Annotated in this window: 51 protein-coding genes; 25 read left to right on the forward strand and 26 right to left on the reverse strand. The window is 73.8% G+C overall.

Going from position 1 to position 49,693, the window contains the following annotated elements:
• Positions 1–5 precede the first annotated feature (5 nt).
• Positions 6–206: a hypothetical protein gene (locus tag VIG76_RS06240; protein ID WP_331952201.1), complete on the reverse strand. Its 201-nt coding sequence runs from the start codon at positions 204–206 to the stop codon at positions 6–8.
• Positions 207–608: 402 nt separating this feature from the next.
• On the opposite strand from VIG76_RS06240, the gene VIG76_RS06245 reads away from it, so the two are divergent.
• The 3 genes from VIG76_RS06245 to VIG76_RS06255 all read left to right on the forward strand — a co-directional run bounded on the left by VIG76_RS06245 (position 609) and on the right by VIG76_RS06255 (position 4,817).
• Positions 609–1,115 carry a DUF1269 domain-containing protein gene (locus VIG76_RS06245; RefSeq protein ID WP_331952203.1) on the forward strand — a complete coding sequence of 169 codons (507 nt, stop codon included), beginning with the start codon at positions 609–611 and terminating at the stop codon, positions 1,113–1,115.
• 283 nt (positions 1,116–1,398) lie between these two features.
• Positions 1,399–1,815 carry a DUF7144 family membrane protein gene (locus VIG76_RS06250; RefSeq protein ID WP_331952205.1) on the forward strand — a complete coding sequence of 139 codons (417 nt, stop codon included), beginning with the start codon at positions 1,399–1,401 and terminating at the stop codon, positions 1,813–1,815.
• Between the two features lie 230 nt (positions 1,816–2,045).
• Positions 2,046–4,817: a LuxR C-terminal-related transcriptional regulator gene (locus tag VIG76_RS06255; protein ID WP_331952207.1), complete on the forward strand. Its 2,772-nt coding sequence runs from the start codon at positions 2,046–2,048 to the stop codon at positions 4,815–4,817.
• A 10-nt stretch (positions 4,818–4,827) separates the two neighbouring features.
• Here the strand turns inward: VIG76_RS06255 and VIG76_RS06260 are convergent, their stop codons facing one another.
• Together VIG76_RS06260 and VIG76_RS06265 are read right to left on the reverse strand one after the other, a co-directional pair.
• Complete coding sequence (locus VIG76_RS06260; RefSeq protein WP_331952209.1) at positions 4,828–6,276, reverse strand: hypothetical protein; 1,449 nt, start codon at positions 6,274–6,276, stop codon at positions 4,828–4,830.
• 89 nt (positions 6,277–6,365) lie between these two features.
• The gene (locus VIG76_RS06265; protein ID WP_331952211.1) at positions 6,366–7,715 is read right to left on the reverse strand and encodes a serine hydrolase domain-containing protein; all 1,350 of its coding nucleotides are present in this window, start codon (positions 7,713–7,715) and stop codon (positions 6,366–6,368) included.
• 119 nt (positions 7,716–7,834) lie between these two features.
• Here VIG76_RS06265 and VIG76_RS06270 point away from each other — a divergent pair, with 119 nt between their 5' ends.
• The 3 genes from VIG76_RS06270 to VIG76_RS06280 all read left to right on the forward strand — a co-directional run bounded on the left by VIG76_RS06270 (position 7,835) and on the right by VIG76_RS06280 (position 11,412).
• Positions 7,835–9,532, forward strand: coding sequence for a flavin monoamine oxidase family protein (locus tag VIG76_RS06270; protein WP_331952213.1), 1,698 nt, complete (start codon positions 7,835–7,837; stop codon positions 9,530–9,532).
• A gap of 201 nt (positions 9,533–9,733) precedes the next feature.
• On the forward strand, positions 9,734–10,405 hold the full coding sequence (locus VIG76_RS06275) for a response regulator transcription factor (RefSeq protein ID WP_331952215.1): 672 nt from the start codon (positions 9,734–9,736) through the stop codon (positions 10,403–10,405).
• A gap of 5 nt (positions 10,406–10,410) precedes the next feature.
• Positions 10,411–11,412 carry a sensor histidine kinase gene (locus VIG76_RS06280; protein ID WP_331952217.1) on the forward strand — a complete coding sequence of 334 codons (1,002 nt, stop codon included), beginning with the start codon at positions 10,411–10,413 and terminating at the stop codon, positions 11,410–11,412.
• 166 nt (positions 11,413–11,578) lie between these two features.
• On the opposite strand, the gene VIG76_RS06285 is transcribed toward VIG76_RS06280, so the two are convergent.
• Positions 11,579–12,376, reverse strand: a complete 798-nt coding sequence (locus VIG76_RS06285) for a COG4705 family protein (RefSeq protein ID WP_331952219.1) — start codon at positions 12,374–12,376, stop codon at positions 11,579–11,581.
• A gap of 83 nt (positions 12,377–12,459) precedes the next feature.
• Here VIG76_RS06285 and VIG76_RS06290 point away from each other — a divergent pair, with 83 nt between their 5' ends.
• Positions 12,460–13,086, forward strand: coding sequence for a hypothetical protein (locus VIG76_RS06290; protein WP_331952221.1), 627 nt, complete (start codon positions 12,460–12,462; stop codon positions 13,084–13,086).
• Between the two features lie 18 nt (positions 13,087–13,104).
• On the opposite strand, the gene VIG76_RS06295 is transcribed toward VIG76_RS06290, so the two are convergent.
• On the reverse strand, positions 13,105–13,860 hold the full coding sequence (locus VIG76_RS06295; protein ID WP_331952223.1) for a class I SAM-dependent methyltransferase: 756 nt from the start codon (positions 13,858–13,860) through the stop codon (positions 13,105–13,107).
• Positions 13,861–14,014: 154 nt separating this feature from the next.
• Here VIG76_RS06295 and VIG76_RS06300 point away from each other — a divergent pair, with 154 nt between their 5' ends.
• The 3 genes from VIG76_RS06300 (at position 14,015) to VIG76_RS06310 (ending at position 15,956) form a co-directional block, all read left to right on the forward strand.
• Entirely contained in the window at positions 14,015–14,470 is a 456-nt protein-coding gene (locus tag VIG76_RS06300; RefSeq protein ID WP_331952225.1) for a GNAT family N-acetyltransferase, read from the forward strand.
• A gap of 77 nt (positions 14,471–14,547) precedes the next feature.
• Positions 14,548–15,186 (forward strand): hypothetical protein, encoded by a 639-nt coding sequence (locus VIG76_RS06305; RefSeq protein WP_331952227.1) that lies wholly within the window; start codon positions 14,548–14,550, stop codon positions 15,184–15,186.
• The gene (locus VIG76_RS06310) at positions 15,183–15,956 is read left to right on the forward strand and encodes a PspA/IM30 family protein (protein ID WP_331952229.1); all 774 of its coding nucleotides are present in this window, start codon (positions 15,183–15,185) and stop codon (positions 15,954–15,956) included. Before VIG76_RS06305 ends, VIG76_RS06310 begins: the two co-directional genes overlap by 4 nt.
• Positions 15,957–16,064: 108 nt before the next feature.
• On the opposite strand, the gene nadE is transcribed toward VIG76_RS06310, so the two are convergent.
• Positions 16,065–16,889, reverse strand: coding sequence for an ammonia-dependent NAD(+) synthetase (gene nadE / locus VIG76_RS06315; protein ID WP_331952231.1), 825 nt, complete (start codon positions 16,887–16,889; stop codon positions 16,065–16,067).
• Between the two features lie 55 nt (positions 16,890–16,944).
• Between nadE and VIG76_RS06320 the strand changes: the two genes are divergently transcribed.
• On the forward strand, positions 16,945–17,547 hold the full coding sequence (locus tag VIG76_RS06320) for a DJ-1/PfpI family protein (protein WP_331952233.1): 603 nt from the start codon (positions 16,945–16,947) through the stop codon (positions 17,545–17,547).
• Between the two features lie 320 nt (positions 17,548–17,867).
• Entirely contained in the window at positions 17,868–18,440 is a 573-nt protein-coding gene (locus VIG76_RS06325) for a LemA family protein (RefSeq protein WP_331952235.1), read from the forward strand.
• An 81-nt stretch (positions 18,441–18,521) separates the two neighbouring features.
• Here VIG76_RS06325 and VIG76_RS06330 read toward each other — a convergent pair whose 3' ends face one another.
• From VIG76_RS06330 to VIG76_RS06345, 4 genes are read right to left on the reverse strand one after another with little or no spacing between them, the layout of a single operon-like run.
• A complete protein-coding gene (locus VIG76_RS06330) occupies positions 18,522–18,719 on the reverse strand; it encodes a DUF2795 domain-containing protein (protein ID WP_331952237.1) in 198 nt (65 codons plus the stop codon).
• A gap of 42 nt (positions 18,720–18,761) precedes the next feature.
• On the reverse strand, positions 18,762–19,640 hold the full coding sequence (locus VIG76_RS06335) for a glycosyltransferase family A protein (protein WP_331952239.1): 879 nt from the start codon (positions 19,638–19,640) through the stop codon (positions 18,762–18,764).
• Positions 19,637–21,106 (reverse strand): PfkB family carbohydrate kinase, encoded by a 1,470-nt coding sequence (locus tag VIG76_RS06340; RefSeq protein WP_331952241.1) that lies wholly within the window; start codon positions 21,104–21,106, stop codon positions 19,637–19,639. Before VIG76_RS06340 ends, VIG76_RS06335 begins: the two co-directional genes overlap by 4 nt.
• Positions 21,103–22,491 carry an aldehyde dehydrogenase family protein gene (locus VIG76_RS06345; protein ID WP_331952243.1) on the reverse strand — a complete coding sequence of 463 codons (1,389 nt, stop codon included), beginning with the start codon at positions 22,489–22,491 and terminating at the stop codon, positions 21,103–21,105. The genes VIG76_RS06340 and VIG76_RS06345 overlap by 4 nt, the downstream gene beginning before the upstream one ends.
• Positions 22,492–22,629: 138 nt before the next feature.
• Between VIG76_RS06345 and VIG76_RS06350 the strand changes: the two genes are divergently transcribed.
• Entirely contained in the window at positions 22,630–23,739 is a 1,110-nt protein-coding gene (locus VIG76_RS06350; protein WP_331952245.1) for a glycosyltransferase family 9 protein, read from the forward strand.
• Positions 23,740–23,881: 142 nt separating this feature from the next.
• On the opposite strand, the gene VIG76_RS06355 is transcribed toward VIG76_RS06350, so the two are convergent.
• The 8 genes from VIG76_RS06355 to VIG76_RS06390 are packed head-to-tail and all read right to left on the reverse strand — an operon-like array spanning position 23,882 to position 31,174.
• Complete coding sequence (locus tag VIG76_RS06355; protein WP_331952248.1) at positions 23,882–24,604, reverse strand: 3-keto-5-aminohexanoate cleavage protein; 723 nt, start codon at positions 24,602–24,604, stop codon at positions 23,882–23,884.
• A 34-nt stretch (positions 24,605–24,638) separates the two neighbouring features.
• Positions 24,639–25,346 carry an SDR family oxidoreductase gene (locus VIG76_RS06360; protein WP_331952250.1) on the reverse strand — a complete coding sequence of 236 codons (708 nt, stop codon included), beginning with the start codon at positions 25,344–25,346 and terminating at the stop codon, positions 24,639–24,641.
• Between the two features lie 31 nt (positions 25,347–25,377).
• The gene (locus VIG76_RS06365; RefSeq protein WP_331952252.1) at positions 25,378–26,748 is read right to left on the reverse strand and encodes a PfkB family carbohydrate kinase; all 1,371 of its coding nucleotides are present in this window, start codon (positions 26,746–26,748) and stop codon (positions 25,378–25,380) included.
• Positions 26,745–27,353 carry a D-sedoheptulose-7-phosphate isomerase gene (locus VIG76_RS06370; protein WP_331952254.1) on the reverse strand — a complete coding sequence of 203 codons (609 nt, stop codon included), beginning with the start codon at positions 27,351–27,353 and terminating at the stop codon, positions 26,745–26,747. Before VIG76_RS06370 ends, VIG76_RS06365 begins: the two co-directional genes overlap by 4 nt.
• A complete protein-coding gene (locus VIG76_RS06375; protein WP_331952256.1) occupies positions 27,350–28,600 on the reverse strand; it encodes a glycosyltransferase in 1,251 nt (416 codons plus the stop codon). Before VIG76_RS06375 ends, VIG76_RS06370 begins: the two co-directional genes overlap by 4 nt.
• On the reverse strand, positions 28,597–29,610 hold the full coding sequence (locus tag VIG76_RS06380; RefSeq protein WP_331952260.1) for a glycosyltransferase: 1,014 nt from the start codon (positions 29,608–29,610) through the stop codon (positions 28,597–28,599). The genes VIG76_RS06375 and VIG76_RS06380 overlap by 4 nt, the downstream gene beginning before the upstream one ends.
• Positions 29,607–30,593, reverse strand: coding sequence for a glycosyltransferase family 9 protein (locus VIG76_RS06385; protein ID WP_331952297.1), 987 nt, complete (start codon positions 30,591–30,593; stop codon positions 29,607–29,609). The genes VIG76_RS06380 and VIG76_RS06385 overlap by 4 nt, the downstream gene beginning before the upstream one ends.
• A 32-nt stretch (positions 30,594–30,625) precedes the next feature.
• Positions 30,626–31,174, reverse strand: a complete 549-nt coding sequence (locus VIG76_RS06390; RefSeq protein WP_331952262.1) for a D-glycero-alpha-D-manno-heptose-1,7-bisphosphate 7-phosphatase — start codon at positions 31,172–31,174, stop codon at positions 30,626–30,628.
• 106 nt (positions 31,175–31,280) lie between these two features.
• Between VIG76_RS06390 and VIG76_RS06395 the strand changes: the two genes are divergently transcribed.
• A complete protein-coding gene (locus tag VIG76_RS06395) occupies positions 31,281–32,240 on the forward strand; it encodes a glycosyltransferase family 9 protein (RefSeq protein ID WP_331952264.1) in 960 nt (319 codons plus the stop codon).
• Positions 32,241–32,381: 141 nt separating this feature from the next.
• Here VIG76_RS06395 and VIG76_RS06400 read toward each other — a convergent pair whose 3' ends face one another.
• Entirely contained in the window at positions 32,382–33,572 is a 1,191-nt protein-coding gene (locus VIG76_RS06400; protein WP_331952266.1) for a winged helix-turn-helix domain-containing protein, read from the reverse strand.
• A gap of 64 nt (positions 33,573–33,636) precedes the next feature.
• Here VIG76_RS06400 and VIG76_RS06405 point away from each other — a divergent pair, with 64 nt between their 5' ends.
• Entirely contained in the window at positions 33,637–34,830 is a 1,194-nt protein-coding gene (locus tag VIG76_RS06405; RefSeq protein ID WP_331952268.1) for an AI-2E family transporter, read from the forward strand.
• Between the two features lie 37 nt (positions 34,831–34,867).
• Complete coding sequence (gene ilvA / locus VIG76_RS06410; RefSeq protein ID WP_414640612.1) at positions 34,868–36,118, forward strand: threonine ammonia-lyase; 1,251 nt, start codon at positions 34,868–34,870, stop codon at positions 36,116–36,118.
• A gap of 113 nt (positions 36,119–36,231) precedes the next feature.
• Here the strand turns inward: ilvA and greA are convergent, their stop codons facing one another.
• Together greA and VIG76_RS06420 are read right to left on the reverse strand one after the other, a co-directional pair.
• Positions 36,232–36,720 carry a transcription elongation factor GreA gene (gene greA, locus VIG76_RS06415; protein ID WP_331952270.1) on the reverse strand — a complete coding sequence of 163 codons (489 nt, stop codon included), beginning with the start codon at positions 36,718–36,720 and terminating at the stop codon, positions 36,232–36,234.
• Between the two features lie 131 nt (positions 36,721–36,851).
• Positions 36,852–37,265: a DUF4307 domain-containing protein gene (locus VIG76_RS06420; protein ID WP_331952272.1), complete on the reverse strand. Its 414-nt coding sequence runs from the start codon at positions 37,263–37,265 to the stop codon at positions 36,852–36,854.
• A gap of 69 nt (positions 37,266–37,334) precedes the next feature.
• On the opposite strand from VIG76_RS06420, the gene VIG76_RS06425 reads away from it, so the two are divergent.
• Complete coding sequence (locus tag VIG76_RS06425; RefSeq protein WP_331952274.1) at positions 37,335–37,556, forward strand: hypothetical protein; 222 nt, start codon at positions 37,335–37,337, stop codon at positions 37,554–37,556.
• A gap of 7 nt (positions 37,557–37,563) precedes the next feature.
• On the opposite strand, the gene trhA is transcribed toward VIG76_RS06425, so the two are convergent.
• The gene (gene trhA / locus VIG76_RS06430; RefSeq protein ID WP_331952301.1) at positions 37,564–38,259 is read right to left on the reverse strand and encodes a PAQR family membrane homeostasis protein TrhA; all 696 of its coding nucleotides are present in this window, start codon (positions 38,257–38,259) and stop codon (positions 37,564–37,566) included.
• Positions 38,260–38,424: 165 nt separating this feature from the next.
• Between trhA and VIG76_RS06435 the strand changes: the two genes are divergently transcribed.
• From VIG76_RS06435 to VIG76_RS06460, 6 genes are all read left to right on the forward strand, one after another.
• Positions 38,425–39,195, forward strand: a complete 771-nt coding sequence (locus tag VIG76_RS06435; RefSeq protein ID WP_331952303.1) for an isoprenyl transferase — start codon at positions 38,425–38,427, stop codon at positions 39,193–39,195.
• Between the two features lie 22 nt (positions 39,196–39,217).
• Positions 39,218–40,348: an aminotransferase class V-fold PLP-dependent enzyme gene (locus VIG76_RS06440; RefSeq protein WP_331952276.1), complete on the forward strand. Its 1,131-nt coding sequence runs from the start codon at positions 39,218–39,220 to the stop codon at positions 40,346–40,348.
• A 249-nt stretch (positions 40,349–40,597) separates the two neighbouring features.
• Complete coding sequence (locus tag VIG76_RS06445; RefSeq protein WP_414640611.1) at positions 40,598–41,974, forward strand: PhoH family protein; 1,377 nt, start codon at positions 40,598–40,600, stop codon at positions 41,972–41,974.
• Positions 41,975–42,032: 58 nt separating this feature from the next.
• Positions 42,033–42,932 (forward strand): aminoglycoside phosphotransferase family protein, encoded by a 900-nt coding sequence (locus tag VIG76_RS06450; protein WP_331952278.1) that lies wholly within the window; start codon positions 42,033–42,035, stop codon positions 42,930–42,932.
• A 63-nt stretch (positions 42,933–42,995) separates the two neighbouring features.
• Entirely contained in the window at positions 42,996–43,544 is a 549-nt protein-coding gene (locus tag VIG76_RS06455; RefSeq protein ID WP_331952280.1) for a prepilin peptidase, read from the forward strand.
• An 89-nt stretch (positions 43,545–43,633) separates the two neighbouring features.
• Positions 43,634–44,200 carry a helix-turn-helix domain-containing protein gene (locus VIG76_RS06460; RefSeq protein ID WP_331952282.1) on the forward strand — a complete coding sequence of 189 codons (567 nt, stop codon included), beginning with the start codon at positions 43,634–43,636 and terminating at the stop codon, positions 44,198–44,200.
• A 13-nt stretch (positions 44,201–44,213) separates the two neighbouring features.
• Here the strand turns inward: VIG76_RS06460 and VIG76_RS06465 are convergent, their stop codons facing one another.
• Complete coding sequence (locus VIG76_RS06465) at positions 44,214–44,879, reverse strand: cyclase family protein (protein ID WP_331952284.1); 666 nt, start codon at positions 44,877–44,879, stop codon at positions 44,214–44,216.
• Between the two features lie 78 nt (positions 44,880–44,957).
• Here VIG76_RS06465 and VIG76_RS06470 point away from each other — a divergent pair, with 78 nt between their 5' ends.
• Together VIG76_RS06470 and VIG76_RS06475 are read left to right on the forward strand one after the other, a co-directional pair.
• Entirely contained in the window at positions 44,958–46,508 is a 1,551-nt protein-coding gene (locus VIG76_RS06470; RefSeq protein ID WP_331952287.1) for a purine-cytosine permease family protein, read from the forward strand.
• Positions 46,501–46,896, forward strand: coding sequence for a nuclear transport factor 2 family protein (locus VIG76_RS06475; RefSeq protein ID WP_331952289.1), 396 nt, complete (start codon positions 46,501–46,503; stop codon positions 46,894–46,896). Before VIG76_RS06470 ends, VIG76_RS06475 begins: the two co-directional genes overlap by 8 nt.
• 9 nt (positions 46,897–46,905) lie before the next feature.
• Here VIG76_RS06475 and VIG76_RS06480 read toward each other — a convergent pair whose 3' ends face one another.
• The 3 genes from VIG76_RS06480 to VIG76_RS06490 form a co-directional block, all read right to left on the reverse strand.
• Positions 46,906–47,844, reverse strand: coding sequence for a quinone oxidoreductase family protein (locus VIG76_RS06480; RefSeq protein ID WP_331952291.1), 939 nt, complete (start codon positions 47,842–47,844; stop codon positions 46,906–46,908).
• A 57-nt stretch (positions 47,845–47,901) separates the two neighbouring features.
• Entirely contained in the window at positions 47,902–48,618 is a 717-nt protein-coding gene (locus VIG76_RS06485) for a flavodoxin family protein (protein ID WP_331952293.1), read from the reverse strand.
• A 142-nt stretch (positions 48,619–48,760) separates the two neighbouring features.
• On the reverse strand, positions 48,761–49,693 hold a 933-nt coding region (locus VIG76_RS06490; RefSeq protein WP_331952295.1), incomplete at its 5' end, for a lyase family protein.

The raw sequence follows: 49,693 nt of genomic DNA on the forward strand, positions 1-49,693 counted from the left end.
GGCGCTCAGTTGGGGATGGTGATGACCTCGAGCACGCCGACCCCCAGGGAGGTGAGGAAGTTCAGGACGCCCTGGAGCTCCTCCTGGTCCTCGACGTCGCCCGTGATCGTGGTCTGGGCCCGCTGCCTGGTCGACTGCAGGTGCGGGAAGGCGCTCATCAGCTCGTCCGTGAGGTCGCCGTCCACGCGGATCAGCGTGCGGGTCATCAGCGGACCCCGGATGCGGCGCTCGCGCCGTGGTCGTCCGTCGCCTCCGCAGCAGCCCGAGGGGAGTCCGGCCGAGGGCCTCGCGATGCCGTGGTCATGTCGCTCCCGAGGTGCGATGGCGACTGAAGGGTCCACCGATCCGTGTCGAACGCTAGACGGGGCCACGGGGCCGAGCATCACCGGAAACGGACCAGCGGATGCGGCGTGCCGGGGGCGCTCTCGAGGAGCGCCCGACGCGGCGATCACCCCGCAGGGGTGAGCACCCGGCCGTGCGGCCGCCGGATGCTGGGGCCGTGACCGCCGGCCGGCCCTCGTCGAGGCGGCCGCTGCGGCACGGATCCCCGACCGGCCGCCGCAGCGCGGGGGGCGGGGCCACCCGCACGCGACGATCCGAGGAGAGACATGCAGGACACGAGAAGCGATTCGGCCACCCTGACGGTGTGGAAGTTCGACACGGCGTCGGGGGCGACGCAGGCGTCGGAGACCCTGGCGGAGCTCGCCCGCGCCGACCTCGTGGTGATCGTGGACGCCGCGATCGTCGAGTGGGAGGAGGGCAAGAAGAAGCCGAAGACCCGGCAGCTGCACAACCTCGCCGGCGCCGGAGCGCTCGGCGGCGCGTTCTGGGGCATGCTCTTCGGCCTGATCTTCTTCGTCCCGCTCCTCGGCGCCGCGATCGGCGCCGCGGCGGGAGGGCTCGCCGGCTCGCTGACCGACGTCGGGATCGACGACCGGTTCATCAACCGGATCCGCGACCAGGTGACCCCCGGCACGTCCGCGCTGTTCGTGATGTCGTCCGACGCCGTCATCGACAAGATCAAGGATGCCTTCGGGGCGCACCGCCCCGAGCTGCTCTTCACGAACCTGACGGGTGAGCAGGAAGCGGCACTCCGGGACGTCTTCGCGGAATGACGTCCCCCACCTGCACGGTCGGCGGCGCCGGCCACGGATCGTCCAGGTGCTCCTGGTGATCGCCATCGGCACGCTGTCGACCGGGGTGGGGCGTCGCGCGGTCGACCGTGGGCCCGCGCCCCCGGCGAAAGGCCGGCCCCCCGGCCGAACCCGCGGGCCGTGGCCCGATTCGGGTGACGCGAGGGCCCTCGCGGCCGCTCTAGCGTCGCCACCGCGCAGCGCGACAGCCTGCGACATCCGAGACCTCGACCGAACGATCCGATCCGATCCGAGAGGACGCACCATGAGCGCGACGACTTCACGAGAGGCGTATGAGGAGACGACTCGGGGCGCCTGGGCGGTCGGCATCTCCGTGTTCGCCGGAACAGGACTGTTCATCATCGGGCTCTTCCAGCTCGCTGAGGGCTTCGCCGCCGTCCTGAACGACAAGGTGTTCATCAACGCGCCGAACTGGATCTTCCAGCTCGACCTGACCGCATGGGGCTGGATCCACGTCGTGCTCGGCGTCCTGGCCCTGATCACCGGGGGTGCGCTGCTGTTCGGCAAGACCTGGGCGATGGGCGTCGGCATCGCGATCGCCGCCTGCTCGACGGTGACGAGCTTCCTGTTCATCCCGTACCAGCCGATCTGGTCGCTCACGATCATCGCGATCGACGTCGCGATCATCTGGTCGCTCGGCGACCAGCTGTCCCGCCGCTGAGCCCGTGCCGCACCGCCGGCGCACGACCGCAGGCCCTTCCCGCGCCTCTCAGGAGCGCTGGGAAGGGCCTTTCGGCATCGTTCCTCCGGGGTGATGTGAGCCCGTTCGGCCGCCACCTACCGTGACGAGCGCGCCACCCGGACCTCGGCGGCGCGGAACAGCAGCGCACGAGGTCTCGGACCCCGCTCCATGGGCGTCGGGGCCCTCGACGCACGTGCATCGGGGGAACGATGACCAACCACCCATCACCGGTCGAGCATGCCGAGGACCGGGGAGACGGCGTCGGCCCGGCCGATCACCCCGCCTGGCGGCGCACCGTGGCGATCACCGTCCGTGCTGGGGAGCCCCTCATGCGGCCCTACCTCGACCTCGTCGAGCGGAGCCGGCCGCCGGCGCTGCCGAGGGACCACATGGCCCGGCCGGCGCTCGACGCGCGGCTCGAGGACGCGGCGAGGAGTGCCGTCACCTCGGTCGTCGCCCCCGCCGGCGCCGGCAAGACGCTCGGGGTGGCCGGCTGGCTGCGTGCGACCGGGCGGTCGGCGTCGACGCTCTGGGTCACCGCGACCCCGGCACTCGGACCGGGCGCGCTGCGTCGGCTGCTCGCCGCGACGGAAGCCGGCAGCCGGGCGTCGGAGCCCGGAGCCGCCGCCGCTCCGCCGCCGGTCGGGGACCTGCTGGTCATCGACGACGCGGAGCACGTGCCCGCCGCGACGATCCGCGCCCTCGACGACCTGCTGAACCAGGACCCCGAGTCGCTGCACGTGGTGCTGCTCTCCCGCTGGGACCTGCCGTTCAGCCGGCTCATCCCCGAGCTGCTCGGCAACCTCACCGTGCTGCGCGGCGACGTGCTCCGCCTCGACGAGGCCGAAGCGACGGCGCTCGCGAGGCGGCATGCCCGGACGGCCTCGCCCGCCGTCCTCCATGCCATCACCGCGCACGCGCAGGGCTGGTGCGCCGCGGTCGTGCTGACGGCCAGGGCGGTCGGTGCAGCACCCGATCCCGCCGTGGCCGCCGAGCGCCTCGGCCGTCGAGGGCCGGCGGTCGCGGACCGGGTGGTCACCGAGGTGTTCAGCACGCTGACCGAGCGCCAGCGGCACCTGCTGCTCTGCCTGGGCGCCGAGCAGGCGGTCACCGTCCCCACCGCGGAGCGCCTGACGCACGATCCGCGCGCCGGCGAGCTCCTGGCGGACCTCGAGGCGACCGGGCTGCTCGTCACCCGCTCCGGCGGGGCCGGCCCGCGGGCCGCGGCCGATCCTGCGGACCAGACGGGCGAGGACGAGTCACCGGCGGTCTTCAAGATCCATCCGCTGCTCGCGGAGGTCACCCGCCGCCGGCTCGTGGCGGGTGGCGTGGACGTCTCCCGCGCCCGCGGCGCGGTGCTGCGAGCGGTGCACCTCGACCTCGCCCGAGGCGAGATCGCTCCGTCCTTCCGACGGCTGGTCGCCTATGGCGAGGTCCGGGAGGCGGCCGATGTCCTGGCCGAGCACGGACTCGCGTTGCAGCTGGGCGGGCACGGTGTGGCGATCCGTCGCTTCGCGCGGGCGTATCCGACCGAGATCGACGAGCACCCGGGGACCTGGTTCAGCGTCGCCTACGAGCGGTGGGTGGCGGGCGACGTGACCGGCGCATGCCGCTGGATGGACCGCATCGTCACGAGCCGCCGGGTCGCGGGGGAGGAGCCGGGCGCCGAGGCCGCGTGCATCGGGCTGCTCCGCTCCCGGCTCGGGGTCGAGTCCGCATCCGCCGCGCTCGAGCGCGCCCGGAGGGCGGTGGCCGCGGAGCACAGCGCGTCGGCGAGCTCGCCGGTGCTGACGCTGCTGCTGCTCGAGCTCGGGATCACGGAGAACTGGCTCGGCCAGCTCGCGCAGGCCGAGGTGCACCTGAGCGCCGCGGCGCTCGCCTGCCGCCACGAGGCCCTCACGGGGCTGCGGGCGGAAGCGCTGTCCCACCTCGTGTTCACCGAGTACATGCTCGGGCGGCCCCATGTCGGGGTGGACCTCGCCGAGGAGAGCCTCCAGATCCTCGCCGCCGCGCCGTGGCAGCCCTCCACCACCACGGCGCGGGTGATGGTGGCGCTCGAGCTCATCCAGATCGAGGACCTGCCCTGGCCGACCGCCCCGCTCCAGCCCACCCCGAGGCGCTACCCCGTGCATGAGGCGGACCTCACCACGAAGTTCTGGGCGCACCTGCTGACGGCGCGGCGGTCGTTGGCCTGCGGCTCGGTCGTCGAGGCCGAGCACGTGCTCGACGTCCCCGTCGAGACCCCGTCGGTACCCCGGCACCTGCGCATCGCCGCCCTCATCGCTCGGGCGATGGCGGCCGGGCTGGCCACGGACCGGGACCGGCTTCGGAAGCTGGCTCAGGATCTCGGCGCGCTCGATGCGCCCGCCGAGGCGGCGTTCGTCGCGGGCATCCTGGCGGACCTGGTCGGCGACCAGCACCGCGCCGACGAGCTGTGGCGGCGGACGACGACCGCCGGGGAGGCCGCGCAGCCCGGCGTCGTCCCGATGGCGCTCGCCTGCCGCGCGCAGCTCGTCGACGCGCTGGGGCGGCACGACGAGGCCGACCGGCTTCTGGCGGCGGCGGCGCTGGCGACCGAGGTGACGCGGTACGCCGTGCCGTTCCTCGGCTGGAGCCGGTCCGGCACCCCGATGCCGACCCTGCTGGAGCGCCTCGAGGCCGCTCGACCCACGGACTGGGTGCGGGACCTCGCCGCGGCGTCGGCCCAGCACCTCGGGCTCGGGGCCTTCTTCGGGCCGGTCACCGCGACCGCCCAGGAGCGCGCCCACGCCGCAGCGCCGGTCGTGGCGCCGCTGCTCAGCCCGCGGGAACGCGACGTGCTCCACGAGCTGGCGCGGGGCTCGACCTACGCCGACATCGCGGCCAACCTCATCGTCAGCGAGAACACGGTGAAGACGCACGTGTCGAGCCTGTACGCCAAGCTCGCCGTCAGCCGCCGCAGCGAGGCGCTCGCGGTGGCGCGGACGTCCCACCTGCTGTGAGCCGGGGTCGCTACTTCCCGTTGGTGCGGGTCGCCCACACCGGCTTGCCCGCCGAGGTGTAGAGGACGAAGTTGCCGTCGGACTGCATGGCGGCGTACGTCGCGTGCTTGCCGTACGTGCGGGACGCCCACACCGCGTGGTGCGTGGAGGTGGAGACGACGAGGTTCCCGTCGGCCTGCATCGTGGTGCGGTAGCCCTTGCCGAAGGTGTGCGTGTTCCAGATCGCCCTGCCGGTGTCCTTGTAGAGGACGAGGTTCCCGTCCGACTGCTGCGTGAGGTGGTAGCGGCCGTTCGGCGCGAGGAGCGTCTGGCCGGCGCTGAGCGTGTGCGGCTGCGTGAGCCTGGAGACGGGGACGGCGATCTTCACCGCGGCGCTGGTCATCGCGCGCGGCGTGTAGCCGGTCTTCGAACCGGTCACGACGGCACGGACCTGGTGCCCGGCGTCCGCGACGACGGTCCGGTAGGTGGACCCGATCGCGCCGGAGATCGCCTTGCCGTCCCGGGTCCACTGCACGTGCAGCGAGACGGGAGCGGGCGACCAGGTGCCGGTGTGCACGGTGAGGGTCTGGTTCACCGCGACCCGGCCGGACACCGTCGGAGTCGGGGTGGCCGTGAGCCGATGGCAGGACGCGTCGTAGTCCTGGATACGGCCCTGGAACGTCGCCTGGTACTGCGCGACCGAGACGGAGCTCCTGGGGGTGAAGGCGGTCGAGTAGCAGTTCGCCGCCGCGGAGCCCGCATCGCCGAGGCCGGCGATCCAGTTGGGCAGCCCGGCCAGGGGACTCGTGGCGGCGGTCGTGCCCGCGATGCCCTTCCACTGGATCGTCGTCGAGTAGAGCCCGGTCCGCGCGTGGGCGGCCGCGAACCCGGCCACCATCCCCTCGATGTCGGCGCTGTTCACCGCGGTGTCCGGGAGCCAGGACGGACCGTCGGAGATGGAGGGACCTCCCTCGACGTCGATCCACCAGAAGTACGGGGCTGCTGGCGCAGAGATCCGCTGCGTGTCCAGCTCCGCGATCGAGTAGCCGTACACGTAGGCGCACGCCTTGGTCTCCTGGCCGGGCGTGCAGGTCCCGTAGGGATCGCTGACGGCGGTTCCCGATCTCGTCGAATTCGAGTTCGGCCACCACGACGCGTCCTTGCCCGGGTCCTGCGCCATGACGTACAGCGACGTCGTCGGCTGCTGAGCGGAGCCCGCCGAGCCGCTCGCCCACGTGAGCTCGGCCGCCAGACAGCTGTTCGTGGTGTTCCCGTGCTCGTCGTTCGGGCCGTTGACTCCGACGACGCCGAACGCGTGCGTCGTGGGCAGCGGCAGCGTCGTGGTCACCGGGTCTCCGCACTGCGGCCACGAGACGTCCGCACCCGGCGCATCCGCGGGGGCAGCGACCGCTGCGGTGACCGGCACGACGGCGAGGCAGGCGGCGACGGCGAGGGCGGCGATGGAGGAGAGCAGGCGCACGCCCTCACTCTCGCGGCGAGTGGGCTCGGCCCGACCAGGCCACGCCCGCGGCGCTGAACCCGGCGCGCGGGACCCCGGGGAACCCTGGGTCAGATCGCGCGTTCGCCGAACCCCAGCGGCTCGCGCGTGAACCGGTAGGTCGCCCAGGCGAGCAGGCGGATCGATCCGTCCTCGCGGCGGTGGACCACGAGCCGCTCGCCGCGCTCACGTCCCGAGACGGTGCGGAAGGCGTCCGGCCCGGTCCGCTCGAACACGGAGGGCGCGAGGGACGGGTCGGCCCCGCCGACGACGGCCTCGAGTCGGCCCTCGCGGATTCGGAACACGAACGCGGAGCCCTCGGAGAACCACACGCCGACGAGCGGCAGCAGGTCCGCGGGCGCGGTCGTGCCCGGCGTCCAGGGGGTCAGCGGCGCCGCGTCGTGCGCCGCGACGTGCTCGGCGAGGCCGATCGCGGTGCCCTCCGGGTCCTTCGCGACGCTGTTGTTCATCAGGACGACGGCGGTGAGGCCCGACTCCCGGTCCGAGTACGCGCCGGTGATGCCGCCCGGTGCGCCGCCCGTGTGGCCGAACCAGGTGCGCCCGTCCCGCCGGACGACCGCGAAGCCGAGCCCCTGCGCGCCGTTGAACCGGTCGTCGCGCACCGCGTGCGGCTCCAGCATCTCGGTGAGGGTGTCCTTCCGGAGCACGGACTCGTCGGGATCGAGCAGGAACGCGTGCCACCTGACCAGGTCGGCCACCGTGCTCGCGAGCCCGCCCGCCGCGGCGAGGATGCCCGTGAACAGGATCGGCTCGTCGACCGGCACGTCCGTGAAGGGCGGGACGTAGTAGAGGCCGGCCTGCGGCGGCCGCGGCTCGAGGGTCGTGTCCCGCAGGCCCACCGGGTCGAGCAGGCGCGCCTGCAGGCTCTCCGCCCAGGAGCGGCCGTCGAGCCGCGCCACGATCTGGCCGAGCACGAGGTAGCCGAGGTTGCTGTAGTGCCAGGCGGTGTGCGGTTCAAGCACCCGCTCCTTCGCGTTCCAGTCCTCGACGAAGCGCTCCGTCGGCGGCACCTCGAGCGAGTCCCAGAACTCCGCCGCGACCGGCTCCCGCTGCATCCCGCTCGCGTGCGCGAGCAGCTGCCGCACCGTGACACCCGGATGCGCGCTGCCCGGCAGCAGGTCGTCCACGTGGTCGTCGAGGCGCAGCCGCCCCTCGTCGCGCAGCTGCAGCACCATCACGGCGGTGAACGTCTTGGTGTTGCTGGCGATGAGGAACTGCGTGTCGACGCCGAGCGGCACGGACGGGTCCGCGAGGTCGGCCGTGCCGACGCCGGCCGACCAGAGCAGGTCGCCGCGATGCGCGACGCCCGCCGCGAGCGCCGGTGTCCTGCTGACCCGTTGCGCCTCCACGGCCATCCGGTCGAGGGTCCGTCGGGTCGTGTCCAGCAGCTCGTATCGCACGCTCCCGATGCTAGGAGCCGGTGCTGCGTCCGCCCCGACTCCGCCGATCGAGGCCGTGGCGCCTCCCCGCCTAGGGTGGAGCCGCCGCTCGCCCGGGCGGCCCCACCGAACGAGAACCGATGACCCTCGCCACCTTCTCCGCATCCCGTCCGTCGGACGCCGACCAGCCGCTCACGATGCTGAACCCGGACTTCCCGTTCAGCTACGACCGCCACCTCCAGCACCCGGCCGGCCTCGGCGCCGTTCCACCCGAGCGGTACGGCACGAAGGTCGCGGTGATCGGCGCCGGCCTCTCCGGGCTCGTGGCGGCCTACGAGCTGATGAAGCTGGGACTCCAGCCGGTGATCTTCGAGTCCGCGCAGATCGGCGGCCGGCTCCGCACCGCGGCCTTCCCCGGCGCGCCAGACGTCCGCGCCGACCTCGGCGGGATGCGGTTCCCCACCTCCGGGCGCTCCTTCTACCACTACGTCGACCTGCTCGGCCTCGAGACGTCGGCCTTCCCGAATCCGCTCGCCCCGGCCACCCCGAGCACCGTGCTCGAGCTCGGGGGCCGGTCGTACTACGCGGAGACCGCCGCGGACCTGCCGGAGTTCTTCACCGAGGTCGCGGACGCCTGGACGCGCGCGCTCGAGGAGGAGGCCGACTTCGGCCCGATGCAGGACGCGCTCCGCCGCCGGGACGTGCCGGAGATCAAGCGGCTCTGGAACCGGCTCGTCGCCTCGCTCGACGAGACCACGTTCTACGGCTTCGTCGCGCAGAGCGCCGCGTTCCGCGAGCGCTCCTTCGCCCACCGCGAGGCCTTCGGGCAGGTCGGGTTCGGCAGCGGCGGCTGGGACACGGACTTCCCGAACTCCATGCTCGAGATCCTGCGCGTCGTCTACACCGGCGCCGACGACGACCACCGCGGCATCGTCGGCGGTGCGCAGCGGCTGCCGGAGGCGCTCTGGAACCACGCCCCCGAGCAGCTCGCGCACTGGCCGGCCGGCACGTCGCTCGCGAGCCTCCATGGCGGCAGCCCGCGCGGCGCGGTCGCCACGATCCTCCGCGACGCGGACGGCCGCATCGAGGTCACCGAGAAGTGGGGCAAGGCGACGGCGTTCGACGCGGCCGTCGTCACCTGTCAGTCCTGGCTGCTCTCCGCGCGCATCCACACGGAGGAGCGGCTCTTCAGCCCCGAGATGTGGACCGCGATCGAGCGCAGCCACTACATGCAGTCGTCGAAGACCTTCGTGATGGTCGACCGGCCGTTCTGGAACGACCGCGACCCCGAGACCGGGCGGCGGGTGCTCAGCATGACGCTGACCGACCGGATGCCTCGGGCCACCTACCTGCTCGACAACGGCCCCGACCAGCCGGCCGTGATCCTGCTCTCCTACACCTGGAACGACGACGCCCTGAAGTGGCTGTCCCTCACGGCGGACGAGCGCGTGACCCTGATGCTGCACTCCCTGCGGCAGATCTATCCGGACGTCGACATCGCCTCGCACATCGTCGGTGAGCCGATCACCGTGTCGTGGGAGTCGGACCCGAACTTCATGGGCGCGTTCAAGAACAACCTGCCGGGGCAGTACCGGTACCAGCGCCGCCTCTTCGGCCACTTCGTGCAGGACGACCTGCCGGAGCACCAGCGGGGGATCTTCCTCGCCGGCGACGACATCTCCTTCACCGCCGGATGGGCGGAGGGCGCCGTGACGACCGCGCTGAACGCCGTGTGGGGCACCGTGCGGCACCTCGGCGGCAGCGCGGCCCCGGCGAACCCGGGGCCCGGCGAGGTGTGGCCCACCCTCGCGCCGATCGACCTCGACCAGGCGGGCTGACGTCGGCCCGGCGGCGGGACGGCCCTGCCGGGGGTCGAGTCCACGGTCGGCCGGTCTTCTTCGCGCTCTCTTCGCCGTTCGGGCCCAGAATCGAGGGGTGACCGGTGCAGGCTCCCCCTTCCGGGCGCGGCCGCGCCCTGCAGCACCGCACCTCGGGACGGCCGCGCCGCTCGCCGGCCGACCGGTGACGGAGGTCCTCGCATGAACGCAGCGGAGCACAGACCGCACCTGCTCCTCGTCGAGGACGACCCCGACATCGGGCCGCTCACGGCCGAGATGCTCTCCGACGCCTACTCGGTGACGCTCGTCACCGACGGCGAGGCGGGCTTCGAGGCCGCGCTGCACGGCGACTTCTTCGCCGTCGTGCTCGACCGCCGCCTGCCCGGGATCGACGGGCTCGAGGTGGTGCGGCGCCTCCGCCGCCGCGGTGTCGCGGTGCCGATCATCCTGCTCACCGCGCTCGGATCCCTGGAGGACCGCGTGGTCGGCCTCGACGCCGGCGCGGACGACTACCTGGTGAAGCCGTTCGAGGTCGCGGAGCTGCAGGCGCGGATCCGGGCCATCACGCGCGTGCACGACGAGGGCGAGTCGCCCATCCTCATCGGGGACTGGGAGTTCCGGCCCCTCAGCCGCATCCTCAACTCGCCCTACGAGGGCCGCATCGTGCTCACGGAGACCGAGGCGCAGCTGCTGCACCTGCTCGCGCGGCACCCGAACCAGACGCTCTCCCGCGAGCGGATCCTCCGCGAGGTCTTCGCCTCCGGCGACTCGCTCGGCACCGTCGACACCTACGTGCACTACATCCGGCGCAAGACCGAGCGGGACATCATCACGACCGTCCGCGGCGTCGGCTACCGGCTGGGGGCGATCTGAGCGCCGTGCGCCGCGACGACCGCCTGGACAGCGACGCCGCGGCGGTCCGGGCGGCGGCACGGCAGACCGCATGGCGCGTCGTGGCGGTCTCGGCCGGCCTCGTGGTCGTCATCGTCGGGCTCGCGGTCACCTTCATCCTGCAGCAGTCCCGCCCGACCGAGCGGCTGGAGAGGCCCGCCCCCGGCGAGGAGAAGATCTACGTCGACGCGAACCAGATGCTCGTCGCACTCGTCGTGCTCGGGCTGGTCGCGATCGTGCTGGTCGGGCTCTCGAGCCTCGCGATCGCCCGCCGGGCGGTGACGCCGCTCGGCACCGCGCTGCGGATGCAGCGGTCGTTCGTCGCCGACGCCAGCCACGAGCTGCGCACGCCGCTCACCGTGCTCGACTCCCGCCTGCAGGTGCTCGGACGCCGGCTGGAGCGCGGCGAGCCGTACGCGGAGGCGCTCGGGTCGGCGCGGGCGGACACGAGGGCGATGATCGACCTCGTCACCGACCTGCTGCTGGTCGCCGAGTCGTCCGCGAACGAGCTCCGCGCCGGCGTGCGGAACGGCTCCGACATCCGTGCGGTCGTCCACGGCGTCGTCGCGGACATGCGGATGCTCGCCGAGCAGCGGCGGATCGAGGTCGTCGCCGACGTGCAGGGCGAGGCGAGGGTGACCATCAACGAGGTCGGCCTGCGGCGCTGCCTCGTGGTGCTGCTCGACAACGCGATCGCGCATTCACCGGACGGCACGACCGTCACGGTGCGGACGTCGCTGGAGCACGGCCGGGTCGCGATCCGGGTGGCCGATCAGGGCTCCGGGATCCGCGATCTGGCGCCCGACCAGGTGTTCGACCGATTCGCGCATGCCGCGGGGACGGCCGGGGTGACGCAGCGGCGCAGCTTCGGGCTCGGGCTCGCGCTGGTCCGCGACCTCGCCGCCCGCAACGGCGGCCGGGTCGAGGTCGAGCGCACGGGATCCGACGGGACCGTGATGCGGCTCGAGCTGCCGGTCGCCCGCGGCTGAGCGGTCAGCGGGGGCGGTGGACCCAGGAGCGGGGGGGCCCGAAGCGCACCGCGGTGCCGAGCCCCACGACGCCGAGGAACCCGCCGCCGCCGACCAGCCCGAAGCGGACCAGCCGCGTGCTGCGCCGTGGGGATACGGATGCGGCGATCAGGCGCTCATGCGCGCCTCAGGACCCGGCGCCGTCCAGCGCGGCGCCGACCGGCGCCACGGCCCGGTGGCGGGCTGCCAGCACGGCGAGGCCGATGACGAACACCCCGAGCAGCACGGCGCTGACCGGGCCCGAGCCGAGGTCGAGGCCGCCACGGGCCGGCGACACCGCGAAGTAGTCCGCGAACGAGGCGCCGAGCGGGCGGGTCAGCACGTAGGCGGTCCAGAAGGTCGCGACCGGCGCGCGGTGCGTGACGGCGAACCAGATCCCGGGCAGGGCGAACGCGATCCCGAACAGCACGCCCGAGCCGAGGTAGCCGAGGTGCAGGGTCGTGGCGGTGAGGTCGCCTGCCGCGGTGCCGAGGGCGAACGTGGCCATCACGACCGCCCAGTAGAACCGCTCGCGGCGCGGCGTGCGGATCTCGTGCACCGAGAGCGTGCCCTCGACGCGACGCCAGAGCACGAAGATCGCGGCCAGCGCGACCGCGAAGACGACCGTCGACACCGCGTAGGGGATGCCGAGGCCGACGTGCAGCACATCCGCGGCCATGGTGCCGAAGACGCTGACCATCAGGGCGGCGATCCAGTAGGGCGTGGGCCGGTAGCGGCCGACCCGCAGCTGCACGACGAGGGCGACGACGAGCACCAGCAGCGCGGCCGGGACGACGAGCTCCGGAGCGAAGCGCTTGACGAAGAAGTCGGAGGTCGTCTCGCCCATGCCCGTGGTGAGCACCTTCATGAGCCAGAAGGAGGTCGTCGGGTCGGGCACGCGCTGGGCGCCCGGCAGGGCGCCGCGGCGCAGGGTTCCGCTCGGCATGCGATCCATCGTGCGGGAGAGCGGCGAAGAACCCTCGAAGACGACGGCTTGTCGCGGACATCCGACCCGGCCAGGCTGAGGCCGTGTCGTTCTTCTCGTCGATCCCCGAGGCGCCGGAACCCGAGGAGACGCGGGAGCCGTATCGACGGCCGCCGAGCATCTTCGGCCCCTCGCCCGACGAGCTGGGCCGGCCGATCTCGGACTCCTTCGTGCTCGCCCGCTCGGACTCGGCCGCCGTGCTCGTGCAGACCATCCGCGTGCACAGCACCGGTTGCTTCTTCGAACTGCAGTGGATCGTCCGGCGCACGACGGAGAGCGCTTCCGAGTGGGAGCGGGGCGGGCGGACCGAGTTCGGCGGATCCGGTCGGCACTTCGAGCAGGACGGGCTGCTCGTCGGCATCGAGTTCAGCGACGGCGCCGTCGCGAGGACGAACGATCCCTTCGACCGCCGCGAACCGGGCGCCGGGCCGCGGCTCGTCGCCGCAGGAGACAGCTCGAGCGGGGGCGACTCGGAGCGTCGCCACGGCGACCGCGGCCTGTGGCTGCTGGGGCTGCCGCCCCTGCCCACGATGGAGCTCGTCTGCGCGTGGCCGCGGTACGGCATCCCCGAGACGCGGCGTACCGTCGATACCGGCGCGATCCACGAGGCGGCAGGGCACGTCGCGTGGGTCTGGCCGGAGGACGCCGACCTGGCCGAGATGGAGCTCTAGGCCGTCAGTCCCGGGCGGTCAGCGACGGCGCGCGAGGACAAGCTGCACCGCGCCGTCGAGCTCGAACCGGTCGGGCAGCACCGCGCGGATCCGGTCGAAGGCCCGGACGCGCTCGTCCGGGTCCAGCATCAGGTAGGCGGAGACCGTGCCGAGGCGCCCGATGAACTCGTCGGGCGTCGAGGTCAGGGGATGCTGCAGCGTCCGCTGCTCGACGTCGGTGAAGGCGTCGTGGCCGGTGAGCTCCTCGATCGACCACGGGCTGATCGTGTTGCCGACGCGCGATGGGAACGCGCGCCGCTCGATGGCGTCGACGGCCTCGGAGAGCCCCGGGTCGGCGAGGTCGCCGAGCATCCCGATCAGCGCGAGCACCCCGCCGGGTGCGAGCAGCTCGGCGGCGTGCGCCGTCCGCACGGCCGGGTCGACCCAGTGCCAGGACGCGGCGGCGTAGACGAGGTCGAAGCGATCCGCCGTGCTGAAGGCCTCGAACGTGGACACGATCGGGGTGACCGGCAGCTCCCGCGTAGTCGTGGCGAGCATCTCGGCCATCCGCGGATCGGGTTCGAGCGCGGTCACCGCGAGCCCGCGGGCGGCGAAGCGTCGGGTCGCCTTCCCCGTGCCCGCCCCGACCTCGAGCGCCGAGCGGACGGGACCGCCGGCGGATCGCAGCACGGCGTCGACGACGTCGTCGGGGTACTCGAGCCGGTAGCGCTCGTAGTCGGCGGCCACGGACCCGAACGACAGGTTCCGGGTCGACTTCTCGGGTGACTCCGGCACCGGGCGACTCTAGTTCCGCGGTCCGCCATCGCGCCGTTCCGGAGAAATCGGATGACACGCCGCGCCGCGCGCGCCGAAGGCGGCGTGTCGCGCAGGAACTCCGGAACGGCGCGATGAGGAAGACGCTCCACGGCGCCGTCGATAGCCTCGCGGCATGAGCGACGTCGTCATCCGCCCCGTCGAGCAGCAGGACCACGAGCCGTGGGCGCGCCTGTTCCGCGGGTACCGCGAGTTCTACGAGCTGGAGCCGAGCGACGAGGTCGTCGATCGCGTCTGGGGCTGGCTGCGCGACCACGGGGCCGAGGTGTTCGGGTTCGTGGCGGAGCGGGACGGCCGGCTCGTCGGGCTCGCGCACTACCGGCGGTTCCTCCGCCCCTCCGCCGGCGCGACCGGCATCTACCTCGACGACCTGTTCACCGATGCGGACGCGCGCGGCGCCGGTGTCGGCCGGGCCTTGGTGCTGCGGATCGCGGACCTCGCGGCCGAGGAGGGCGCATCCGTCGTCCGCTGGATCACCGCGGAGGACAACGCCCGCGCGCGGCGCCTCTACGACTCGGTCGCGACCGCGACGCACTGGGTGACCTACGACCTGCGCCCCGGCGGCGAGTAGGGCGAAGTCCTGCCCGTTGCAGGTGGTGTGTCTCCGAGGCGACCGGCGTACCCTCCCGCCATGAAGGGGAGGTCGCCGTGCTCGGCACTCATCTGATGGACGTGGCCGCTGGATCGGCCATGCTGGACGCGCTCGGGGCGATGCTGCTGGTCTGCGGGGTGGTCGTGTCCGCGGCGGTCGGCGCGGTCGCCGTGACGTTCGCGGTGACGGTCCGCCGCATCCGCCGCAGCCGCACGCTGACCCGCGCATCCCTGCGGATGCATTCGCTCACCGAGTCGGGGCCTCGGCGCGAGGTCGCGCGGCTCCGCCTGCAGCTGCACCGGACGATGGACGGCGGCCGCGTGACGATGGACGCCGCCGATGCCCGGTCCGGGCTGCCCGGCGAGACGCCGGCGCTGTTCCGGCGCCTCCAGAAGGAGGCCGCGGCCGTCGACCAGCACCTCCGCGTGCTGCAGACCGAGGACGACGACGCGACGCTGCGGGTGGCCCTTCCCCCGCTGCGGTGGCGGGTCGACGAGCTGACCCGCCACGTCCGGCGCCTGCGCGCCGCGGTCGCGGACGGGCTCGCGGCCGCGTCGGAGGGTTCGATGGACGAGCTCGGCGCCGACGTCGAGCGCGAGGTGATCGCCCTGAAGGCGGGGCGCGAGCGCCTCCGGACCCTCAGCGGCGGGGCGACCACCCCACCGCGACTGACCGGCGAAGGAGCGAGCCGATGAACATCACCACGCGCATGCGGAACCTGTTCCGCATCAAGACCAACCGGGCGCTCGACCGCTTCGACGACCCCAGGGAGTCGCTCGACGACAGCTACGACCGTCAGGTCGACCTGCTGGCGCAGCTGCGCCGCGGCCTCGCCGATGTGACGACGGCGCGCAAGCGGATCGAGCTGCAGGGCCAGGAGCTCGGCGCCCGCTACGACCGGCTCGGCGACCAGGCGCAGGAGGCGATGGACCAGGGCCGCGAGGACCTCGCCCGCACCGCGCTCGAGCGGCGGTCGGGGCTCGAGCAGGAGATCACGGCGCTCCGCGGCCAGTTCGACTCGCTGCAGCGGCAGGAGGCGAACCTGCTCGAGAACGAGCGGCGGATGACCGCACGCGTCGCCGCGTTCCGCACCCAGAAGGAGACGCTGAAGGCCTCCTACACCGCGTCCGCCGCTCAGGTGAAGGCGAACGAGAGCGTCGCGGGGCTCAGCGGCGACCTCAACGGCGTCGGCCGCTCGATCGACCAGGCGAAGGACAAGGTGCTGCAGATGCAGGCCCGCGCCGCCGCCACCGACGAGCTGATCGCCCGCGGCGTCGTGCAGGACCACACCGCGTCGCCCGACGAGGACCTCGACCACATGCTGGCGAAGGGCCGCTCGGCCACCGACATCGAGCGGCAGCTCGCCGCGATGCGCGAGCAGCGCAAGCGCGGAGCGGTGACCGGCGGATCCGGATGGCTCGGCATCGGCCGCGAGCCGTCGGGCGAGAGCCAGCCGACGACCTGACCTGCGTTCACCGCCAATCAGTGGGTGGGTTGCCACTTCTGGCCCCTGAGCGTGCGCTTCGAGGACGAGAAGTGGCAACTCACGCCCCGGGGCTGATCAGGGTGAGCGCTACTCGCGCCACCACGTGTCGGACGGGGCGACCGGCAGGTGCCGCTTGTGCTCCGTCTTCGCGTACTGCGCCTCGATGCTCGCCGCCGCATCCGCATCCACATCCGCGCCCTGCAGGTACGCGTCGATGTCGCGGTAGGTCATGCCGAGGTTGTCCTCGTCGGTCTGGCCGGGGTTCGCATCGAGCAGGTCCGCGGTCGGGGCCTTCGTGTAGAGCCGCTCCGGCGCGCCGAGGTGGCGCAGCAGCGCGGCGCCCTGGCTCTTCGTCAGGCCGGACAGGGGGATGACATCCACGCCGCCGTCGCCGAACTTCGTGAAGAAGCCGGTGACCGCCTCCGCGGCGTGGTCGGTGCCCACGACGAGCGCGCCGGCGTCGCCGGCGATCGCGTACTGCACGACCATGCGGATGCGGGCCTTCGTGTTGCCCTTCGTGAAGTCGGTGACCGGCTTGCCGACGGCCTGCTCGTAGTCCGCGGCGAGGGCGTCGACCGTGGCCTTGATGTTCACCGTGCGCACCACGTCAGGGGCGATGAACTGCAGCGCGGCCTGCGCGTCGTCCTCATCCGCCTGCACGCCGTACGGCAGCCGCACCGTGATGAGCGTCGCCTCGAGGCCCTGCTCGCGCGCCTGCTCGGCGGCGAGCTGGCAGAGCTTGCCCGCGAGGGTGGAGTCCTGGCCGCCGCTGACGGCGAGCACGAAGCCCTTCGCGCCGGACGCCTTCAGGTAGTCGACGAGGAAGTCGCGACGCCGCGCGATCTCCTCCTCGACGTCGATGGTCGGACGGGAGCCGAGGTCCGCGAGGATCGCCGATCGCGTGAACGCCATGCCGCCACGATACGGCGAGCGGCGCAGGGCCCGGCTCAGCGGCAGGATCGACTCCGTGACTGAGACGACGCTGCGCACCATCGGGATCCTGCTGTTCGACGGGGTCGAGGAGCTCGACGCGGTCGGGCCGTGGGAGGTGCTCGCCTGGTGGACGCAGCACCACCCCGAGGACGGCTACGAGGTGGTGACCTTCAGCGATGAGGGCGGCGTCGTCACCGCCGCGAAGGGGCTGCAGCTCGTCGCCCAGGACAGCAAGGCGTCCGTGCCGGCGCTCGACGTGCTCGTCTACCCCGGCGGCCGCGGCACCCGGCCGAGGCTGGCGGATGCGGCGGAGCTCACGTGGGTGCGCGAGCAGCGCGAGCAGGTGCCGCTGATGACGAGCGTCTGCACGGGCGCGCTCGTCTACGCCGCAGCCGGACTGCTCGCCGGGCGGCCGGCGACCACGCACTGGGGCTCGCTCGACCTGCTGCGCGAGCTCGAGCCCACCGCGGAGGTGCGGGAGCGCGACCGCTTCGTCGACGACGGCGACCTCGTCACCGCATCCGGGGTCTCGGCGGGCATCGACATGGCGCTGCACCTCGTCGACCGCCTCGCCGGCCGCGAGCGCGCGCAGGAGGCTCGGCGGGGGATCCAGTACGACCCCGAGCCGCCCGTCTGAGGTCGTGGGTCGGGCGTGAGGCCGACACACGGATGCGGCGGCCCCACGCCCATTGAACAGACCGGCCGACGAGGCCGGTCCGGCTGATCGCGGCTCGGGCGAGCGCCGTTGCATCTCCCGAGCCGGCTCCATGATGCTCGCTTACCGAGGGAATTGCTAGCGACGGGTTGACACCCATCCGCCCCCAGGGAGCCCGGCCGGTGCTCGACGGCCTCGAAGGGGCCCGACCAGGCCGACGCGGGCGCCCGCGGATGATCACGATCTCACCCAGGACCGCCGCGCTCCAAGGTTCCCGCAGCGGCGTGTCCTACCCTCCCGCCATGGACTGGCCGCTCGTGATCCCGATCGTGATCGTCGTCCTCCTGATCGCGATCTTCCTGCTCTACCTCTGGTCGACCCGCAACGCGCTCGTCGGGCTGAACACCCGTATCGACGAGGCGTGGCGGGACATCACCGCCGAACGGCAGCAGCGGGCCGAGCTCGTGCCGTCGCTCGTCGAGAAGGTGCAGGGCTACGCGACGCACGAGCAGGGCGTCTTTCAGGCCGTCACACGGGCCCGCGACGAGACGCTCCGCGCGACGACGCCCGAGACCGCGACCCAGGCGGAGAGCCACCTGCAGCAATCGCTGCGCACCGTGTTCAGCACCGCCGACGCGTTCCCGCAGCTGCTCGCGAGCCCCGACTACCTGCAGCTGCAGGCCGACCTCGTCGACACGGAGGAGCGGATCCGCGCCTCGCGGCGCTTCTACAACGGCGCCGTCCGCGAGTTCAACGCGAGGATCCAGGTCTTCCCGAACAGCCTCTTCGCGAAGCGCCTCGGCTTCACGCCGCGCGAGTTCTTCGAGGTCGGCGACTCGGTCACGGTCGCCGAGCCGCCGCGCATCCAGTTCTGACCTCTGGACGCCTGCCTGCCGCGGTCCGATCTCGAACCGGTCGGATGAGGTCGGACCGCGGCCGGCCCGCGGTGCAGCAGGTCAGTGGTTGCCGGCGACGGCCTTGCTGATCGCGGTCGGGGCGTCGTATTCCTGGTCGGGGATGCGACCGAGGGCGTCGAGCACCCTCTCGTCCGCGCCCTCCTTCTTCGCTGTCTGAAGGATCGTGTCCTTCGAGACCGGGTAGTCCATGCCGCCCAGGAACTTCTGGATCTGGATCGGGTTCGGCGCATCGGCCATGGTCGTCCTCCTTCTCCTTCGGGTGGTGGGCCGCGGCGGCGGTCAGCCGGCCATGCGGTCCTCGCGGGCGAACACCACGTCGGGGGCGTCCACCTCGCGGTTCGGGATCGTCGTCGGCGCCTCGAGGTGCACCGCACCGGACGGCAGCAGCCCCGCGGCGCCGTAGCGCTCCATCACGCGCCACTGGGCGACGACGTCCTCGCCGGCGTGCGCGGGCGGCAGGTCGCGCCAGAAGCCGAAGCCGCCGCACTCGACGAGGGCCTCCCGGCGGTAGAGCACGCAGGCGCCGATCCAAGCGATCCGGTACGGCACCCAGCCCTGCTCCGGCTCGCCCACCTCGGCGGCGACGTGCGCGAGGTTCGCGGCGTTGTGCAGCGTCCAGCGCTCGAAGCCGGGCTCGCCGCGGCGGATGCGCTCGGGCCGCACCGGCCCGTCCCACCGCTCGAACGGCCGGTGCTCGTGCGGGCGCCGGTCGTCGAGGTAGGAGAGCCCCTGCGGCGCCATGCCGACGAAGCCGCAGCCGAGCGAGGTCAGCGCGTCGTGCAGCCGCTGCAGCGCCCCCGCCTCGAGCCACACGTCGTCGTCGAGGAACAGCACCGCATCCGCGCTCGACCGGCTCAGCAGGAAGTCGCGGTGCTCCGCGATCCCGCGACGCGGGCGATGGCGCACGAGCTGCGGCGATCGGCCCTGCACCTCGAGCACCCGGAGCATCGCCTGGACCGCCGGATCCGTGGCGGCCGGATTCGCGTCCGACTGGTCGCTGACGATCACGCGGAACGGCGGGTCGTCCTGGGCGGCGAGCCCGGCGAGCGTCACCGCGAGCTCCGCCGTCCGCCCGACGGTGCCGATCAGCACGTCGATGACCGGCTCCGGTGGCGCCGGCTGCCGCCCCCACTCGGCCGCGGAGCGCCGGCTCGTCATCCCGCCGCCTCCGGAAGCGCCCGGGTGCGGGCGATGATGCCGCTCGTGGAATGTGCGCTCACGTAGCCGAGGATCGCGACCGTGCCGCCGTACGCCTCCACGGTGGGCGTCTCCTCGAGCATGGCGGGGGTGTAGTCGCCGCCCTTCGCGTAGACGTCGGGGCGAAGGCGCTCGAGCAGCGGGATCGCGGTGTCGCTGCCGAACACGGTCACGTAGTCGACCGAGGTGAGCTCGGCGAGCACCCCGGCGCGGTCCGCGGCGCGGTTGATCGGCCGGCCCGGTCCCTTCAGCCTGCGGACGGAGTCGTCGTCGTTCACCGCGACCACCAGCACGTCACCGAGCTGCTTCGCCTGCTTCAGCGAGGTGATGTGGCCGACGTGCAGCACGTCGAAGCAGCCGTTCGTGAAGACGATGCGGCGGCCGGCGCGACGGTCCGCGTCCAGCGCCGCCTCCAGCCGATCGGTGTCGAGCACCCGCGCGGGCCCCTCGACGCTCGCCCGCAGCGCCTCGCGGCTGCAGACGCTCGTGCCCGGCTGGCGTACGACGACGTCGGCGGCGAGCTGCGCGAACGCGGCCGCCTCCGGCAGCGGCTCGCCCCCCGCGAGGGCGAGCGTGAGCGCGGCGGCGAAGGTGTCGCCCGCGCCGTTCGCCATGGCGTCGGGGGCCGGATGCGCGACGGTCCTGCTCGTGCTCGCGGCGTCGTGCACCACGGTGCCGTCGCGGTCGAGAGTGACGACGACCCCGGCCGCGCCGGTCGCGGCGAGCAGCGCGTCGCGCTGCAGGACCGCGGATGCGACGCGATCGGGCCCGAGGGATGCCTCGAGCAGCCGCTCGGTCTCGCCCGCGTTCGGCGTGACGGCCGTGGGGGAGAGCACTGCCCACGGCGCGAGGTCGTGGGCATCGACGACGGTCACCGGCGGCCGGGCGCCGCGTGCGGCGAGCGCCTCGCGCACTGCGCCGCTGGCCGAGCCGATGCCGTAGTCGCAGACGAGCTCCGCATCCGCGGCGCGGGTGGCCGCGAGCGCGGCCGCCGCCACGAGCGCGCGGGCCTCGTCCGGCACGGCGTCGCCTTCGTCGAGGCGCACGAGCACCTGCCCGCCGCCGGCGATCCGCGTCTTCACCGTCGTCGCGAACCCCGGTATCCGGACGAGCCCGGTGATGTCGACGCCCGCCGCGGCGAGCAGGGTCGCGAGCGCCGTCCCGCCGTCGTCGTCGCCGACGGCGCCCACGATCGCCACGTCCGCGCCGAGCGCCGCGAGGTTCACCGCCGTGTTGGCGGCGCCGCCCGGCACATCCGCTCGGTCCGCGATCCGCACGACGGGTGCCGGCGCCTCACGGCTGATGCGATCGGCGCTGCCGGCCCACCACCGATCGAGCAGCGCGTCGCCGAGCACCACGATGCGCGGGCGGCGGCCGTCGAGGCGCGCGCCCACCCGGCGCACGAGCGCGGCGGGGTCGGTCGTCACCGCGCGCCGCCGGGCAGGCCCAGATGCACCACCGTGGTGGTCGTCATCTCGTCGAGCAGCTCGGGGCCGTAGCCGAACCCGGATCCGCTCGCCCGGCGGGGCTGCGCGCTGCCGCCCGGCGCGCCGCCGAAGACGGCGTTCACCTTCACGGTGCCGACCGGCAGCACGGCCGCGGCGCGGTGGGCGTGCGCCATGTCGGGGGTGAGCACGGTCGCGGCCAGGCCGTAGCGGTCGGCGGCGGCGAGCAGCAGCGCCTCGTCGAAGTCGTCGACGACCCGCACCGGCACGATCGGACCGAAGGTCTCCTCCGTCACGGCGAGCGCGTCGTCCGGCACCTCCGTGATCACCGTCGGCGGATAGAAGGTGCCGGCGCCCGTCGGCACCTCGCCGCCCGTGAGGACCCGCGCGCCCCGGCGCACCGCGTCCTCGACGTGCGCATGCACGGCCTGCCGCATCCGCTCGTCCACGAGGGGGCCGATGCGGGTCGCCCAGGACTCCGCCTCGGCCACGAGCGCCGAGATGAAGGGGTCGGCGACGTCGCGGTGCACGAGCACCCGCTCGACGGAGGTGCAGATCTGGCCGGCGTTCGCGAAGGCGCCGAGGGCCGCCTGCCCCGCCGCCCACACCGGGTCGACGCCGGCGTCGACGACGAGCGCGTCGTTGCCGCCGTTCTCGCGGATCACGTGGAGGTCGCGGGCCGCGCCGACGAGCGCGAGGCTGCGGCCGGTCGCGGTGGACCCGACGTGCGCGAGCACGGAGACGCCCGGCTGCTCGGCGAGGGCGGCGCCGGTCGCGCCGTCGCCCGTCACGCCGACGAGCACGCCGTCGGGCAGCGCGCCGGCGAGGATCTCGTTGAGCAGCGCCGCGGTGCCCGGGCAGCGTTCGCTGCCCTTGTGCACGACGGTGTCGCCGGACACGATCGCGGCGCCGAGCAGGCCGGCGGCGACCGCGGCCGGGTCGTTCCAAGGGGTCAGCGCGACGACGACGCCCCGCGGATGCGGCAGCGCGTAGTCGACCGCGTCGGCGCCGCCGCGCAGCGCCTTGCCGCGGTGCAGCGGGCCGAGCTCCGCGTACTGCAGCAGGGTGCCGACCGCCGCCTGCACGCCGCCTTCGGCGTCGGCGGGGGTCTTGCCGGTCTCGCGGGTGTTCATCGCGGCGACCTCGCCGGCCCGATCAGCGAGGGCGAGGGCCGCGGCGCGGAGCAGCTCGCCGCGCCTCGCTGGCGGAGTGGCAGCCCACTCCGGGAACGCCGCGACCGCCCGGCGCACGGCGGCGGCGGCCGCCGCCGCATCCGCGACCACGTGCTCGCCGACGGCCTCCCCGGTGGCGGGATCCGAGATCCGGATCGTCGGGGTCTGGGTGTCGGGCGCGAGCTCGAGCGTCATGGGCGAGAGGGCCTCTCGGTCGGGATTCGGACCACTCCGAGGCGGGTGGCGGGCGACATCCACGATAGGAACGGCCGTTCGGCAGGGACTGAGCGGGTGCTGAGGGAACGCGGAACGAGCGCCAGGAAGAATCGAGCGGTGACCCGGCACGCACTCGGCCACCCCTCCGACCGCTTCGACGCCGTGGCGCGCATCGCCGTGCTGCGCGGCGGCGGCATCGGCGACCTCGTGGGCGCGCTGCCGGCGCTCGCCGCGCTCCGCGGGGCCTACCCGGAGGCGTCGATCACGCTGCTCGGCATGCCGTCGCACGCGGCGCTGCTCGACGGCCGGCCGGGATCACCGGTGGACGAGACGGTCGTGCTGCCCGCGCATCGGGGCGTCCGCGACGGGGAACCGGATCCGGATGCGGTCGAGGCGTTCCTCGCGGCGATGCGCGAGCGCCGCTTCGACCTCGCCGTGCAGGCGCACGGCGGCGGCCGCAACTCGAACCCGTTCCTGCTGCGCCTCGGCGCCCGGTACACCGTCGGCACCCGCACCGAGGACGCCGTGCCGCTGACCCGCACCCTCCCGTACCGCTACTACCAGCACGAGGTGCAGCGCTGGCTCGAGGTGGCCGGCCTCGCCGGCGCCGCCCCGGTCGAGCTCGAGCCGCGCCTCGAGCCGTCGGATGCGGAGCGGTCGACCGGCCGGGCGCTGCTCGGGGACCGGCCCGCGGTCGTGATCCACCCGAGCGCGACCGACCCTCGGCGCCGCTGGCCGGCGGCACGCTTCGGTGTCGTCGCGGCGGCGCTCGCCGAGCACGGCGTCACCGTGCTCGTCGTCGGCGACGCCTCCGACGTGGCGGTCGCGGACGAGATCGTGCGCGCCGCCCGCACCGCCCTGCCCGCGGACCACCGCGAACGGGTGCGCTCCGTCGCCGGCACGATCGACCTCGGCGCGCTCGCGGGGGTGCTCGCCGAGGCCGACGTGGTGCTCGCGAACGACTCGGGACCCCGGCATGTCGCGCAGGCACTCGGTACGCCGACCGTCGGGCTGTTCTGGTTCGGCAACGCCGTCAACGCGGCACCGTTCACGCGGGCGCACCATCGCGTCCTGCTCGGCTGGACGACCCGGTGCCCGGTCTGCGGGGCCGATGTCACCCAGGTCGGCTGGACCGCCGAGCGCTGCCCGCACGATCCGTCGTTCCTCACCGACATCCATCCGGAGGCCGTGCTCGCCGAGGTGCGCGCGCTGCTGGCCGGCGACTGACCGCCCCCGGTCCGCCCCCTCCGCCGTTTTTCAGGAACAGCCGGCGCTATTCAGGACGATCGGCGCACGAGCGCGGCGTGTCGCTCCGGAAGTCCTGAAAACGGCGGATGACTGCGGGCGGCTGACGGCGGGCGCGGCCGGCTCAGTCCGGGGCGCCCGCGCCGATCGCCCTGGCGGCAGCGACGAGGTCCGCGTTGCGGGCGGCGATCGAGCCGTCGGGCAGCAGCAGGGTGTCCTCGAAGCCGATCCGGGCGTCGATGCCGCGGCGCACCGCGTCCTCGAGCAGCGGCCAGGCGGCCGCGCCGGCGCCGACCTGCAGCCGCGGCGCCTCGACGCCGCCGTGGTCGAGCACCGCGTGGATCGCGGCGGCGGTCTCGAGCCGCTCGTGCACGTCCCCGCCGGCCGGCTCCACGAGCACCCGGTCGATCCGGTCGGCGAGCCCGCTGGTGAGCAGGATCTCGGCGTCCTCGACGCTCCAGAGCCCGGCCTCGACGCCGATCCTCGCGCCGAGCGCCGCCCGGGCGATCTCGACCGCGTCGGCCTCGTGGAGGTTCACGGAGGTGCAGTCCGGCTCCCGCCAGTGCTGGACGAAGGTCACCCGTCGGCGGGCCTCCATCTCGATGTCCGCGTCGCTCGTCACCCCGACGGGCCATCGCGTGCCGTTCCGGACGGCGGCGACCGCGCGGTCGACCACGGCGGGCAGCATCCGCTCGCGTCCCTCCTCGTCGCGCGGATGCACGTGGAAGGCCCGCGCCCCGGCCCGCTCGCACGCCTCCGCGTCGGCCCGCAACTCGGCCGGCGTGATCGGCACGGCCGGGTGGTCGTCCTTGGTGAGCGGGCCGTTCAGCGCCGCCTGGAGGAGCATCTCCGTACGGTAGAGCCGAAGCCTGGAACCGCATTCAGGGCCAGGAGGGCTCCTCCTCGTGCATCACGGAGATCTCGCGGATCTCGGATCCGCGCGGCGAGGAGAGCGCGAAGACGACGGCGCCTGCGACGTTCGCCGGGTCGTTCAGGTTCGCGTCCTCGCCGGGCGCGTACTGCGCGGTGCGGCCGTCGAAGAACCGCGTCTTCATCCCGGCCGGGATGAGCGTGGTCACGCCGATCCGCCCACGCGTCTCGGCGGCGAGCGCGCGGCTGAACCCGATGACGCCGAACTTCGAGGCCGAGTAGGCGGTCGCATCCGACACGGCGCGCACACCGAGCGACGAGGAGACCGTGACCACCCGGCCGTGGCTCTCGAGCAGCGCGGGCAGCGCGGCCCGCACGACGGCCGCCGTGCCGAAGAGGTTCACGGCGACGACGCGCTCCCAGTCCTCCCCGGAGATCGCGTCCAGCGGGCCCGGCTTGTCGATGCCCGCGGCGGTGACGACGGCGTCGAGGCCGCCCTGCTCCTCGGCGATCCGGGCGACGAGCCGCTCGACGTCGCGCGTGGCGGTGACGTCGCCCTGGTAGGCCGGATAGGGGCTGCCGTCGACCTTCAGGTCGAGCACGATCGGGCTGCCGCCGGCCGTGGCGACCGCGTCGGCGACGGCCGCGCCGAGACCGGACGCGCCGCCCGTGATCAGGGTGCGGCCGAGGGGCGTGGGGGTGGTGCTGGCGGTGGGCATGCGTCTCCTCCTGGAGGTCGGTGGGTCGGGGTCAGCCGACCGCGGCGAGCGCGGCGGCGAGCTTGGTCGTGGACCGGCCGGGGTGGAACGGCACGGTGACCGCGCGACCGCCCCATTCGGCGATCACGGCGGCCTCGGGCAGGTCGGCGGCCGTGTAGTCGCCGCCCTTCACCCAGATGTCGGGGCGGATGCGCCGGATGGCGTCCACCGGGGTGTCCTCGCCGAAGACGAGCACGGCGTCGACGCACTCGAGGGCGAGCAGCAGGTCGACGCGGTCGCCCTCGGGCATGATCGGCCGGTCGGGTCCCTTCAGCCCGCGCACCGAGTCGTCCGAGTTGAGGCAGACGATCAGGCAGTCGCCGAGCGCCCGCGCCGCCGACAGCGTGCGGGCGTGGCCGGCGTGCAGCAGGTCGAAGCAGCCGCCCGTGGCGACGACCGTCCCGCCCGCCGACCGGACGCGCTCCGCGACGGCGATCGCGTCCCGGTCGGTGCCGGGCAGCTGCACGGTGTTCGCGGGGCGCGTGAGGCCGGCGACGCCGCCCGCGGCGAGGAACGCCGCGGTCTCGGTCACCGCGGTCGCGACGGCGTCGGTCGGCTGCGCGCCGCCCGCGATCGCGACGGCGACGCTCGCGGCGAAGCGGTCGCCCGCACCGCAGGGATCCGCGCCGTCGACGCGGCCGCCCCGGGCGACGAACGGCAGGCCGCTCCGGCTCGCGCGGAGCAGCGCCCCGTGCTCGCCCATGGTCACGATCACCGCCGCCGCGCGCCAGGTCTCCCGCAGCTGCAGGGCGGCCTCGTCCGCCGCGGCGACGCCCGTGCCCGCGACATCCGCAGCGGCCGTCGCCTCCGTGAGGTTCGGGGTCACCGCGGCCACGCCGTGCACGGGCGCGGAGCCGCGCGGATGCGGATCCCACACCACCGGCACGCGCCGGGCCGCGCGGGACAGCGCCTCGCGCACCGAGGGCACCTCGGTGAGGCGGCGACCGTAGTCGGCGACGAGCACGACCTCGGCGGCGTCGATCGCGGCGACCATCGCCTCCGTCGCGACGGGGACCGGCGGCCGGGCGGATCCCTCGTCGATGCGGGCGATCGGATGCGAGGCGGTGCGCAGCCGTGTCTTCACCGGCGTCGGCGCCCGGGTGTCGCCGGCGACCAGCTCGACGTCGCCGAGCAGCTCGCGGAGGCGGTCGGCACGCTCGTCCTCACCGAGCGCGGTGACGAGCGTCACGCGGTGGCCGTCGCCGGCGAGCAGCGTCGCGACGAGCCCGGCGCCGCCCGGGCGACGGGTGACGCCGGCCACGTCGACGACGGGCACGGGCGCATCCGGGGACAGGCGCTCGACGGCGCCCTCGAGGTCGACGTCGAGCAGCAGGTCGCCGACGACCGTGATCGCGCGGCTCATCGGCTCGCCCCGATCCGGTCGCGGACGCGGGCGTCGAAGACCCGGCAGAAGGCGTGGATGGCGACGAGGTGCGCCTCCTGCACGTTGGCGCCGCGGCCCGGCAGCGTCACCGCGTCGTCCGCGGCGTCGGCGAGCGGGTTCGGGCCGGCGCCGGTCAGCGCCCACACCGTCATGCCCCGGCCGTGGGCGGTCTCGGCGGCGCGCAGCAGGTTGCGGCTCGTGCCGGAGGTGGAGAGCAGCACGAGCACGTCGCCGGGGGCGCCGTGCGCGGTGACCTGCCGGGCGAAGACCTCCTCGAAGCCGTAGTCGTTCCCGATCGCGGTGAGCGCCGAGGTGTCGCCATGCAGGCAGATCGCGCTGAACGCGCGCCGGTCGCCGTCGAAGCGGCCGACGAGCTCGGCGGTGAGGTGCTGGGCCTCGGCGGCGGATCCGCCGTTGCCGCCGGCGAGCAGGCGCGCGCCGGCGAGCATCCGGTCGGCGAGGTCCACGCCCCAGACGGCGAGGCGGTCGGCCTCGCCGCGGAGCGCCTCCATGGTGGGCAGCGCCGCCGTGACGTGGTCGCGGGCGACGCGCGAGGCGGTGGTCCGCGGTGCGGTGGTGGTCATCGCTCCCTCGTCAGCAGTCGGGCCGCGGGGGCGGCGTCGGTCAGGGCGGCGTAGACGCGGGAGGTCTCGTGCGCGACGCGTCGCCAGGCGTAGCGCGTGGCTGCGCGGCGCCGGCCGGCGACGCCGTAGCGCTCGCGGCGCTCCGCATCCGCGAGCAGGGGTTCCAGCGCATCCGCCAGGGCGTCCGGATCGCGCGGCGGCACGTGCACGCCGGTGACGTCCTCCACGACCGTGTCGATGAGGCCGCCGACGGAGGTCGCGACCACCGGGCGTCCGCAGGCCATGGCCTCGAGCGGCACGATCCCGAACGGCTCGTACCAGGGCGCGCAGACGACCACATCCGCCGACCGGTACATCTCCGGCAGGTCCTCGTGCTCGATGCGGCCGGCGAGCGTGACCCGGTCCTGCATCCCGGTGGTCTCGATGATCCGCAGCAGGCGAGCGACCTCGGGCTCGACCTCCAGGTGAGCCGCGTCGCCGGCGCCGCCGACGATCACGAGCTCCGCATCGATGCCGCGCGACACGAGCCGGGCGAGGGCCTCGATCGCGATGCCGACGCCCTTGCGCTGCACGAGGCGGCTCACCGTCATGATCCGCAGCCGGTCGGTGCGGGGTGCGACGGGGCCGTGGGGGGAGAAGTGGGCGGTGTCGACGCCGCAGGGCACGACCGCGATGCGGTTCGAGGGCACGCCGAGCGCCTTCAGCTCGAACGCCTCGTCGGAGCAGGTGGCGACGACGGTGTCGACGCGGCGGGCGACGTCGGGCTCGAGCCAGGAGCGCTCGGCGGGGGAGGTGTCGGCGAGGCCCTGGTGGCGGCGCTTCACGACGCCGAGCGCGTGGAAGGTCTGGGCGACGGGCAGGTGACCGCCGAGGGCGATGTCGACGCGGCGGGCGGCGACGAGGGTGGCGAGGCCCGACATCCAGAAGTGGCCGTGCACGACGTCGGGGCGGTCGGCGATCCAGGCCTCCGCCATGGCGTCCGCGAAGGCGCCCATGTGCGGCAGCAGCTCGTCCTTCGGCACGGCGGCGGCGGGGCCCGCGGTCACCGGCACCACCTCGACGCCGGGGGCGAACGGCACGCGCTCGGGCAGGTCGGGGTCGTCGCGGCGGGTGTAGACGGTCACCTCGTGGCCGTCGGCGCCGAGCGCGGTGGCGAGCGCGGCGACGTGCACGTTCTGCCCGCCCGCATCCACGCCGCCGAGCACGGCGAGCGGGCTCGCGTGCTCCGAGACGAGTGAGATCTTCATGCGGACATCCCTTCCCGGTCCCGCACGGCCGCAGCGCGGCGGGGGACCCTTCTTCTCGCGTCGCCCAGCACCTCGTCCCAGTCGGCGAGGAAGCGGGCGAGCCCGTAGCGGCCGAGCGCCGCCTCCCGGGCGATCCGGCCGGCGGCGCGCGCCTCGTCCGGACGATCGATGAGCCGCTTCGCGGCGCGGGCGAGCTCGTCCACGTCGGCGGAGACGGCGCCGGCCTCGGGCGGCACGGCGCGGAACGCATCCGTCATCCCGAGCACGACGACCGGCATGCCGAGGTGCATCGCCTCGAGCAGCGACAGGCCGAGCGACGTCCAGCGCATCGGATGCACGTACGCGCGCCGCTCCGCGAGCGCGGTGTGCATGGGACCCGTCGCGACGTCGCCGACCCCGTGCACGCCGGGCCGCAGCGGCCCGTAAGCGCTGGCCAGCAGGTCCGTCCTCATCCCGAACACGTCGACCGGCGCGACCTCCGCGAACCGGGGGAGCAGGTCGGTGCCGGTGACCCGCCAACGCCGCGCGGGCTCGTTGATCACGGCGCCGAACCGCTCGAGCCGGCCGGTGTAGCGGTGGCCGGGATCGACGATGCCGTGCTCGATCACCGTGGTGCGGGCGCGGCCGGCGTCCCAGAGCAGGTCGTTCGTGTGGGTGACGTGCACGATCGGGATGGCGTCCTGGTCGGCGAGCGGATGCCGCTCCGTCGGCACCGGGGCCGTCTTGGGGGTGTTGTGCTCGAGGTAGACGGCGGCGACGTCGCGGCCCGGGCGGCGGCCGAGCAGGCGCTCGGCCTCGGCGAGCTCCTCGGGGCGCTGCAGCACGACGACGTCGATGTCCGCATCCGCGAGGTCCTCGGGCGCGATCTCGACCGCGCGATCCCAGGGGCGGCCGCCGCGGCCGAGGCCCCAGCCGTCGCGGGCCGGGGTCGTCGGCAGCAGGTACTCGTGGTCGCCGCGGACGAACGCGTCCGTCCAGCCGCCGTGGACGTGCCAGAGCAGGACCTTCATCCGGCACCTCCCGCGAGCAGGCGCTCGGCCGCCGCGACGACGACGGCGGGGTCGACGTCCGCGAGGCACGGATGGCCGGGGACCGGGCAGACGCGCGCCCGGCTGCCGGCGCACGGCGCGGCCTGGTCGCCGAGCAGCGCGACGGGTACCCCGTACGGCGCCCAGCGGGCGGCGGGGACGACCGGCGCGAAGAGGCTGACGACCGGCGTGCCGACCGCGGCGGCGAGGTGGGCGGGGCCGGTGTTGCCGGACACGACGACGCCGGCGCCGCGCAGGGTCGCCGCGAGGGCGGTGAGGTCGAGGCGGCCGCCGAGGTCGATGCCGGCGGTGCCCGCGACCTCCGCCGTCAGCGCCGCCTCGGCGGGCGCGCCGGTCACGAGCACGCGGTGCCCGGCTGCCGCGAGGCGTTCGACGACGCGGGCGTGCCCGGCGGCGGGGTAGGCGCGCGCGGGGACCGCGGCACCCGGATGCACGACGACGTACGGGCCGGCCTCGGCGGGCGCCGCGTCGCCGGGCAGCTCGACCGCGAGCCGGCCGTCGTCGCCGGCGGGCAGCGCGAATCCGGCGGCCTCGGCGATCCGCAGCGCGCGGACGGGTTCGGGCAGCTCCTCCGGCAGCGTCTCGCCGGGGATCAGGCGCGTGTCGAGCAGGCCACCGGCCGCGTCGACGGAGGCGCCGTGGATCCGGGTGACCCCGGCGAGACGGAGCAGGAGGGCGGTGGGCAGCGGCGACTGGTGGAACGAGGTGAGCAGCACGGCCTCGTCGATGCCGTGGGCGGCCACGATCTCGGCGAACCGCTCGACGAGCGCGGCGTCGACCGGGGCCGCGGATCCGGTGATCCAGGGGGCGTCGACGACCTCGACCGAGGCGACGCCGGGCAGCAGCCGCGCGGCGGGGGAGCCCTGCGGACCCGCGAGCACGACGACCTCGACCGAGGCGGCCACGGCGCGGACGGCGGGGCCGGAGACGAGGACGTCGCCCATGCTGTCGAGGCGCGCGACGAGGATCCGGCGGCTCACGCGGCACCGCCCGTCAGGGCGGCGTCGACCGCTGCGGCGAGGTCGGGTGCGACCTCGGCAGCGGCGGTCACCTCCTCACGCCGGGTGATCGGGGTCGGCACGAGGATGCCCCGTGCTCCCGCTGCCTCGGCTGCGGCGACATCCGCACCGATGTCGCCGATCACCACCACGTCCTCCGGAGCGACGCCGAGGCGCCGCGCGGCCTCCAGCACGAGGCCGGGTCTCGGCTTGCGGCATCCGCATCCGTCGTCCGGCCCATGGGGGCACACGCACCAGGCGTCGAACGCGCCGAAGATCTCGTCGACGCGGGCGTTCACCGCGGCGACGCGCTCCGCGTCGAGGATGCCGCGGGCGATGCCCGACTGGTTCGACACGACGGCCGTCGGGAGGCCGGCGTCGCGCACCCGCGCGACCGCCTGCACCGCGCCGGGCATCGGTGCCACGGCGTCCGGATCCCCGTTGTAGGGGACGTCGACGACCAGTGTGCCGTCGCGGTCGAAGAGCACCGCTTTGATCCGGCACACGCGGGGTCCAGGCGTGTCCACCCGTCATGAGTACCCGCGGGTTCCAGGGGAGAACTGAGCAGAAGCCCCAAGAAGGGTGAAGAAGGGCTGATGTCCATCTCACGGGGTCGCCTGCAAGGATCTGGGCATGGATCAGGAGTTCGATGATCAGTCGGATCGGCCTGTCGCCCTCGCGCTGCGGGCGTTGAAGCTCGGCGATCTGCTGGTCGCGGTGCCCGCCCTGAAGGCCATGCGTCGCGCGCTGCCCGAGCACCGGCTGCTGCTCGCGACCTCTGCGTGGCTCGAGCCGTTGATCCCGCTCGTGCCCGGCCTCGACGGGCTGGTGCCCGCGAAGGGCCTCGACGCGCTGCTGCCGATCGCGCCCGGGACGGTGGATGTCGCGGCGAACCTCCACGGCAACGGACCCGAGTCCCGGGCCATCGTCGACGCGCTCGACGCCCGGGTGGTCGTGCAGCACGCCCGGCCGGGGGAGGAGGGCCTGCCGTGGCTCGACGGGATCCTGGAGCGGGAGCGCTGGGTGCGCCTCGTCAGCGCTTTCGGCATGCCCGGCGACAGGGACGACGTGGGCCTCGACCGGCCGGCGGCCCCGTCGCCGGCACCGGGGGCGGCGGTCGTGCACGTCGGCGCCTTCTACGGCTCGCGGCAGTGGCCGGCGGGGTGGTTCGCGGCCGTGGCGCGGGACCTCGCGGACTCGGGCCGGCAGGTGGTCTTCAGCGGCAGCGCGAGCGAGCGGCCGAGGGCCCTCGAGGTCGCCCGGCTCGGCGGGTTCGACGAGGATGCCGTGCTCGCGGGGCGGATGGAGCTCGACGTCTTCGCGGCGCTCGTCGCCGACGCGGCCCTCGTCGTGACGGCCGACACGGGCGCCGCGCACCTCGCATCCGCGTACCGCATCCCGTCGGTGGTGATCTTCGGGCCGGCGCCGCCCGAGGAGTGGGGGCCGCCCGAGTCGGGCCCGCACATCGTGCTGACGCACGCGGAGCTGCGCGTGGGCGACACGTTCGGCGCCGAGCCCGATCCGGCCCTCCTCGCGGTGACGGTCGACGAGGTGCTGGCGGCGATCGCCACCCTCCCCGTCCGCCCTCTCTGAAACCCGGGAGTCGCCACGAGTGGCAGCCCCCGGGGCTGGAGGTCGGTTGTTGCCACGTTTCGCGATCTTGGGGCGCTCAAGATCGCGAAAAGTGGCAACCCCCGGGACTGGAGCCGGCAGGGCTGAGCGCCGGTCCGACGCTCAGGGGAGGGCGGCCGTCAGGGCCGGGGCCAGGTCGCCCCGGGGGACCACCTGGATCGCCGTCAGTCCCTGCCAGGCGGCGGCGGATGCGAGCACCGGCGCCAGCCGCTCGGCGACCACGCCCGGACCGGCACCCGCTTCCAGCCATGCCGCCTGCACGAGCAGCACGCCCGCCTTCCGGTCCGACTTGAGGTCCACCCGCCCGACGAGCCGGTCGTCCACGAGCACGGGCAGCACGTAGTAGCCGTGCTCCCGCTGCTCCGCGGGCGTGTAGATCGAGATCCGGTAGTGGAAGCCGAACATCCGCAGCAGCCGGTCCCGCTGCCAGACCACCGGATCGAACGGCGAGAGCACGGCGGCCGCGCGGATGCGCTGCGGCACCACCGCGTCGACGTGCCGCCAGGCCGGCAGCGGCCGGGACCCGCGCATCCAGCCCTCCACCTCCACGGGCACGAGCTCGCCGGCCTCCTCGAGCTCGCGCACGGCGACGGCGGTGTCGTCCGAGCGCAGCCGGTGGTAGTCCGCGAGATCGGCCAGCGCGGCCACACCGTGCGCCACCGCGGCTCGCCGCACCAGCTCCCGCACCGCGTCGGCCTTCGGCACCGGCGCGGGCGGCACCTCGAGCACCTGCTCGGGCAGCGCGTACCGCCGCTCGAAGCCCTTCCGCCCCGCCGTGACCACCTCCCCGGCCGCGAACAGGGTCTCGAGCGTGCGCTTCACGTCCGACCAGCCCCACCACGGCCCGCTGCGCACGTTCCGCTCGTGATCGATCTCGCTCGCCGCTCGCGGCCCCTCCGCCGCGAGCGTGTCGAGGAGCATCCGCACGAGCGGCGCCTGCTCGACGAGCCGCTCGCCGTAGCGCGCCCGGTACCGCTCCATCCGGAACGCGTACAGACCGAGGTCCTCGCGGGGCACGAACGCCGCTTCGTGCGCCCAGTACTCGAGGTACGGCGCACCGGCCTCGAGCACGAGCCGGTCGAGTCGCCGCTTCTCGTAGGGGCCGAGGCGCGCGAAGAACGGGAGGTAGTGGCTGCGCTCGAACACGTTCACCGAGTCGATCTGCAGCACCTTCAGCGTCTGCATCGTGCGGCGGATGCGCTCGGGGCCGGCCGACGCCGGGCGAGGGCCGGCGAAGCCCTGGGCGGCGAGCGCCGCGCGACGCGCATCGCGAGGGCTTAGCCGTTCCGCCATACGGCGACCGTAACGGAGCGCTCGGACGCCCGGCCCGGATGCCCCCGCTCCCTAGACTCGCGGCGTGCCGAAACGACCCGACGACGCGCTGCGGGACCCCGACGAGGTCGTCGCGCGCGCCATCCCGGTCTCCGTGCGGATCGCGGGCGCCTGGTCGTGGCGGATCGTCGGGGTGCTGATCCTCGCCGGGGTGCTCGTCTACCTCGTGGCGCTGCTGCACATCGTGGTCGTTCCGGTGCTCGTCGCGACCCTGCTCTCGGGCCTGCTGACGCCGTTCAAGAACCGGCTCACCCGGCTGGGCTGGCCGCGCTGGCTGGCGGTGGTGGTCCCCTTCCTCGGCACGATCGTCGTGATCGCCGGGCTCGTGGTGCTCGTCGTGCTGACGCTCCGCACCGGCATCGGCGGCATCGAGCAGCGCACCGTGGCCGGCTACCAGAGCCTGCTCAGCACGCTGAAGGCTTCCCCGCTCGGCATCACGGATGCGGATGTGCGGAACGCGATGGCGTCCGTCACCGCCACGGTCCAGAAGAACTCCGGGACGATCCTCGCCGGCGCGCTCTCCGGCGCCTCGATCGTCTCCGACATCCTCGTCGGGCTCGTGCTGTCGCTGTTCCTGACGCTGTTCTTCCTCATCGACGGCGAGGGCATCTGGCGCTGGTGCGTGCGCGTGGCGCCGCGGCGGGCCCGGGCCGCGGTGGACGGTGCAGGCCGCGCCGCCTGGCTGTCCGTGGGGGAGTACGCGCGGGTGCAGATCCTCGTCGCACTCATCGACGCCGTCGGCATCGGCCTCGTCGCGCTCCTGCTCGGCGTCGGATGGTCGCTCGTCGTGCCGATCGCGGTGCTGGTGTTCCTGGCCGCGTTCATCCCGTTCGTCGGCGCGGTCGTCACGGGCGGCCTCGCGGTGCTCGTCGTGCTCCTCTACGTCGGGCCGGCGCAGGCGCTGATCATGCTCGCGGGCGTGATCGGCGTGAACCAGCTCGAGTCGCACATCCTGCAGCCGCTGCTGATGGGCAACGCCGTGCGCCTGCATCCGGTCGCCGTGGTGCTCTCGGTCGCCACCGGATCGCTGCTCGGTGGCATCGCGGGCGCCGTGTTCGCGGTGCCGTTCGTGGCGGCCGCGAACTCCGCCGTGCAGTTCATCGCGGGCGGCGCGTGGAAGGACGACACCCCGCCGCCCGCGCTCGAGGAACCGCCCACGCGAGCCCGGCGATCGCGCCGCACGAAGCCCGAACCCCAGGATGTGACGACCGTTGGCTGATCCCACCGACGCGGCCCTCGCCGAGACGCCCGAGGCCGTGCGCCTCACGACCGCCGGCACGCTCCCGGCCACGGCCGTCCCTCCGCTCGAGCGGATCCGGGACGCCGCCCGCGTGCTCGAGGGGGTCGCGACGCGCACCCCGATGGAGACGTCGCGCTACCTCGCCGAGGTCGTCGGCGTGCCGGTGCACCTGAAGTGCGAGAACCTGCAGCGCACCGGCTCCTACAAGATCCGTGGCGCCTACAACCGCCTCTCGCGCCTGAGCCCGGAGGAGAAGGCGCGCGGCGTCGTCGCCGCGTCGGCCGGCAACCACGCGCAGGGCGTCGCGTTCGCGGCCAGGGCGCTCGGCGTCGAGGCCACGATCTTCATGCCCATCGGCGTGCCCCTGCCGAAGCTCGAGGCCACGCGCGACTACGGCGCGAGGGTCGAGCTCGTCGGCCACGTCGTCGACGAGACGCTCGCGGCCGCCGCGGAGTTCGCCGCGCGCACCGGCGCCGTGCTCATCCCGCCGTTCGACCACCCGGACGTCATCGCCGGGCAGGGCACCGTCGGCCTCGAGATCCTCGAGGCGGTGCCCGACGTCGACACGATCCTCGTGCCCGTCGGCGGTGGCGGCCTCATCTCCGGCGTCGCCGCCGCGGTCGCCCAGGCGGCGGGCGGCCGGGTGCACGTCATCGGTGTGCAGGCGGAGAACGCCGCCGCCTTCCCGCCCTCGCTGACCGCCGGGGCCGTCACGACGATCACGACGCATCCGACGATCGCGGACGGCATCGCCGTCGCGACCCCCGGACGGATCACCTTCGAGGTCGTCTCGTCGCTCGTCGACGAGGTCGTCACGGTCACCGACGACGAGACCGCCAGCGCGATGCTCGTGCTGCTCGAACGGGCGAAGCTCGTCGTCGAGCCGGCCGGCGCCGTCGGCGTCGCAGCCCTGCTCGCCGGCAAGGTGCGGCCGTCGGGGCGGACGGTCGTGGTGCTGTCCGGCGGCAACATCGACCCGCTGATGATGGAACGCGTGATCAGCCGGGGGCTCGTCGCATCCGACCGCTACCTCACCCTGCGGATCGGCCTGCCCGATCGCCCCGGCCAGCTCGCGGTCGTCTCCGGCGTGATCGCGGATGCGAACGCGAACGTGGTCGAGGTGCTGCACACCCGGCACGGCAACGGGATGCCGATCGGCGAGGTGCAGATCGACATCAGCGTCGAGACGCGTGGGCCCGTGCACCGCGACCAGGTGATCGCCCGTCTCGAGGCCTCCGGCTTCGCGCCCAGGGTGCTCGAGAGCTGACCCCGCCGAGCGATCGCGCCGTTCCGGAGAATTCGGGCGACACGCCGTCGCCGGGCGCCCGGAAGCGGCGTGTCGCGCAGGAACTCCGGATCCGCGCGATTCGAGAGGGCGGATCAGGCCGTGTAGGGGTCGACCCGCTCGATCTTGACGGTGATGGCGCGGCCGTTCGGGGCCGTGTAGGTGACCGTGTCGCCGACGGCGGATCCGTTGATCGCGTGGCCGAGCGGGCTCGCCTCGCTGTAGACGTCGAGGTCGGAGTCCCCCGCGATCTCGCGGTTGCCGAGCAGGAAGCGGTTCTCGGCGCCGTTGATCGTCGCCGTCACGACCATGCCGGGCGCCACGTGGCCGTCGGAGACGGCGGCCGGGCCGACCTCGGCGCTGCGCAGCAGCTGCGTGAGCTGGCGGATGCGCGCCTCGATCTTGCCCTGCTCCTCCTTGGCGGCGTGGTAGCCGCCGTTCTCCTTGAGGTCGCCCTCCTCGCGGGCCTGCTCGATCTTCTTCGCGATCTCGGTGCGGCCCGGTCCGGACAGCTCCTCGAGCTCGGCCGAGAGCCGGTCGTAGGCCTCCTGGGTGAGCCAGGTGACCGCGCTTTCCTGTGACATGAGGGAACCTCGTGATTCGTGGGGCCGGACCGGGGCGGGAGGACGCCGCGGGCGTCCGTGCCGCGTGCACCCACTGCGGACGGGCCACGTCGGCCGTGCGCGGCGGAGCCCCGACGGGTGAAGAAGCGATGTTAGGCGCGGCGGCAGGACTGAATCAAGCCGGTGTCGGCCCTCCGGGTCGTCAGCACGCGCGTCGTGCCGGACCGCGCCGGGTTCCCCGTGACCGGCACGCGCACCTCCACGAGCCCGAGCACGCTGCCGTTCGGGTCCTGCGCCTCGATGGCGCAGATCAGCGGATCCGACGCCTCGCCGGTCACCAGCCAGCCGACCGTGGTCACCCGGTCGCTCTGCACGACGAACCCCGTGGTCTGCAGGTCCGTCGCGTTGCCGGCGCCGCCGAAGCCGGTGAGCACCGCCCAGACGACGGCCGCGACGATCAGCACCGCGGCGATGATGATCGCCGCCGCCCGGCCCCGACGGCGCCCCGTTGGGGTGCGTCCGTAGCGGTCCTCGAGCCGTGCGGCGGGGGTCGGGGCGACGGCCACGGCACCCTCCGGACGGTACGATCGAGCAGCAAGGACGGGGCCATTCTCCCCCGACCGGGAGGGCAGCGGATGCGAGCGGCGCTCGCGGCGGCGACGCCGTCCCCGACCCCGACGTTCAACCCCGACGTCGTCACGCCCGGGGTCGTCGGCTTCATCACGATGCTCCTCATCACCGTCGTCGTGGTGCTGCTCATCGTCGACATGACCCGGCGCATCCGCCGCGTCCGCTACCGGGGTGAGGCAGCCGAGCGCGCGGCAGCGGCGAAGAACGGCGAGCCGCCCGCCACCTGAACCGGGCTCAGGCCACCGGATGCAGCGCGATCAGCAGGATCGCCGTCCAGTGGCAGAGGAACGCGAGCACCGTGCAGGCGTGGAAGATCTCGTGGAAGCCGAACCGGCCCGGGAACGGGTTCGGCCGCTTCAGCGCATAGACGATGGCGCCGGCCGTGTAGAGCAGGCCGCCGACCACGATCAGGATCATCATCGCGGCGTTCGCGGCGAACAGCGCGGGGAGGTCCATGACCGCCGCCCAGCCGAGGCCGAGGTAGATCGGCACGTAGAGCCACCGCGGGGCGCCGATCCAGAAGATCCGGAACCCGATGCCGAGCACGGCGACGACCCACACGACCGTCAGCAGCAGGATGCCCGGAGCGGGGGCCAGCGCGAGCAGGGCCATGGGGGTGTAGGTGCCCGCGATGAGCAGGAAGATGTTCGAGTGGTCGACCCGCTTCAGGGTGCGCTTGACCTCCGGTGACCAGTCGATGCGGTGGTACAGCGCCGAGTTGCCGAACAGCAGCACCGAGGTGAGCGCGAACACGGCGGTCGACCACTTCGCCTCGGCGCCGTGCGCGACCGAGACGAGCACGATGCCGGCGACGAGCGCGATCGGCGTGATGGCTGCGTGCAGCCATCCGCGCCACGTGGGCTTCAGGTCGGCCTGCCCCGGCTCGGCGGCCTCGTCGACGAGGGGGACGTGCAGCTGGTCCCCGATCATCGGTTCGTCCTCGCCGGCCGCGGCCGATGCGCCGGGCGGGGTGGCGGCGGGCTCGAGCATGCCCGCAGGGTAGTCGCCCCGGCTTCGCGCCCGGCTCGACCGGCCGTGCGCCGCGACGCCCCCGGCCGCTCCGAGGTCGCCGGGTCTACCGTTGAGGCCGTGGCGATGCCGGGTCAGCGAGTGCGCGGGCCGATCTACCGGCTCTACTCTCGGCGCCTGCGCCGCAACCTCGAGCGCGGGCCCCTGCCGAAGCACGTCGCGATGATCCTCGACGGCAACCGCCGGTGGGCCCGGCAGGCCGGGCTCGAGTCGGCGGCCCACGGGCACCGGGCCGGTGCCTTGAAGATCGTCGAGTTCGCCGAGTGGGTCGTCGAGCTGCGGATCCCCGTGATCACGCTCTACCTGCTGTCGACCGACAACCTCACCGGGCGGCAGAGCGAGGAGCTCGACGCGCTGTTCGGGATCATCGCGAACCTCGCCACGGCGCTCTCCGAGCGCTGGAAGGTGCAGCACGTCGGCACCGCGACCGGCCTGCCGACCACGCTGACCGAGGCGCTGGCGGAGGCGGAGCGGCGCAGCGCGGACCGCACGGGCCTGCACATCAACCTCGCGGTCGGGTACGGCGGCCGCACCGAGATCGCGCATGCGGTGCGGAGCATCGTCGCCGCGCACCAGGCGGAGGGCGGCAGCCTCGACGACCTCGCCGACCTGCTGACGCCCGAGATGATCGGCGAGCACCTCTACACCTCCGGCCAGCCGGATCCGGACCTCGTCATCCGGACCTCCGGCGAGCAGCGGCTCTCGGACTTCATGCTCTGGCAGAGCGCGCACAGCGAGTTCTACTTCGTGGAGGCGCTCGGCCCCGACCTGCGCGAGGTGGACTTCCTGCGCGCCCTCCGCTCGTACGCGCAGCGTCAACGGCGGTACGGGACGTGATCGCCGCTACGCTGTGCGCCCGATGAACCGCCTCCACGACTTCCTCGCCGGCTTCGCCGAGGAGCCCGGCTACCTCGACTTCGCGGCGTTCGGGCCGCTGTCCGCGGCGGTGCTCGCCGAGGAGGCCGCGCAGCGCGAGGCCATGACGAGAGCGCGCTGGGGCGCGGTCGACCGGCTCGGCACGAACGCCGACCGGCTGCGCGCCGCGGCGGCCGCGGTGACCGGGTTCCGCGACGACCAGATCGCCTTCCAGCCCTCCACCACGCAGGGACTCATGCAGGCCGTCTTCGCGGTGACCGGCGGGATCCTCGTCTCGCCCGCGGAGTTCCCGAGCCTGCCGACCGTCGCGGTGCGGGCGTCCGAGGCGCTCCAGGCCACGGCCCCGATCTGGCTGGAGACCGACCACGGCCGTGTGACGCCCGGGCTCGTCCGCGACCAGCTGACGAGCACCACGACCGCCGTCGCGGTCTCGGCGGTCGACGCTCGCACCGGGTACGTCGCCGACCTCGAGGGCATCCGCCAGGTGATCGGCGACCGGCTGCTGATCGTCGACGCGGTGCAGGCGCTCGGCGCCGTCGACCTGCCGTGGACGGCCGCGGATGTCGTGGCCTGCGGCGGCCAGAAGTGGCTGCGCGCGGGGTACGGCACCGGGTTCCTCGCCGTCTCGGACCGCGCCGCGAACCGGCTCACCCCGGTGCTGTCGGGGATCGGCGGCTTCCCCGACGGCCTCGCCTGGGACGAGGTGCCGGAGCCGGCGCAGGGCGCCCTCGGCCTGCAGATCGGGCACGTCGACCAGCCGGCCGCGGCCCGGCTCGCCGCCGCGCTCGAGGACGTGCACGACGCCGGCGTCCCGGCCGTCGCCGCCCGGATCGCCGGCCACGTCTCCCGCGTGATCGAGCTCGCCGACGAGGTCGCGGTGCCCGTCGTCTCGCCCCGCACCCCCGCCGAGCGCGCCGGCATCGTGGTGCTCGAGCCGCGCCCCGACCAGCTGACCGCCCTCACCGCGGCGCTGTTCAACCACGGCGTCTCGGTGACGATCCGGAACGGCGCGGTGCGGATCGCCCCGCACGCCGGCACCACGGAGGAGACCCTCGCGCTCCTGCGCAGCGCCCTGCTCGCCTACGCGACGGCCCTCCGCCCAGCCGGGCGCTGACGCCGGCGTTTCCGCCGGGAGTTGCCACTCGTGGTGACTTCTCAGCCCGGGAAGTCGCCACGAGTGGCAACCCGTGAGCTCAGCCCGCCCGTTCGCACCGGATTCCGGGGCACGCGGACTGGGGTGCGCGCGGCGCTGTCGCGGCGTCGGACGGGTCAAGTACGGTGTGCCGCATCGGGTACCTCACCCGGTCCGGGACGTGCCCACGGCCCGACAGAAGGAGGCGCACGGCACGTCGCGGGAACGCGGATGCCGCCGGGAGACCGGTGGTTTGGAGGCCAGGTGCCTGAAGTGGTGTCGTCGAAGTCCGAGCGGCGCGACGAGGAGGTCCGGACAGCGCAACGCACCTTCGTGCTCGACACGTCGGTCCTGCTGTCGGACCCCAAAGCGCCGTTCCGTTTCGCGGAGCACGCCGTCGTGATCCCCGTGGTCGTCGTCTCCGAGCTGGAGAGCAAACGCAACGACCCCGAGATCGGGTACTTCGCCCGGCAGGCGCTCCGCAACCTCGACGAGCTGCGCGTGCAGCACGAGCGGCTCGACTTCCCGGTCGCGGTCGGTGACGGCGGATCGCTGCGGGTCGAGCTGAACCACTCGAACCTCAGCGTGCTGCCGAACGGGCTGCAGCTCGGCGGCAACGACGCCCGAATCCTCGCCGTCGCGCAGAACCTTGCGAACGACGGGCTCGCGGTCACGGTGGTCTCGAAGGACCTGCCGATGCGGGTGAAGGCCGCCTCGATCGGCCTCACCGCCGAGGAGTACCGCGCCGAGCTCGCCGTCGACACCGGCTTCACCGGGGTGGCGGAGGTCGCGCTCGGCTCCGATGCGATGAACCGGCTCTACGAGGACCACCGGCTCGAGATGCCCGAGGTCGCGGACCTGCCGGTGAACACCGGCGTCGTGATCACCTCCGATCGCGGGTCCGCCCTCGGCCGGGTCGTCCGCAAGGGCGAGGTGCGTCTCGTCCGCGGCGACCGCGACGTGTTCGGCCTGCACGGCCGCAGCGCCGAGCAGCGCCTCGCGATCGACCTGCTGCTCGACCACGAGGTGGGGATCGTCTCGCTCGGCGGGCGCGCCGGCACCGGCAAGAGCGCCCTCGCCCTGTGCGCGGGCCTCGAGGCCGTGCTCGAGCGGCAGCAGCACCGCAAGATCATGGTCTTCCGCCCGCTCTACGCGGTCGGCGGCCAGGACCTCGGCTACCTTCCGGGCGACGCGGCCGAGAAGATGAACCCCTGGGGTCAGGCGGTCTTCGACACCCTCGGCGCGGTCGTCTCGCAGAACGTCGTCGACGAGGTCGTGGAGCGCGGCGTGCTCGAGGTGCTGCCGCTCACGCACATCCGCGGCCGCTCCCTGCACGACGCGTTCGTGATCGTCGACGAGGCGCAGTCGCTCGAGCGCAACGTGCTGCTCACGGTGCTGTCGCGCATCGGCCAGAACTCCCGGGTCGTGCTCACCCACGACGTCGCCCAGCGCGACAACCTGCGGGTCGGCCGGTACGACGGCGTCGCGAGCGTCATCGAGACGCTGAAGGGGCACCCGCTGTTCGGGCACATCACGCTCACCCGCTCCGAGCGCAGCCCGATCGCGGCGCTCGTCACCGAGATGCTGGAGTCGAACGAGCTCGCCTGATCGCGCCCGGGCCGCCTCACCGCGTTCCTGGTGAGGCGGCTCGGGCATCATGGGCCGGATGCACGCCGACGAGGTCCCCGTCGCGACGGAGACGGTCCGGGCCCTCGTCGACGACCAGTTCCCGCAGTGGCGCGCGCTGCCGGTCCGCCGGCTGGAGACGGCCGGCACCGTCAACGCGGTCTTCCGGCTCGGCGACGCCCTCGCGCTGCGATTCCCTCGTCGTCCCGAGGCGCCCGAGGTGCTCCGCGCCCGGCTGCTCGCCGAGGCGGATGCCGCACGGCGCATCGCCCGGGTGTCGACCGTGCCCACGCCGCTGCCCGTCGCGCTCGGGGAGCCCGGGCGGCGCTTCCCGATGCCCTGGACCGTGCAGACCTGGCTGCCCGGCGAGACCGCGGAGGAGGTGGACCCCGCCGAGTCGGAGGCGTTCGCGACCGACCTCGCCGGCCTGATCACGGCGCTCCGCACTGCGGACACGCGTGGAGAGACCTTCACCGGCGAGGGCCGCGGCGGCGACCTGCGCGACCACGACGCGGCCGTCGACGAGTACCTCGGGCGCAGCGGGGAGCTGCTCGACGTGCCGCGGATGCGGCGGATGTGGGCGGCCTTCCGCGAGCTGCCGAGGACGGATCCCGATGTGATGACCCATGGCGACCTCATCCCGGGCAACGTGCTGGTCCGCCGCACCGGGGCGGGTGTCCGGCTCGCCGGGCTCCTCGACACGGGCGGCTTCGCCCCCGCCGACCCCGCGCTCGAGCTGGTCTCCGCCTGGCATCTCCTCGCCGACCGGCCGCGCGCGGTGCTCCGGGCGGCGCTCGCCGTGGACGACCTGCAGTGGGAGCGTGGCAGAGCCTGGGCCTTCGTCCAGGCCGTGGGACTGGTCGAGTACTACCTGCGCGCCAATCCGGCGATGAGCAGGCTCGGCTCCCGGACGCTCGAGCGCCTCGTCGCCGTCGGCTGACCGCGGACCGCGGGTTGTGGAGAACCGCGGCGCCGCATCCGTCACCGCCGCTACCGTGCCCGCGTGTCCGCCCTCGTCCTGTCCGCGGCGCCGCGGTCGGCGCTCCGGGGCCGGACGGCGGATGCGGTGCTCGGCGTGCTCCTCGCAGCCGGCGCGCTCGATGCCGTCGGCCCGAGGCCCGCGCTGCTCGGCCTGCTCTGGCTCGCGGCGATCACGCCGCGGCTCGCCGCGATCGACATCGCGGAGCACCGGCTGCCCGATCGCCTCGTCCTGCCGGCGTGGCCGGTCGCGCTCGCCGCGGCGCTGCTCGAGGCCGCGGCGGGCGGCACCCCGCTCCTCGTCGCGGCCGGCATCGCGGTCGGCTACGGATCGCTGCTCCTCGTGCTGCACCTCGCGGGCGGCATGGGCCTCGGCGACGTGAAGCTCGCCCCGGTGCTCGGCCTCGCCGCCGCGGCGGCGTCGCCTACCGCAGGGATCGGCGCGCCGCTGCTCGCGTTCCTCGTCGGCGGGGTGATCGCCCTCGTCGCGCTGATCCGCCAGGGCGCCGGTGCGAGCGTGCCGTTCGGCCCGGCCATGCTCCTCGGCGCATGGGCGGCGGTGCTGCTCGCCTGATCACGGTTGCGGCGCCCGGCCGCAGCCGCCCAAGATGAGGAGCCACGACGCGAGAGAACGGGGTCCGCACCATCCGTCCCGTTCATCCGATGCCCTCCTCGCAGCGCCTCGCGATCGGCGCCAAGCTGCGAACGACCCGCCGCGCCCAGAACCTCACGATCGAGCAGGTCGCCCAGGCCACCGGCCTGACCAAGGGGTTCATCAGCCGCGTCGAGCGCGACGAGACGTCGCCGAGCGTCGCGACGCTGCTCATGCTCTGCGAGGTGCTCTCGCTGCCGGTCGGCCGCCTGTTCGAGGCGCCGGACCGCGAGGTGGTGCGGCTCGCCGACGCGCCCCGCGTGAACATGGGCGGCGTCGGGGTCGTCGAGCGGATGCTCACCGCGCGCGCGGAGTCCCGGGTGCAGCTGCTCCGCTCGCACCTCGAGCCGGGGGCGTCCGGCGGCCCCGACCTCTACACGATCAACAGCGAGACCGAGGTCGTGCACGTGCTCACGGGGGCGCTCCGGCTGCACTTCGTGACCGAGCAGATCGTGCTCGAGGCGGGGGACACCCTCACCTTCGCGGGCCGCGACCCGCACACGTGGACGAACGCGGCGGACGGGCCGACCGACGTCGTCTGGATCATGTCGCCGGCCGCATGGAGCGGATCCTCCTGAGCGGCGGCCCCTGCTACCGCTCCTCGTAGGCGACCGCCCGCACCGGCGCCCCGTCGGTGCCGGTGAAAGCGATCGGCAGCAGCGAGACGGTCGGGGCGGCCGAGCGCACCGCGGCGAGGTTCGTGAGGTTCTCGCAGATCACGCCCTGCGCCTTCGCGATCAGGTGGTGCACCGGGAACCCGACACCCGGATGCGAGTCGTCCGGCGTCTCGTCGAGGTTGATCGCGTCGATCCCGATGGTGCGGACCCCGGCGTCGAGCAGCGCCCGGCAGGCATCCGCATCGAGGTACGGGTGGTCGAAGTAGCGTTCGGTGCCGAAGTGCCGGCTCCAGCCGGTGTGCAGCAGCACGATCGTGCCCGGCTCGGTCCGGGCGAGCACGTCCGCCAGGTGGTCCCGCGTGATGGGCGTCCGCGCGTCCAGCCCCGTGACATCGGCGACCACGCCGGGCCCCACGAAGCGGGAGAGCGGCAGCTCGTCGAGGCGAGGCGCGTCGTCCTCGAAGTGGAACGGCGCGTCGACGTGCGTGCCCGTCTGGGTGCCCATGTGCACCGCCAGCAGGTTGAAGCCGTCCCGCTGCACCGTGCTGTGCGGCAGGAACCGCAGCTCCGGATCGCCCGGGTACGTCTGCGTCCGCTCGTTCAGCGGCACGGACAGGTCGACCAGATCGTGTATCGCCACGGTCAACAATCATCGCGTGGCAGACACTTCGGCGCTACGCTTCCGGCGTCTTCTCCCGCTCGACACGAGGAAGGTCTCATGAGCAACGACGCTCGGGTCTCCACCGCCCCACCACGCATCACGGAGGTGGAGCAGCACGGGGTCGACACGATCCCGGCAAGCGAGCGCACCTCCGGCCCGTTCGACCTGTTCCGGATCCAGTTCGGCGGCGCGAACACGTTCGCCACCGTGCTGCTCGGCACGTTCCCGATCGCCCTCGGGCTGTCGTTCTGGCAGGCCGTGGCCGCCACGCTGCTCGGCGTGATCGTCGGCGCGCTGATCCTCTCGCCGATGGGCCTGTTCGGGCCGCGCACCGGCACGAACAACGCCGTCTCCTCGGGCGCGCACGTCGGCGTGCGCGGCCGGATCGTCGGCTCGTTCCTCTCGCTGCTCACCGCCATCGCGTTCTACTCGATCTCGGTGTGGGTCAGCGGCGACGCGATCGTCGGTGCGCTCGGCCGCCTCGCGGGGGTCGGCGACTCGCCGCTGCTGCGCTCGGTCGTCTACGCGCTGATCGGCGCGCTCGTGATCGTGGTGGTCGTCTACGGCTACCAGTTCATGCTCTTCGTGAACAAGATCGCGGTCATCGCGAACACCGTGCTGTTCCTGCTCGCGATCATCGCGTTCGCCGGGGTGTTCGACGCCGGCTACAACCCGGGCCCCTCGCACTACGCGCTCGGCAGCTTCTGGCCGACGTTCATCCTCTCGGCGCTCATCGTGATGAGCAACCCGATCTCCTTCGGCGCCTTCCTCGGCGACTGGGCCCGCTACATCCCGAAGGAGACCCCGGTCCGGAAGCTGATCGGTGCGACGCTGCTCGGCCAGCTGGCGTCGCTCGTGCCGTTCCTCTTCGGCGTCGCGACGGCCACGATCGTGGCCGGCAACGTCGACTACGTCGTCGGCCTCGTGAAGGCCTCGCCGCTCTGGTACGCGCTCGTGCTCATCGTCGTCGCCTTCATCGGCGGCCTCTCCACGGGCACCACCTCGCTGTACGGCACGGGCCTCGACTTCTCGTCGGTGTTCCCCCGCTTCACCCGGGTGCAGGCGACGATCGGCATCGGCACCCTCGCGTTCCTGTTCATCCTGATCGGCCGGCTGCTGTTCGACCTGCTCGGGGCGGTGAACGCCTTCGTCGGCGCGATCGTCGTGACGACCACGCCGTGGATGATCATCCTGGCGATCGCCTTCTGGACCCACCGCGGCTGGTACGACGAGAGCGACCTGCAGGTCTTCAACCGCGGCGAGATCGGCGGCCGGTACTGGTTCACGGGCGGGGTCAACTGGCGGGGACTCGGCGCCTGGATCGTGGCGGCCACGGTCGGCCTGCTGTTCTCGAACTACCCGCCCATCGTCGTCGGTCCGTTCCGCGACCTCGCGGGCGGCATCGACCTCAGCCTGCTGAGCGGCATCCTCATCGCCGCCGTGCTCTACCTCGCGGCGCTGATCGTGTTCCCGGAGCCGGACCACTGCTTCGGTCCCGACGGCCCGCGCCTCGTGCCGAGCAAGCCGGGCACGCCGGCGCCGATCGTGCACAACCACGCGTCCGCCGCGTCCCGGGCCGCCGTCCGACGGGGCAGGACCGTTGGCTGAGGTCACCGAGGCGGCCGTCCGGGAGGCCGCGGATGCGCTCGTCGCCGCGTTCGGTGCGCACGACACGGCCGCGTACTTCGCCCGGTTCGCGCCGGACGCCGACTTCGTCTTCCACACCACGCCCGAGCGGCTCCCGGACCGCGCGTCCTACGAGCGGCTCTGGGCGCGGTGGGAGGCCGAGGACGGCTTCCACGTGCACGGCTGCACGAGCAGCGACGCCCGCATCCGGCTCAGCGGATCGACGGCCGTCTTCGTGCACGACGTGTCGACCGATCTCGAGCTCGGCGGCTCCCGCGAGACCGTGCGGGAGCGGGAGACGATCGTGTTCGAGCTCCGCGACGGCGTCTGGCTCGCGGTGCACGAGCACCTCTCGCCACGGGCGGAGTGAGCGCGCCGCTCAGGGGGTGAGGACGAGCTTGCCCTCCGTGCGGCGGCCGGTGAGGTCCTCGTGCGCGCGCGGCGCGTCCTCGAGGGCGTAGGAGCCGCCGACGATCGGGGTGAGCGCGCCCTCGGCCACGAGGCCGAGCAGCTCGCCGACGGCGGCGGGCACCTCGTCGAGGTGGTCGACGAGCCAGAAGCCCGCCACGGTGCGGCTGCCGCCGATGAGTGCGACCGGGTCGACCCGGGCCGACAGGTCCCCGCCCGCGGCGCCGTAGACGACCACCCGGCCGCGGCGGTTCAGCAGCTTGAGGCTCGCGGTGAACGCCGGGCCCGCGACCCCGTCGAGCACGAGGTCGTAGCGGCGGTTGCCGGCCGCCGCCTTGAGCGCCGCCTCGAGGTCGGGCGCGGCCGAGTCGACGGCCTCGTCGGCGCCGAGCTCGAGGATCCGCGCCCGCTTCTGCACGGTCGACCCCGTGGACACGATGTGACCGGCGCCCCAGCGCCTGGCGAGCTGGATCGCGAGGCTGCCGACGCCGCCCGCGCCGGCGTGGATGAGCACCGTCTCGCCCGCGGCCATCCGGCCGGAGTCGCGCAGCACGAGCGCCGCGGTGGCGCCCTGGACGAGCAGCGCGAGCGCGACGCCGGCGGGGACGTCGTCCGGCAGCGGGGCGGCGGACCGCTCGTCGAGCAGCGCCCGCTCGGCGTACGCGCCGGTGCTCGAGAAGCCGAGGAGGCGCCGCCCGTCCGCTGCGCGGCCGACGACCTCGGAGCCGGGGATGTACGGCAGCGTCGTGCGGGAGACGTAGGCGTCGCGGGTCTGCATCGTCTCGGCGAAGTTCACGCCGGCCGCCTCGACCTCGACGAGCACCTGACCGGGTCCCGGCACGGGCTCGGGCACGTCCCGCACCACGAGCACCTCTGGCCCACCGAACTCCGTCACCTGGATCGCGCGCACGGCGTCCCCTTCCTCGCGGTTCCCCGGCTCCACCGTAGGCCGCGCCGGATGCGAGCCTTACCGGTACTCCGGGTTCTGGTCGCGGGCGTTGCTGACGTGCTCCCAGCCCTCGGTGGTGTTTCCGACGGCGGGCAGGCCACCGGCCGCGCGCAGCATCCGCGCGGTGTGGATGAGGTTCCACGCCATGTAGGTGGCGTTGCGGTTCGTGAAGTCGTTGTCGTAGCCGACCGGGACATCGGATCCGGGCAGCACGTCGCCGTAGCTCGGACCGGGGCCGGCCTCGCCGATCCAGCCGCAGTCCGCCTGCGGAGGGATCATGTAGCCGATGTGCTGCAGCGCGTACAGCAGGTCCATGGCGCAGTGCTTCACGCCGTCCTCGTTGCCGGTGATCACGCAGCCGGCGGTGCGGCCGTAGTAGAGCCACTGGCCCTGCTCGTTCCGCCGGCCGCTCGAGGCGTACATCCGCTCGATGACCTGCGTCGCGACGCTCGACTTCGTGCCGAGCCAGATCGGGGTGCCGATCACGAGGATGTCGGCGGCGAGGATCCGCGCCTCGATGCCCGGCCACTCGTCGGGCAGGCCGATCTCGGCGCCGTCCTCGATCATCCCGGTCGCGATCCGGTGCTCGAGCACGTGGACCTGCTCGACCTCGACGCCTTCCGCGGTCAGGACGCCGGCGACGCGGTTGAGCAGCCGCTGCGTGTGCGACTCGTTCTTCCGCTGCTTCAGCGAGCAGTTCAGCAGCACGGCCTGCAACGGTCCCGGATCGCTCACGACGACCTCCCTGTCGGGCCGGACGCTACGCCTTCCCGACACCCCGCGATACGGGCTCCGACGCGGAATCCGGGCCGCTTCCGACATGCCGGGCGTGAAAAGACGCCCGGAATGACGGAAGGCGCCCGGAATCGGGGGAGGGTCAGCCGGGGCGGGTCATCGAGAGGACGTCGAGCGCGGTGTCGAGCTGCGCCTCGGTCACCTCGCCGCGCTCCACGAACCCGAGGTCGATCACGGCCTGCCGCACGGTGACGCCCTGCGCGACGGCGTGCTTCGCGACCTTCGCCGCCGCCTCGTAGCCGATCACCCGGTTCAGCGGCGTGACGATCGACGGCGACGACTCGGCGAGGGCGCGGGCCCGCTCGACGTTGACGGTCAGCCCGTCGATCACCTTGTCGGCGAGGAGCCGCGACACGTTCGCGAGCAGCCGGATCGACTCGAGCAGGGCCGTGCCCATCACCGGGATCGCCACGTTCAGCTCGAAGACGCCGGACGCGCCGGCCCACGCGATCGTCGCGTCGTTGCCGACGACGCGCGCGCCGACCATCAGGGTCGCCTCGGGGATGACCGGGTTCACCTTGCCGGGCATGATCGAGGAGCCCGGCTGCAGGTCGGGGATGTGCAACTCGCCGAGTCCGGTGTTGGGGCCGGAGCCCATCCAGCGAAGGTCGTTGCAGATCTTGGTGAGGCTGACGGCGATGGTGCGGAGCGCTCCGGACGTCTCGACCAGAGCATCCCGGTTCGCCTGCGCCTCGAAATGGTTGCGCGCCTCCGTGATCGGAAGTTCGGTCTCCTGCGTGAGAAGCTCGATGACCAGCTGCGGAAAGCCGAGCGGGGTGTTGATGCCGGTTCCGACGGCAGTCCCGCCGAGGGGGACCTCCGCCACACGGTGCAACGCTGACTGCACGCGCTCGATGCCCAGACGGATCTGGGCAGCATATCCGCCGAACTCCTGCCCAAGGGTGACCGGCGTGGCGTCCATGAGGTGGGTGCGGCCGGCCTTCACCGCGGTAGCCCAGAGCAGAGCCTTCTCCTCGAGGGCGACAGCGAGGTGGTCCAGCGAGGGGATGAGGTC

The organism is Amnibacterium sp. (assembly GCF_036559085.1).
Taxonomy (GTDB): domain Bacteria; phylum Actinomycetota; class Actinomycetes; order Actinomycetales; family Microbacteriaceae; genus Amnibacterium.

Excerpts from the sequence above, each read along its gene's own strand:
- trhA (WP_331952301.1), bottom strand. The coding sequence starts at position 38,259 with ATGATCGGGGACCAGCTGCACGTCCCCCTCGTCGACGAGGCCGCCGAG.
- VIG76_RS06240 (WP_331952201.1), bottom strand. The coding sequence starts at position 206 with ATGACCCGCACGCTGATCCGCGTGGACGGCGACCTCACGGACGAGCTG.
- VIG76_RS06400 (WP_331952266.1), bottom strand. The coding sequence starts at position 33,572 with ATGGCGGAACGGCTAAGCCCTCGCGATGCGCGTCGCGCGGCGCTCGCC.
- VIG76_RS06440 (WP_331952276.1), top strand. The coding sequence starts at position 39,218 with ATGAACCGCCTCCACGACTTCCTCGCCGGCTTCGCCGAGGAGCCCGGC.
- VIG76_RS06250 (WP_331952205.1), top strand. The coding sequence starts at position 1,399 with ATGAGCGCGACGACTTCACGAGAGGCGTATGAGGAGACGACTCGGGGC.
- VIG76_RS06380 (WP_331952260.1), bottom strand. The coding sequence starts at position 29,610 with ATGAAGGTCCTGCTCTGGCACGTCCACGGCGGCTGGACGGACGCGTTC.
- nadE (WP_331952231.1), bottom strand. The coding sequence starts at position 16,889 with ATGGCGTTCACGCGATCGGCGATCCTCGCGGACCTCGGCTCCCGTCCG.
- VIG76_RS06460 (WP_331952282.1), top strand. The coding sequence starts at position 43,634 with ATGCCCTCCTCGCAGCGCCTCGCGATCGGCGCCAAGCTGCGAACGACC.
- VIG76_RS06245 (WP_331952203.1), top strand. The coding sequence starts at position 609 with ATGCAGGACACGAGAAGCGATTCGGCCACCCTGACGGTGTGGAAGTTC.
- VIG76_RS06395 (WP_331952264.1), top strand. The coding sequence starts at position 31,281 with ATGGATCAGGAGTTCGATGATCAGTCGGATCGGCCTGTCGCCCTCGCG.
- VIG76_RS06470 (WP_331952287.1), top strand. The coding sequence starts at position 44,958 with ATGAGCAACGACGCTCGGGTCTCCACCGCCCCACCACGCATCACGGAG.
- VIG76_RS06335 (WP_331952239.1), bottom strand. The coding sequence starts at position 19,640 with ATGACGAGCCGGCGCTCCGCGGCCGAGTGGGGGCGGCAGCCGGCGCCA.
- VIG76_RS06255 (WP_331952207.1), top strand. The coding sequence starts at position 2,046 with ATGACCAACCACCCATCACCGGTCGAGCATGCCGAGGACCGGGGAGAC.
- VIG76_RS06325 (WP_331952235.1), top strand. The coding sequence starts at position 17,868 with ATGGACTGGCCGCTCGTGATCCCGATCGTGATCGTCGTCCTCCTGATC.
- VIG76_RS06370 (WP_331952254.1), bottom strand. The coding sequence starts at position 27,353 with ATGACCACCACCGCACCGCGGACCACCGCCTCGCGCGTCGCCCGCGAC.
- VIG76_RS06450 (WP_331952278.1), top strand. The coding sequence starts at position 42,033 with ATGCACGCCGACGAGGTCCCCGTCGCGACGGAGACGGTCCGGGCCCTC.
- VIG76_RS06445 (WP_414640611.1), top strand. The coding sequence starts at position 40,598 with ATGCCGCCGGGAGACCGGTGGTTTGGAGGCCAGGTGCCTGAAGTGGTG.
- VIG76_RS06355 (WP_331952248.1), bottom strand. The coding sequence starts at position 24,604 with ATGCTCCTCCAGGCGGCGCTGAACGGCCCGCTCACCAAGGACGACCAC.
- VIG76_RS06345 (WP_331952243.1), bottom strand. The coding sequence starts at position 22,491 with ATGACGCTCGAGCTCGCGCCCGACACCCAGACCCCGACGATCCGGATC.
- VIG76_RS06275 (WP_331952215.1), top strand. The coding sequence starts at position 9,734 with ATGAACGCAGCGGAGCACAGACCGCACCTGCTCCTCGTCGAGGACGAC.
- VIG76_RS06375 (WP_331952256.1), bottom strand. The coding sequence starts at position 28,600 with ATGAAGATCTCACTCGTCTCGGAGCACGCGAGCCCGCTCGCCGTGCTC.
- VIG76_RS06385 (WP_331952297.1), bottom strand. The coding sequence starts at position 30,593 with ATGGGCGACGTCCTCGTCTCCGGCCCCGCCGTCCGCGCCGTGGCCGCC.
- VIG76_RS06365 (WP_331952252.1), bottom strand. The coding sequence starts at position 26,748 with ATGAGCCGCGCGATCACGGTCGTCGGCGACCTGCTGCTCGACGTCGAC.
- VIG76_RS06425 (WP_331952274.1), top strand. The coding sequence starts at position 37,335 with ATGCGAGCGGCGCTCGCGGCGGCGACGCCGTCCCCGACCCCGACGTTC.
- VIG76_RS06300 (WP_331952225.1), top strand. The coding sequence starts at position 14,015 with ATGAGCGACGTCGTCATCCGCCCCGTCGAGCAGCAGGACCACGAGCCG.
- VIG76_RS06435 (WP_331952303.1), top strand. The coding sequence starts at position 38,425 with ATGCCGGGTCAGCGAGTGCGCGGGCCGATCTACCGGCTCTACTCTCGG.
- VIG76_RS06330 (WP_331952237.1), bottom strand. The coding sequence starts at position 18,719 with ATGGCCGATGCGCCGAACCCGATCCAGATCCAGAAGTTCCTGGGCGGC.
- VIG76_RS06270 (WP_331952213.1), top strand. The coding sequence starts at position 7,835 with ATGACCCTCGCCACCTTCTCCGCATCCCGTCCGTCGGACGCCGACCAG.
- greA (WP_331952270.1), bottom strand. The coding sequence starts at position 36,720 with ATGTCACAGGAAAGCGCGGTCACCTGGCTCACCCAGGAGGCCTACGAC.
- VIG76_RS06360 (WP_331952250.1), bottom strand. The coding sequence starts at position 25,346 with ATGCCCACCGCCAGCACCACCCCCACGCCCCTCGGCCGCACCCTGATC.
- VIG76_RS06310 (WP_331952229.1), top strand. The coding sequence starts at position 15,183 with ATGAACATCACCACGCGCATGCGGAACCTGTTCCGCATCAAGACCAAC.
- VIG76_RS06285 (WP_331952219.1), bottom strand. The coding sequence starts at position 12,376 with ATGCCGAGCGGAACCCTGCGCCGCGGCGCCCTGCCGGGCGCCCAGCGC.